The sequence below is a fragment of the Streptomyces musisoli genome, assembly GCF_016741855.1.
In the GTDB taxonomy this organism is placed as follows: domain Bacteria; phylum Actinomycetota; class Actinomycetes; order Streptomycetales; family Streptomycetaceae; genus Streptomyces; species Streptomyces musisoli.
Genome location: NZ_JAERRH010000006.1, coordinates 1 through 55913, shown reverse-complemented (window position 1 = coordinate 55913; position 55913 = coordinate 1). Strand labels below are relative to the sequence as shown.

54 protein-coding genes and 2 pseudogenes (1 of these 56 running past the window's edge) are annotated in these 55913 nt (G+C 74.0%); 38 read left to right on the top strand and 18 right to left on the bottom strand.

Annotated features, from left to right (window positions below; all coding sequences use genetic code 11):
- Positions 1-34, bottom strand: the 5' portion of a protein-coding gene (locus tag JK361_RS17975; protein ID WP_201819025.1) for an ABC transporter ATP-binding protein. 674 nt of this gene lie to the left of the window's left edge; 34 of the gene's 708 nt are visible here — the first part of the coding sequence; its start codon is at positions 32-34; the stop codon falls past the left edge of the window.
- A 140-nt stretch (positions 35-174) separates the two neighbouring features.
- Between JK361_RS17975 and JK361_RS17970 the strand changes: the two genes are divergently transcribed.
- The 15 genes from JK361_RS17970 to JK361_RS41290 all read left to right on the top strand — a co-directional run bounded on the left by JK361_RS17970 (position 175) and on the right by JK361_RS41290 (position 14357).
- Positions 175-1020: a sensor histidine kinase gene (locus tag JK361_RS17970; protein ID WP_236053172.1), complete on the top strand. Its 846-nt coding sequence runs from the start codon at positions 175-177 to the stop codon at positions 1018-1020.
- Complete coding sequence (locus JK361_RS17965; RefSeq protein WP_201819023.1) at positions 1017-1700, top strand: response regulator; 684 nt, start codon at positions 1017-1019, stop codon at positions 1698-1700. The genes JK361_RS17970 and JK361_RS17965 overlap by 4 nt, the downstream gene beginning before the upstream one ends.
- A 259-nt stretch (positions 1701-1959) precedes the next feature.
- A complete protein-coding gene (locus tag JK361_RS17960; RefSeq protein WP_201819021.1) occupies positions 1960-2247 on the top strand; it encodes a helix-turn-helix domain-containing protein in 288 nt (95 codons plus the stop codon).
- A gap of 41 nt (positions 2248-2288) precedes the next feature.
- The gene (locus tag JK361_RS17955; RefSeq protein ID WP_201819019.1) at positions 2289-3248 is read left to right on the top strand and encodes an SMP-30/gluconolactonase/LRE family protein; all 960 of its coding nucleotides are present in this window, start codon (positions 2289-2291) and stop codon (positions 3246-3248) included.
- A 67-nt stretch (positions 3249-3315) separates the two neighbouring features.
- A complete protein-coding gene (gene crcB / locus JK361_RS17950; RefSeq protein WP_201819017.1) occupies positions 3316-3777 on the top strand; it encodes a fluoride efflux transporter CrcB in 462 nt (153 codons plus the stop codon).
- The gene (locus tag JK361_RS17945) at positions 3774-4154 is read left to right on the top strand and encodes a DUF190 domain-containing protein (protein ID WP_201819015.1); all 381 of its coding nucleotides are present in this window, start codon (positions 3774-3776) and stop codon (positions 4152-4154) included. The genes crcB (JK361_RS17950) and JK361_RS17945 overlap by 4 nt, the downstream gene beginning before the upstream one ends.
- Entirely contained in the window at positions 4151-4525 is a 375-nt protein-coding gene (gene crcB / locus JK361_RS17940) for a fluoride efflux transporter CrcB (RefSeq protein WP_201819013.1), read from the top strand. The genes JK361_RS17945 and crcB (JK361_RS17940) overlap by 4 nt, the downstream gene beginning before the upstream one ends.
- Positions 4526-4600: 75 nt before the next feature.
- Positions 4601-5437, top strand: coding sequence for an undecaprenyl-diphosphate phosphatase (locus JK361_RS17935; protein WP_201819011.1), 837 nt, complete (start codon positions 4601-4603; stop codon positions 5435-5437).
- A 118-nt stretch (positions 5438-5555) separates the two neighbouring features.
- Positions 5556-6287 carry a FadR/GntR family transcriptional regulator gene (locus JK361_RS17930; protein WP_201819009.1) on the top strand — a complete coding sequence of 244 codons (732 nt, stop codon included), beginning with the start codon at positions 5556-5558 and terminating at the stop codon, positions 6285-6287.
- Positions 6284-7723, top strand: a complete 1440-nt coding sequence (locus tag JK361_RS17925) for an amino acid permease (RefSeq protein ID WP_201819007.1) — start codon at positions 6284-6286, stop codon at positions 7721-7723. The genes JK361_RS17930 and JK361_RS17925 overlap by 4 nt, the downstream gene beginning before the upstream one ends.
- 41 nt (positions 7724-7764) lie before the next feature.
- Positions 7765-8781, top strand: a complete 1017-nt coding sequence (locus JK361_RS17920; protein ID WP_201819005.1) for an asparaginase — start codon at positions 7765-7767, stop codon at positions 8779-8781.
- Between the two features lie 212 nt (positions 8782-8993).
- Positions 8994-10403: an aspartate ammonia-lyase gene (gene aspA, locus JK361_RS17915; protein WP_201819003.1), complete on the top strand. Its 1410-nt coding sequence runs from the start codon at positions 8994-8996 to the stop codon at positions 10401-10403.
- 50 nt (positions 10404-10453) lie between these two features.
- On the top strand, positions 10454-11392 hold the full coding sequence (locus JK361_RS17910) for a glutaminase (RefSeq protein ID WP_201819001.1): 939 nt from the start codon (positions 10454-10456) through the stop codon (positions 11390-11392).
- A gap of 143 nt (positions 11393-11535) precedes the next feature.
- Complete coding sequence (gene mptB, locus JK361_RS17905) at positions 11536-12933, top strand: polyprenol phosphomannose-dependent alpha 1,6 mannosyltransferase MptB (RefSeq protein ID WP_201818999.1); 1398 nt, start codon at positions 11536-11538, stop codon at positions 12931-12933.
- A 41-nt stretch (positions 12934-12974) separates the two neighbouring features.
- The gene (locus tag JK361_RS41290; RefSeq protein WP_236053196.1) at positions 12975-14357 is read left to right on the top strand and encodes a glycosyltransferase family 87 protein; all 1383 of its coding nucleotides are present in this window, start codon (positions 12975-12977) and stop codon (positions 14355-14357) included.
- A 59-nt stretch (positions 14358-14416) separates the two neighbouring features.
- Here the strand turns inward: JK361_RS41290 and JK361_RS41285 are convergent.
- Positions 14417-15112, bottom strand: a pseudogene (locus JK361_RS41285) (D-alanyl-D-alanine carboxypeptidase family protein); the annotation flags it as partial.
- Positions 15113-15397: 285 nt separating this feature from the next.
- Positions 15398-16546: a transcription termination factor Rho gene (gene rho, locus JK361_RS17895; RefSeq protein WP_201818995.1), complete on the bottom strand. Its 1149-nt coding sequence runs from the start codon at positions 16544-16546 to the stop codon at positions 15398-15400.
- A gap of 774 nt (positions 16547-17320) precedes the next feature.
- On the opposite strand from rho, the gene JK361_RS17890 reads away from it, so the two are divergent.
- The gene (locus JK361_RS17890; protein WP_236053171.1) at positions 17321-18196 is read left to right on the top strand and encodes a hypothetical protein; all 876 of its coding nucleotides are present in this window, start codon (positions 17321-17323) and stop codon (positions 18194-18196) included.
- Between the two features lie 31 nt (positions 18197-18227).
- Here JK361_RS17890 and JK361_RS17885 read toward each other — a convergent pair whose 3' ends face one another.
- Entirely contained in the window at positions 18228-18626 is a 399-nt protein-coding gene (locus tag JK361_RS17885) for a nuclear transport factor 2 family protein (protein ID WP_201818993.1), read from the bottom strand.
- A 69-nt stretch (positions 18627-18695) separates the two neighbouring features.
- Here JK361_RS17885 and JK361_RS17880 point away from each other — a divergent pair, with 69 nt between their 5' ends.
- The 3 genes from JK361_RS17880 (at position 18696) to JK361_RS17870 (ending at position 20737) form a co-directional block, all read left to right on the top strand.
- Entirely contained in the window at positions 18696-19298 is a 603-nt protein-coding gene (locus JK361_RS17880; RefSeq protein ID WP_201818991.1) for a PadR family transcriptional regulator, read from the top strand.
- Between the two features lie 134 nt (positions 19299-19432).
- Positions 19433-19894 carry a hypothetical protein gene (locus tag JK361_RS17875; protein ID WP_307787266.1) on the top strand — a complete coding sequence of 154 codons (462 nt, stop codon included), beginning with the start codon at positions 19433-19435 and terminating at the stop codon, positions 19892-19894.
- Positions 19895-19972: 78 nt separating this feature from the next.
- The gene (locus JK361_RS17870; protein WP_201818989.1) at positions 19973-20737 is read left to right on the top strand and encodes a class I SAM-dependent methyltransferase; all 765 of its coding nucleotides are present in this window, start codon (positions 19973-19975) and stop codon (positions 20735-20737) included.
- Here JK361_RS17870 and JK361_RS17865 read toward each other — a convergent pair.
- The 5 genes from JK361_RS17865 to JK361_RS17845 form a co-directional block, all read right to left on the bottom strand.
- Positions 20715-21458 carry a GntR family transcriptional regulator gene (locus tag JK361_RS17865; protein ID WP_201818988.1) on the bottom strand — a complete coding sequence of 248 codons (744 nt, stop codon included), beginning with the start codon at positions 21456-21458 and terminating at the stop codon, positions 20715-20717. The genes JK361_RS17870 and JK361_RS17865 overlap by 23 nt on opposite strands.
- Positions 21459-21611: 153 nt before the next feature.
- Positions 21612-22928 carry a serine hydrolase domain-containing protein gene (locus JK361_RS17860; RefSeq protein ID WP_201818986.1) on the bottom strand — a complete coding sequence of 439 codons (1317 nt, stop codon included), beginning with the start codon at positions 22926-22928 and terminating at the stop codon, positions 21612-21614.
- Positions 22929-23205: 277 nt separating this feature from the next.
- Positions 23206-23790 (bottom strand): Rv1733c family protein, encoded by a 585-nt coding sequence (locus JK361_RS17855; protein ID WP_201818984.1) that lies wholly within the window; start codon positions 23788-23790, stop codon positions 23206-23208.
- 280 nt (positions 23791-24070) lie between these two features.
- Positions 24071-24826 carry a ferredoxin reductase gene (locus JK361_RS17850; RefSeq protein WP_201819866.1) on the bottom strand — a complete coding sequence of 252 codons (756 nt, stop codon included), beginning with the start codon at positions 24824-24826 and terminating at the stop codon, positions 24071-24073.
- Between the two features lie 4 nt (positions 24827-24830).
- Positions 24831-25436 carry a sulfite oxidase-like oxidoreductase gene (locus tag JK361_RS17845; RefSeq protein WP_201818982.1) on the bottom strand — a complete coding sequence of 202 codons (606 nt, stop codon included), beginning with the start codon at positions 25434-25436 and terminating at the stop codon, positions 24831-24833.
- Positions 25437-25720: 284 nt separating this feature from the next.
- On the opposite strand from JK361_RS17845, the gene JK361_RS17840 reads away from it, so the two are divergent.
- Positions 25721-26491 carry a GNAT family N-acetyltransferase gene (locus tag JK361_RS17840; RefSeq protein WP_201818981.1) on the top strand — a complete coding sequence of 257 codons (771 nt, stop codon included), beginning with the start codon at positions 25721-25723 and terminating at the stop codon, positions 26489-26491.
- A gap of 4 nt (positions 26492-26495) precedes the next feature.
- Here the strand turns inward: JK361_RS17840 and JK361_RS17835 are convergent, their stop codons facing one another.
- Positions 26496-26936, bottom strand: a complete 441-nt coding sequence (locus tag JK361_RS17835) for a MarR family winged helix-turn-helix transcriptional regulator (protein ID WP_201818979.1) — start codon at positions 26934-26936, stop codon at positions 26496-26498.
- Positions 26937-27019: 83 nt separating this feature from the next.
- On the opposite strand from JK361_RS17835, the gene JK361_RS17830 reads away from it, so the two are divergent.
- Both JK361_RS17830 and JK361_RS17825 read left to right on the top strand, forming a co-directional pair.
- A complete protein-coding gene (locus JK361_RS17830) occupies positions 27020-28081 on the top strand; it encodes an ABC-2 transporter permease (protein WP_201818977.1) in 1062 nt (353 codons plus the stop codon).
- Between the two features lie 353 nt (positions 28082-28434).
- Positions 28435-29220, top strand: a complete 786-nt coding sequence (locus tag JK361_RS17825; protein WP_201818975.1) for a putative protein N(5)-glutamine methyltransferase — start codon at positions 28435-28437, stop codon at positions 29218-29220.
- A 228-nt stretch (positions 29221-29448) separates the two neighbouring features.
- On the opposite strand, the gene JK361_RS17820 is transcribed toward JK361_RS17825, so the two are convergent.
- Positions 29449-31527, bottom strand: coding sequence for a SpoIIE family protein phosphatase (locus JK361_RS17820; protein ID WP_201818973.1), 2079 nt, complete (start codon positions 31525-31527; stop codon positions 29449-29451).
- 335 nt (positions 31528-31862) lie between these two features.
- On the opposite strand from JK361_RS17820, the gene JK361_RS17815 reads away from it, so the two are divergent.
- Positions 31863-32744 carry a hypothetical protein gene (locus tag JK361_RS17815; protein WP_201818971.1) on the top strand — a complete coding sequence of 294 codons (882 nt, stop codon included), beginning with the start codon at positions 31863-31865 and terminating at the stop codon, positions 32742-32744.
- Between the two features lie 290 nt (positions 32745-33034).
- Positions 33035-33409, top strand: a complete 375-nt coding sequence (locus JK361_RS17810; RefSeq protein WP_201818969.1) for a hypothetical protein — start codon at positions 33035-33037, stop codon at positions 33407-33409.
- Positions 33410-33436: 27 nt separating this feature from the next.
- On the opposite strand, the gene JK361_RS17805 is transcribed toward JK361_RS17810, so the two are convergent.
- On the bottom strand, positions 33437-33829 hold the full coding sequence (locus JK361_RS17805; protein WP_201818968.1) for a tautomerase family protein: 393 nt from the start codon (positions 33827-33829) through the stop codon (positions 33437-33439).
- Positions 33830-34073: 244 nt separating this feature from the next.
- Between JK361_RS17805 and JK361_RS17800 the strand changes: the two genes are divergently transcribed.
- Both JK361_RS17800 and JK361_RS17795 read left to right on the top strand, forming a co-directional pair.
- Positions 34074-36089, top strand: coding sequence for an NADPH-dependent 2,4-dienoyl-CoA reductase (locus JK361_RS17800; protein ID WP_201818967.1), 2016 nt, complete (start codon positions 34074-34076; stop codon positions 36087-36089).
- A gap of 44 nt (positions 36090-36133) precedes the next feature.
- Positions 36134-36703 carry a PadR family transcriptional regulator gene (locus JK361_RS17795; RefSeq protein WP_201818964.1) on the top strand — a complete coding sequence of 190 codons (570 nt, stop codon included), beginning with the start codon at positions 36134-36136 and terminating at the stop codon, positions 36701-36703.
- A 195-nt stretch (positions 36704-36898) separates the two neighbouring features.
- Here JK361_RS17795 and JK361_RS17790 read toward each other — a convergent pair whose 3' ends face one another.
- Complete coding sequence (locus JK361_RS17790) at positions 36899-37444, bottom strand: hypothetical protein (RefSeq protein ID WP_201818962.1); 546 nt, start codon at positions 37442-37444, stop codon at positions 36899-36901.
- 210 nt (positions 37445-37654) lie between these two features.
- Positions 37655-38626 (bottom strand): fibronectin type III domain-containing protein, encoded by a 972-nt coding sequence (locus tag JK361_RS17785; RefSeq protein ID WP_201818960.1) that lies wholly within the window; start codon positions 38624-38626, stop codon positions 37655-37657.
- A 469-nt stretch (positions 38627-39095) separates the two neighbouring features.
- Between JK361_RS17785 and JK361_RS17780 the strand changes: the two genes are divergently transcribed.
- Positions 39096-39797: a glycoside hydrolase family 75 protein gene (locus tag JK361_RS17780; RefSeq protein WP_201818958.1), complete on the top strand. Its 702-nt coding sequence runs from the start codon at positions 39096-39098 to the stop codon at positions 39795-39797.
- 258 nt (positions 39798-40055) lie between these two features.
- Here JK361_RS17780 and JK361_RS17775 read toward each other — a convergent pair whose 3' ends face one another.
- From JK361_RS17775 to dhaK, 3 genes are all read right to left on the bottom strand, one after another.
- Positions 40056-40466, bottom strand: coding sequence for a PTS-dependent dihydroxyacetone kinase phosphotransferase subunit DhaM (locus JK361_RS17775; protein WP_201818956.1), 411 nt, complete (start codon positions 40464-40466; stop codon positions 40056-40058).
- Positions 40459-41067: a dihydroxyacetone kinase subunit DhaL gene (dhaL, locus tag JK361_RS17770; protein WP_201818954.1), complete on the bottom strand. Its 609-nt coding sequence runs from the start codon at positions 41065-41067 to the stop codon at positions 40459-40461. The genes JK361_RS17775 and dhaL overlap by 8 nt, the downstream gene beginning before the upstream one ends.
- Positions 41068-41128: 61 nt before the next feature.
- Entirely contained in the window at positions 41129-42121 is a 993-nt protein-coding gene (gene dhaK / locus JK361_RS17765) for a dihydroxyacetone kinase subunit DhaK (RefSeq protein ID WP_201818952.1), read from the bottom strand.
- Positions 42122-42707: 586 nt separating this feature from the next.
- Here dhaK and JK361_RS17760 point away from each other — a divergent pair.
- A complete protein-coding gene (locus tag JK361_RS17760) occupies positions 42708-43052 on the top strand; it encodes a DUF3040 domain-containing protein (RefSeq protein ID WP_201818950.1) in 345 nt (114 codons plus the stop codon).
- A gap of 85 nt (positions 43053-43137) precedes the next feature.
- Here the strand turns inward: JK361_RS17760 and JK361_RS17755 are convergent, their stop codons facing one another.
- The gene (locus tag JK361_RS17755; protein WP_201818948.1) at positions 43138-43701 is read right to left on the bottom strand and encodes a hemerythrin domain-containing protein; all 564 of its coding nucleotides are present in this window, start codon (positions 43699-43701) and stop codon (positions 43138-43140) included.
- 830 nt (positions 43702-44531) lie between these two features.
- On the opposite strand from JK361_RS17755, the gene JK361_RS17750 reads away from it, so the two are divergent.
- From JK361_RS17750 to JK361_RS17705, 10 genes and pseudogenes are all read left to right on the top strand, one after another.
- The gene (locus tag JK361_RS17750; protein ID WP_201818946.1) at positions 44532-45539 is read left to right on the top strand and encodes an NAD-dependent epimerase/dehydratase family protein; all 1008 of its coding nucleotides are present in this window, start codon (positions 44532-44534) and stop codon (positions 45537-45539) included.
- A 32-nt stretch (positions 45540-45571) separates the two neighbouring features.
- Positions 45572-47206, top strand: coding sequence for a carbamoyltransferase family protein (locus JK361_RS17745; protein WP_201818944.1), 1635 nt, complete (start codon positions 45572-45574; stop codon positions 47204-47206).
- Positions 47203-48198, top strand: coding sequence for a glycosyltransferase family 2 protein (locus JK361_RS17740; protein ID WP_201818942.1), 996 nt, complete (start codon positions 47203-47205; stop codon positions 48196-48198). The genes JK361_RS17745 and JK361_RS17740 overlap by 4 nt, the downstream gene beginning before the upstream one ends.
- Positions 48195-48896 carry a D-glycero-alpha-D-manno-heptose-1,7-bisphosphate 7-phosphatase gene (locus JK361_RS17735; protein WP_201818940.1) on the top strand — a complete coding sequence of 234 codons (702 nt, stop codon included), beginning with the start codon at positions 48195-48197 and terminating at the stop codon, positions 48894-48896. Before JK361_RS17740 ends, JK361_RS17735 begins: the two co-directional genes overlap by 4 nt.
- A complete protein-coding gene (locus tag JK361_RS17730; protein WP_201818938.1) occupies positions 48893-49903 on the top strand; it encodes a glycosyltransferase family 9 protein in 1011 nt (336 codons plus the stop codon). Before JK361_RS17735 ends, JK361_RS17730 begins: the two co-directional genes overlap by 4 nt.
- Positions 49900-50862 carry a glycosyltransferase gene (locus JK361_RS17725; RefSeq protein WP_201818936.1) on the top strand — a complete coding sequence of 321 codons (963 nt, stop codon included), beginning with the start codon at positions 49900-49902 and terminating at the stop codon, positions 50860-50862. The genes JK361_RS17730 and JK361_RS17725 overlap by 4 nt, the downstream gene beginning before the upstream one ends.
- Positions 50859-52091 (top strand): glycosyltransferase, encoded by a 1233-nt coding sequence (locus JK361_RS17720; RefSeq protein ID WP_201818934.1) that lies wholly within the window; start codon positions 50859-50861, stop codon positions 52089-52091. The genes JK361_RS17725 and JK361_RS17720 overlap by 4 nt, the downstream gene beginning before the upstream one ends.
- Positions 52088-52753, top strand: a pseudogene (locus JK361_RS41280) (D-sedoheptulose-7-phosphate isomerase); the annotation flags it as partial. The gene JK361_RS17720 and the pseudogene JK361_RS41280, both read left to right, overlap by 4 nt.
- Positions 52754-53112: 359 nt before the next feature.
- On the top strand, positions 53113-54534 hold the full coding sequence (locus JK361_RS17710; RefSeq protein WP_201818930.1) for a PfkB family carbohydrate kinase: 1422 nt from the start codon (positions 53113-53115) through the stop codon (positions 54532-54534).
- Positions 54535-54914: 380 nt separating this feature from the next.
- Entirely contained in the window at positions 54915-55877 is a 963-nt protein-coding gene (locus JK361_RS17705) for a glycosyltransferase family 9 protein (RefSeq protein ID WP_201819865.1), read from the top strand.
- Positions 55878-55913: the final 36 nt, after the last annotated feature.

Here is a 55913-nt window from a genome sequence, read left to right as displayed (position 1 = left end):
CGACGGTGTCAGCCGTTCTCACCTCATTGACCATGGGCAGGACGCTAGACGCGGGACCACGGCCTCGGCATCCACCTCCGGATGGCACTCCGCCGCCGAACTCATCCTCCGGATGCAGAACACTGAATCCCCAGGTCGATGCGGATGTCAGAGCCGTCTGCAACCATGAACGGCATGGGGGAGTACGACATGCTGACGGCGGCGCTGGCGGTGGCGTGCGCGGCCGTGCTGGGGCTGGCCGTGGCGCTGGTGCGCACCCGGCGCCGCTGGCGGGCGGCGGTGGGGGAGCGCGGCTGGCTGCTGGAGCGGGAGCGGGAGAGCGCCGCCGAGGCCGCGATGGCGGCCGAACGGGACCGGATCGCCCGCGAGTTGCACGACATCGTCAGTCACAACGTCAGCCTGATGGTCGTCCAGGCGAGCGCCGCCCGGGAGGTGCTCGGCACCATGCCGGATGAGGCCGCGACGGCACTCGGAGCGGTCGAGGACGCGGGCCGCGGCGCGATGACCGACCTCAGACATCTGCTGGGCCTGCTGGCACCCGCGCAGGACGGCAGCGACAGCGCCCCGGAGCCCGGCGCGGACGCGGCACACACGCCCCTGGACCCGCAGCCCGGACTCGACCGGCTCGGCCCGCTTGTGGACCGGATATCGTTCGCCGGCCTCCCCGTCGAGGTCCGCGTCTCGGGCGAGCCCCGCCCGCTGCCGCAGGGCATCGACGTGACCGCCTACCGCATCGTCCAGGAGTCCCTGACCAACGCACTGCGGCACGGCGACGGAGGCACGGCCGAGGTGACCGTGCGCTACGCCGACCACGCCCTGCGCGTCGAGATACTCAACACCGGCCCCAGCGTGCTCACCGGCACCGCGCCGGCCACCCGCGGACGGCACGGCGAGGGAACCGGGCGCGGCCTCCTCGGCCTGCGCGAACGGGTCGCCGTCTACGGCGGTGACCTCGACGCCCGGCGCAGACTCGGCGGCGGCTTCCGCGTCCGTGCCCGCATACCCCTGGACCGTCCGTGACCCCGGACGCGCCCGAGCGGGCGCCCCGTGTCCTGATCGCCGACGACCAGACGCTGATCCGGACCGGCTTCCGGCTGATCCTCACCGCCCGGGGCATCGAGGTGGCCGGCGAGGCCGCCGACGGGGCCGAGGCCGTCGCCGCGGCCCGCGAGCTGAAACCGGACGTCGTCCTCATGGACATCCGGATGCCGGTCATGGACGGCCTGGAGGCCACCCGGCACATCCTGGGCGAGGCGCCCGGCTGCCGGGTGCTCATGCTGACCACCTTCGACCTGGACCGGTACGTGTACACGGCCCTGTCGATCGGAGCCAGCGGCTTCCTGCTGAAGGACGTCACCCCCGAGCACCTGGCGGCGGCGGTACGGCTCGTCGGCACCGGAGACGCCCTGCTGGCGCCGCAGATCACCCGGCGCCTGGTGGAGCGGTACGCGACCGAGGCCGAGCACACCATCGAGGCCGTGCCCGCCGACCTGGCCGCGCTCACCCCGCGCGAGCGGGAGGTGCTGACGCTGATGGGCCGTGGCCTGTCCAACGCCGAACTCGCCGCCGAGCTGACCCTGAGCGAGGCCACGGTGAAGTCCCACGCGGCCCGCGTCTTCGCCAAGCTGGGCCTGCGCGACCGCGCCCAGGCGGTGGTCATCGCCTATGAGACGGGGCTGGTGAGACCACAGGTGCGGTGACGGCGCCCCGCGGCGGGACCCCCTCCCTCGCCAAGAGCGCTCCTCCATGACGTGGTTCGGCCATCGCTGAGCCGTCCGCGACGGGCCCGGTCGCACACGGCGGCCGGGCCCTCGCCGTGTTCCCGGGGCGGCGGGACACCTCACCGATCGCACGGCCGTTCGGTACCGGACAACGGCCGTCGAGTCCCGGACGCGACGGCGTTGCCCGCGCCACAGTGGGAACACTGCGTACGAGGAGGCCGGAAGCGGAGGCGGACGGATGACGAAGACTCCCTCGGGCCGGATGCGGCGGACCATCCTGGAATGGCTCAAGGACCCGGCACTTCACTTCCCGGCCCCGCGCCGCCGCGACCTCGCCGCGACCGGCGTCACCGCGCGGGCCGTCGCCGCCAAGCTGGGCGTACCCCGCCGGACCGCCGTCGCCCACCTGGACTTCCTCACCCGCCTCGGCGTCCTGCGCACCCGCCGCATCCGCTGCCGCACCCACTACCGGCGCGACGAGGTCCGCATCGCCGAGGTGGCCAGGATGTTTGAGAAGGGCTGGTGACGCGCAGGACGACAGAGGGCGACAGGCGGAGGGGGCCACGCATGGAGCGACCCGGGGAACTCGTGCCGCTGCACTACGTATCCCTGGGCGCCCAGGGCCCCGAGGACGTCCTCCCCGATCCGCACGGGCGCGTGCTGACCGGAGTGGCGGACGGGCGCATCCTCCGCCTCCACCACCTCGGCGACCCGCGCGCGGCCCGCGTGGAGGTGCTGGCCGAGACCGGCGGCCGTCCCCTCGGTCTCGAACTCCTGCCGGACGGTGACCTGCTGGTGTGCGACGCCGAACGCGGCCTGCTGCGGGTGGGCACCGGCGACGGCACCGTCCGCGTCCTCGCGGACTCGGTGGCGGGGGAGCCGCTCCGCTTCTGCAGCAACGCCGTGGCCCTGGCCGACGGCAGCGTGTACGCCACCGTCTCCAGCCGCCGCCACTCCCTCGACCGGTGGATCGGCGACATCGTCGAACACACCGGCACCGGACGGCTCCTGCGGCTCGGCCCCGAGGGCGGGGAGCCCGAAGTCGTGCTGGAGGGGCTGCAGTTCGCGAACGGACTCGTCGCGAGCGCCGACGGCACCTTCCTGGTGATCGCGGAGACCGGCGCCTGCCGCCTCACCCGCTACCGGCTCACCGGCCCCCGCGCCGGCCGCGCCGAACCCTTCGCCGACCTCCCCGGCATGCCGGACAACCTCTGGCGCGAGGGCCCCGACGGCCCCATCTGGGTCGCCCTGGCCGCCCCCCGGGTCCCGGCCCTGGACCTGCTGCACCGCACTGCGCCGGCCGTCCGCCGCGCCGCCGCCCGCGCCGCAGTGCGCGCGCCGTACCGCCCGAGCGGGACCACCGGCGTGATCGCCGTCGACGACCAGGGCCGTACCGTCCACCACCTCGCGCGCCGCCGGTCCGGGTTCCGTATGGTCACCAGTGTCGGCGCGGTCGGCGACCACCTGGTGCTCGGCAGCGTCTGGGAGTCCGGCGTGGCCGTCTGCGCCAGGCCGGCCGCCCGCTGACCCGGCGGTACCCTGGTCCCGGCCGGGATCACCCGTCGGGGCAGGGCCGAACAGGAGACGTGCCAGCATGACAGCCCCGGAAACGGAGACGCCCGGCGTCCGTCCCGCGTCACGCCGGCGCGCCGAGTGGCGTGCGCAGGCGCCCGTGGTCGGCGTCGTGGCCGCCGGCGGCGCGCTCGGCGCGGTGGCCCGCTACGCGCTCACGCTCGCCTGGCCCACACCCCCCGGCGGCTTCCCCTGGGCGACCTTCTGGACCAATGTCTCCGGCTGCGCGGCCATGGGTGTCCTCATGGTGCTCATCACCGAGGTGTGGGCGGCCCACCGCCTCCTGCGGCCCTTCCTCGGCACCGGGGTCCTCGGCGGCTACACCACGTTCTCCACCTACGCGGTCGACATCCGTGCACTGGTCGACGCCGGCCGCCCCGGCCTGGCATTCGCCTACCTGGCCGCGACGCTCTGCGCGGCCCTCGCCGCGGTGTGGCTGGCCTCGGCCGCCGCCCGCCGGGTCCTCACCGGGAGACAGCGATGACGTCACTCACCGGCCGCGCCCTGCGGCTGACCGTATACGTCGGCGAGAACGACACCTGGCACCACAAACCCCTCTACTCCGAGATCGTGCACCGCGCGCATGCCGCCGGACTCGCCGGTGCCAGCGTCTTCCGGGGCATCGAGGGCTTCGGTGCCACCTCCTGCGTCCACACCTGCCGCCTGCTGTCGCTGAGCGAGGACCTGCCGGCCGCGGTGATCGTCGTGGACACCGAAGAGCGGATCCGGGCGTTCCTGCCGCTGCTCGACGAAGTGATCGGCGAGGGGCTGGTGACCCTGGAGGAGTGCGAGATCGTCCGGTACGGGGGACGGACCGCCGGGTCGGACGGAACGGACCCGGAAGGTAAGAAGTCGTTGTGAACTGGCTGCTGGTCGTCGCGGGGGCCATGGTCGGCGCGCCCCTGCGCTATCTCACCGACCGCGCGGTGCAGGCCCGCCACGACTCGCTCTTCCCGTGGGGCACGTACGTCGTGAACGTGTTCGGCTCCCTGATCCTCGGGCTGCTGACCGGCGCCGTCTCCGCCGGGGTGGCCGGGCCCCATCTGCGGCTCCTGCTGGGGACCGGGCTGTGCGGTGCGCTGACGACGTACTCGACGTTCTCCTACGAGACCCTGCGGCTGACCGAGGCCGGCGCCGGCGTCTACGCTGCCGTGAACGTCGTGGCCAGTGTGGTGGCGGGACTCGCAGCGGCGTTCGCCGGCGCCGCCCTCGCCGGAGCCCTGTGGGCCTAGGCGCTTGCCCTGCGCCCGGGCATAGTGAGTACTGTCTACAGCACTGTCGACCAATCCTCCCCAGAACTGGATCCCATGAGCGCCATCTCCGTCGGTCAGGCCGTCGTCCTCGGAGTAGTCGAGGGGGTGACCGAGTTCCTCCCGGTGTCCTCCACCGGCCACCTCAAGATCACCGAAGGGCTCATGGACATCCCCGTCGACGACAAGTCCGTCGTCGGGTTCTCCGCCGTCATCCAGGTCGGCGCCATCGCCGCCGTGCTCGTGTACTTCTTCAAGGACATCAAGCGGATCGTCACCGCCTGGTTCCGCGGTCTGACCAACCGCGAGGAGCGTTACCACCACGACTACAAGTTCGCCTGGTGGGTGATCGCGGCCACCATTCCGATCGTGGTGGTGGGCCTGGCCGCCAAGCCGCTGATCGAGGGACCGCTGGCCTCGCTGTGGGTGGTCGCCGGCTCGCTGATCATCGGCTCCGGGGTGATGTGGGCCGCGGACCAGATGGGCCGGCACAAGCGCGGTGAGGACGACACCTCCTTCAAGGACGCGATGTGGGTCGGCTGCTCGCAGATCCTCGCCCTGCTCTTCCCCGGCTTCTCGCGCTCCGGCGCCACCATGTCCACCGCGCTCATCCTGGACCTGGACCGCGTCGCCGCCACCCGGCTGTCCTTCTTCCTCGGCATTCCGGCCCTGACCGGCGCGGGCCTGTACGAGCTGAAGGACGCCCTCGGTGCGGGCGTCGGCGCCGCCCCGCTTGCCGTCGGCACGATCGTTTCGTTCGTGGTCGCCTACGCCTCCATCGCCTGGCTGCTCAAGTTCGTCGCCAAGCACTCCTTCAACGCCTTCGTGCTCTACCGGGTCGTCATCGGCGTGCTGCTGCTCGGCCTGCTCGCCACCGGCACGCTCGACAGCTGAGCGAACACCGCTGATCACCCACGGGGTGCGGATGCCTGCATTCAGGCGCCGCACCCCGTGAATGTCTTTTTGCGTCACACCTTGACAGTTTCCGCTCGCGACCCGCAGGATCGCTCCCGTGAACCTGTCAGACAGCCAGACAGGTGGTCTCGCCCCCCGGCGCGTCAGCGCCATGGAAGCGGTGCTCGACCACCTCCGGAGCGCCATCGAGCGCGGCCGGTACGCCATCGGCGACAAGCTCCCCTCCGAGGCCGAGCTGTGCCGCACCCTCGAGGTGTCCCGCCCGGTGCTGCGTGAGGCGCTGCGCGCGCTGCAGACGATGGGTCTGACGGTCTCCCGGACCGGCAAGGGCACCTTCGTCGTCGCGAACACCGTCGAGGACCCCACCTTCGGCGACTACGCGGCCAGCGACCTGCTGGAGGTGCGCCGCCACATCGAGATCCCGGTCGCCGGCTACGCGGCCCTGCGCCGCACCCCGGAGAACCTGGACCACCTGGCCCACCTGCTCGACCGCATGGAGCGGGAGACGGACACCACCGCCTGGGTCGCGATGGACACCCTCTTCCACCTCGCCGTGGCCGAGGCCGCCCAGAACCCCGTCTTCCGCCGGGTCATCGAGGAGATCCGCGACGCACTGGCGCGTCAGTCGGCGTTCCTCAACGAGCTGGGCGGGCGCCGCGAGCAGTCCAACCGCGAGCACCGGGCGATCGTCGAGGCGCTGGTCGACGGCTGCGAGCACGACGCGCTGGAGGCCATGAGCCACCACCTGGACCGCGTCGAGACGACCCTCACCGACATCATGCGTCCCCAGCGGACGGACCCCCCTACGGAAGGCGGACCCGAGGCGTGAGCGAGCAGCACCTCAAAGACGAGACGCGCCCCTCGACCGGCCATGTCGACGCCGGAGACGCCGGCTACAGCAAGGGCCTGAAGCACCGGCACGTCAACATGATCGCCATCGGCGGAGCCATCGGCACCGGCCTCTTCCTCGGCGCGGGCGGCCGGCTCGCCGACGCCGGACCCTCCCTCTTCGTCGCGTACGCCGTCTGCGGCGTCTTCGCGTTCCTGGTCGTCCGTGCCCTCGGCGAACTCGTCCTGTACCGCCCGTCCTCCGGCGCCTTCGTGTCGTACGCCCGGGAGTTCCTGGGCGAGAAGGGCGCGTACACCGCCGGCTGGATGTACTTCCTCAACTGGGCGACCACCGGTATCGCCGACATCACGGCGGTCGCCACCTACACCCACTACTGGGGCATGTTCTCCGACGTCCCGCAATGGTTGATCGCGTTGATCGCCCTTGGGGTCGTGTTGACCGTCAATCTGATCTCGGTCAAGATTTTCGGCGAACTGGAGTTCTGGTTCGCGATCGTCAAGGTCGGCGCGCTCGTCGTGTTCATGTGCATCGGCATCTTCCTGCTGGCCACCCAGCACCCGGTCGACGGCCACCACCCCGGCCCTTCCCTGATCACCGACAACGGCGGCGTCTTCCCCAACGGCCTGCTGCCCATGCTGCTGATCATCCAGGGCGTCGTCTTCGCCTACGCCTCCGTCGAGCTGGTCGGCGTCGCCGCCGGCGAGACCGAGAACCCGGAGAAGATCATGCCGAAGGCGATCAACTCGATCATGTGGCGCGTGGGCCTGTTCTACGTCGGCTCGGTGGTCCTGCTGTCGATGCTGCTCCCCTGGAACAGTTACGTCGCCGGCGAGAGCCCCTTCGTCACGGTGCTGTCGCACATCGGCGTCCCGGCGGCCGGTGACGTGATGAACCTGGTCGTCCTGACCGCGGCCATGTCGTCGCTGAACTCCGGCCTGTACTCCACCGGCCGCATCCTGCGGTCCATGGCGATGAGCGGCTCGGCCCCCGAGTTCACCGGCCGGATGAGCCGCAGCCAGGTCCCCTACGGCGGCATCCTGCTCACCAGCGGTGTCTGCGTGCTCGGCGTCGGCCTGAACTACGTGGTCCCCGCCGACGCGTTCGAGATCGTCCTGAACTTCGCGGCACTCGGTATCCTCGCGACCTGGGGCATGATCATGCTCTGTCACCTGCGCTTCTGGCAGAAGACCCGGCAGGGCGAGCTGACCCGGCCGTCGTACCGCCTGCCGGGCTCCCCCTGGACCGAAGTCGTGACGCTGGCGTTCCTCGCCTGCGTCCTGGTCCTCATGTACGCCGACGGCGGCGCCGGACGCACCACCGTGCTCTGTCTGCCGCTGATCGTCGCAGCACTGGTCGCGGGCTGGTACGGCATCCGCGCCCGCATGACCCGCACCTCCACCGGCGCCGACGCGTGACCCGCGTTCCGGCCGACCCCGACCCCATGATGCAGGCAGTGATGTACAGCAGTTCCCCCGCCGACGCGCCCTTCGTCCGCGAACCCCTCCACGCCCCCGTCGCCCACCTCATACGCGGCGGTGTCGTCGAGGGCATGCACTACGGCTCCGTCGTCGTCCTCGGCCCCGACGGCCAGGTGCGGTTCCAGCTCGGCGACATCGAGGCGGCCTTCTACCCGCGCTCCGCCCTCAAGCCCGTCCAGGCCGTGGCCATGCTGCGGGCCGGGCTGCCCCTCGACGGCGAGCTGCTGTCGCTGGCCGCCGCGAGCCACTCCGGCGAGGAACGCCACCTCGCCGGCGCCCGGCGCATCCTCGAACTCGCCGGCCTGACCGAGGACGACCTGCGCAACGTGCCCGACATGCCGTACGGCCCGGCGGTCCGGGACACCTGGGTCCGCGAGGGCCGGCAGCCCTCCCGCCTCGCCCAGAACTGCTCCGGCAAGCACGCGGCCATGCTCTGGACCGCCAAGCTCAACGGCTGGTCCCTGGACGACTACCTCGACCCGGAGCACCCGCTCCAGCAGGCCGTCGCCGAGATCGTCGAGGACCTGACCGGCCAGCGCGTCGCCCGGGTCACGGTGGACGGCTGCGGCGCCCCGCTGTTCTCGGTCTCCCTGCACGGCCTCGCCCGCGCCCTCGCCCGGATCACCTCCGCCGCGCCGGGCACCCCCGAGGCCCGGGTCGCCGACGCCATGCGCGAACACGCCGAGATGGCCTCCGGCTCCGGCCGCGATGTCGCCGCGCTCATGCGGGCCGTGCCCGGGCTGCTCGCCAAGGACGGCTTCGAGGGCGTCCAGGTGGCCGCGCTGCCCGACGGCACGGCGATCGCCGTGAAGATCGCCGACGGGGCGAACCGGGCGCGGATCCCGGTCGCGGCGGCGGCGCTCGCGCGCGCGGGCGTGGACCCCGGGCTGCTCACCGAGTTCGCGGGGGAGCCGCTGCTCGGGGGAGGGGAGCCGGTGGGCTGCGTGCGGCCGGTGCGTGCGCTGGATCCCCTGCCGCTCACCGCCTGCGCGTAGTCCGCCGCATCCGACGGGCCGACGGGGGACTGCGGGCCGTCGCCGGTCCGCGGGCCGTGTGCGACCGGTCGCGCAGTTCCCCGCACCCCGCTGACACACAGCTGCCGGCACCCCGCTGACACGCGGTTCCCCGCGCCCACAGACGCGCAGTTCCCCGCACCCCGTCGGGGCGCGCCTGCCCTCGACCCCTCAGAAAGAGGATCCGTACCCTCATGAACGCCGCCACCCGCAGCGAACACGATCTGCTCGGCGACCGTGACGTGCCCGCCGACGCGTACTGGGGCATCCACACCCTGCGCGCCACGGAGAACTTCCCCATCACCGGCACTCCGATCTCCGCCTACCCCCACCTGATCGACGCCCTGGCCGCCGTGAAGGAGGCCGCCGCCCTCGCCAACGAGGAACTCGGACTGCTGGCGCCCGAGAAGGCCGCCGCGATCGTCGCCGCCTGCCGCGAGATCCGGGCCGGCAAGCTGCACGACCAGTTCGTCGTGGACGTCATCCAGGGCGGGGCCGGCACGTCCACCAACATGAACGCCAACGAGGTCGTGGCGAACCGGGCGCTCGAACTGCTCGGCCACGCCAAGGGGCGGTACACGCATCTGCACCCGAACGAGGACGTCAACCTCGGCCAGTCAACCAATGACGTCTACCCGACCGCCGTCAAGATAGCGACGGTCTTCGCGGTACATGGGCTGCTCAAGGCGATGTCTGTACTCCAGGACGCCTTCGCCCGAAAGGCCGTCGAGTTCCGTGACGTGCTCAAGATGGGCCGTACACAGTTGCAGGATGCGGTGCCGATGACGCTCGGCCAGGAGTTCTCCGCATTCGCCGTCATGATCGAGGAGGACCGCAGCCGTCTCGCCGAGGCCGTCGAGCTGATCCATGAGATCAACCTCGGTGCCACGGCCATCGGCACCGGCCTCAACGCCCCCGCCGGCTACGCCGAGGCCGCCCGCCGCCACCTGTCCGTCATCACCGGCCTCCCGCTGGTCACGGCCGCCAACCTGGTCGAGGCCACCCAGGACTGCGGTGCCTTCGTCCAGATGTCCGGCGTCCTCAAGCGGATCGCGGTCAAGCTCTCCAAGAGCTGCAACGACCTGCGTCTGCTGTCCTCCGGCCCGCGCGCGGGCCTGGGCGAGATCAACCTGCCGCCGGTGCAGGCCGGGTCGTCGATCATGCCGGGCAAGGTCAACCCGGTCATCCCCGAGGTGGTCAACCAGGTCGCCTTCGAGGTCATCGGCAACGACGTCGCCATCACCATGGCCGCCGAGGCCGGACAGCTCCAGCTCAACGCCTTCGAGCCGGTCATCCTGCACTCCCTGTCGGAGTCGATCACGCATCTGCGGAGCGCCTGCCTCACGCTGGCCGAGCGCTGCGTGTCCGGCATCACCGCCAACACCGAGCGGCTGCGCGCGACGGTGGAGAACTCCATCGGCCTGGTCACCGCGCTCAACCCGCACATCGGCTACACGGCCGCGACCGACATCGCCAAGGAGGCCCTCGTCACCGGCCGCGGTGTGGCCGAACTGGTGCTGGAGAAGGGCCTGCTGCCCGCCGGGAGGCTGGCCGAGCTGCTGCGTCCCGAGGTCGTCGCCGGCAGCCGCGCACCGATCGCCTGACCTGCGCAAAAGACACCACGACTACGCTGCGGGACCGGCCGGGAGGCACAATGGCGATCATGACAACGACGTCGTCCCTCGCCTTCCTGCCGGTCCTGGAGCGCATCGCCGAGGAGATCAGCCGCACGCCCGGGCGCGGCCGGCCCGCGGACTACATCCCGGCCCTCGCGGCCTGCGATCCGCGCAGCTTCGGGATGGCCGTCGCCGAGCTGGACGGCACCGTGTACGGGGTGGGGGAGTGGCGGCAGCCGTTCTCCACGCAGTCGATCACCAAGGTCTTCACGCTCGCCCTGGACCTGGCCCGCGAGGGCGACGAACTCTGGGAGCACGTGGGCCGCGAGCCCTCCGGAAACCCGTTCAACTCCCTGGTCCAGCTGGAGTACGAGAACGGCATCCCGCGGAACCCCTTCATCAATGCGGGCGCCCTCGTCGTCACCGACCGGCTGCAGACCCGTACCGGCGACGCGGCCGGCGAGCTGCTGTCCTTCCTGCGCGCCGAGAGCGGCAACCCCGCCCTCGACTTCGACCGGGAGGTCGCCGCCTCCGAGACCGCCCACGGCGACCGCAACGCGGCCCTCGCCCACTTCATGGCGTCGTACGGCAACATCGACAACGACGTGCCGGCCCTGCTCGACCAGTACTTCCGGCAGTGCTCCATCGCCGCGTCCTGCGCCGACCTGGCCCTGGCCACCGGCTTCCTCGCCCGGCACGGCATCCGCGCCGACGGCAGCCGGCTGCTCACCCGCAGCCAGGCCAAGCAGGTCAACGCGGTCATGCTGACCTGCGGCACGTACGACGCCGCCGGAGACTTCGCCTACCGCGTGGGCCTGCCCGGCAAGAGCGGCGTCGGCGGCGGGATCATCGCGGTCGTACCCGGCCGGTGCACACTGTGCGTGTGGAGCCCTGGCCTGGACGAACGCGGCAACTCGGTGGCCGGCGTCGCGGCACTGGACCGGTTCACCACGCTGACCGGCCTCTCCGTGTTCTGACCGGCCGGCCCTCACCCGCCCGGCGCCGAGGGTGTTCCCGTGCCCCCGCCGCCTCACACGCCGGTCACGTACGGGCCGCCCACAGGCGAAGGGAGCGTCGCCTTCCGGCCACCCGGCGTTGACACGCTGAGCCGGTGTTGGCCATGGCGTTCCCCGTCGATCTCCGCAGCTGCCAGGTTCTGGGCCTGGCCGGTACCGCCTTCCTCGCCCTCGGCGGCGAGACGGCCGGCGCCCTCCCGGTCCGGGACCTCCTGGCGCCCGCCTCGGTGCGGGCGGCGCTCGGCCTGGTCGGGGTGTATTTCGGTGTCGTCCTGCTGATAGCGGCCTGGGTGCTCCTCGGCCGCCTGGTACGCGGCCCGCAGCCGCCGGGCCCGCGCGCCCTGCTGCTCGTGCTGGCCGTCTGGGCGGCCCCGCTGCTGCTCGCCCCACCGCTGTTCAGCCGGGACGTCTACAGCTATCTCGCGCAGGGCGCCATGGTCGACTCGCACATGGACGTCTACGCCGACGGCCCGGACCGGCTCGGCGGCCCGCTCGCCGAGGAGGTCGCCCCGATGTGGCGGCACACCGGCGCCCCGTACGGCCCCGCCTTCCTCGCCCTGGCCTCCGCCCTGTCCGCACTCACCCACGGCGAGCTGCCCGCGGGCCTGCTCGGCATGCGCCTGATCGCCCTGCTCGGCGTGGCCCTCATGGCGATGGCGCTGCCGCGCCTCGCCCGGCTCAGCGGCGCCGACCCGGCCGCCGCGCTGTGGCTCGGCGCCCTGAACCCGCTCGTGCTGCTGCACCTGGTCGCGGGCGCCCACAACGACGCCCTGATGCTCGGCCTGCTCGGGCTCGGCCTGGTGGCCGCCGGGCGCCGGCCGGCCGTCGGCGCCGTGCTCGTCACCCTCGCCGCCCTGGTCAAGGCACCGGCCGCGCTCGGCCTGCTCGCCGTCGTGGCCCTGCGGGTGCGCTCCGGCCGCCCGCCGCTGCCGGCCGTCCTGACCACGGCGGTGGCCGCCGCCGCGACCACGGTGGCCGCCACGGCCGTCGCCGGCACGGGCTACGGCTGGATCGGCGCCCTGGACACTCCGGTCTCCTCGCACAACTGGGCGCTGACGAGCCTGCTGGGCCGGGCCACCGGCGCCCTGCTCACCCGCCTCGGCAGCGGCCTGGCCCCGCTGGCCGTCCCGGCCTGGCACCTGTTCGGCCTCGCGGCCACCGCCGTGGCCGTCCTGCTGATCTGGGTCCGGCTGCGCCCCCGGCCGGTCTACGCGCTGGGCCTGAGCCTGCTCACGGTCGCGGTCTTCGGCCCGGCGATCCGGCCCTGGTACGTGCTGTGGGGTCTGTTCCTCGTCGCCGCCGCCGCGCCGAGCACCTCGGTGCGGCACCGGGTGGCGGCTCTCGCGGGGGTGCTCGCCCTCGCCGTGCTGCCCAGCGGCGGGCCCGCCGACCTCGGGCAGCTGGTGCTCGCGGTCTCGGGCGGTGTGCTCGGCGTGGTCGTCCTGTGGCAGGCCCGGCAGGCGGCCCAGGCCCCGGCTCCGGTCCCGGGAGGCGCGGCATGACGGGCCCGGGGGGAGGGCCGGGGCTGCCCGGGCGGCCGGCGATGCCGGGACCGCGCACGGACCGGGGCCGGCTGCTGCTCGTCCTGCTGCTGGCGGCCGCGGTGACCGTCTTCACGGCCACCGTGCCGCTGCTGCGCGGCTTCTTCGACCTGCGGGTGTACTACGGCGCCGTGCACACCTGGGCGCACCACGGCGGCCGGATCTACGACTACCGGGTGCCGGGCACCTCGTACGGCTTCACGTATCCGCCGTTCGCCGCCGTCGCCATGCTGCCGCTGGCCCTGCTCGGCCGCACGACCGCGATCGCGGTGTCGCTGCTGGTGAACCTGGCCGCGCTCGCGGCGGTCCTGCGGGTGCTGGCGGGGCCGGACTGGCGGCGCCACGGCTGGTACCGATGGGCGCTGTGCCTGTGCCTGCTCGCGCTGTTCGAGCCGCTGCGGGACACCTTCGGCTTCGGCCAGGTGAACCTGGTGCTGCTCGCCCTCGTCCTCGGCGACTGCCTGCTGCTGGCGACCGGCCGGGGCCGCCGGGCGGGCGCCGGGATCGGCCTCGCCGCCGCCGTGAAGCTCACGCCGGCCCTGTTCATCGGCCTGCTGCTGCTCGCCGGGCGCCGGCGGGCGGCCGGCACCGCCACGGCCGTCGCCGTCGCCGCGACCGCGCTGGCCGCCTGGGCGGACCCGGCGGCCTCCCGCTTCTACTGGACCGAGGCGCTGTGGGACACCGGGCGGGTGGGCCGCCTCGACTACGTCTCGAACCAGTCGCTGCAAGGGGTTCTGGCCCGGCTCGGCGAGACCGGCCGCCCGCTGTGGGCGACGGCGGTCCTGCTGACCCTGTGCGTGTGGGCGTGGCGCAGCCGCCGGGCGGCCGGGGCCGGCGACTGGACGGCGGCGTTCGCGCTCACCGGTGCGGCGGCCTGCCTGGTCAGCCCGATCACCTGGGTGCACCATCTGGTGTGGCTGCTGCCGTCCTTCGCGGTGCTGGTGCGCGCCGGGCACCTGCGGGTCGCGGCCGCCCTGTACGCGGTGCTGTGCACCAGCGTGGTGTGGCTGTGGTTCGACGACGCTTCCGGCGTCGGCGGGTTCCTCGGCGGCAACACCTACACGTGGATCTCGCTGGGCCTGCTGCTCTTCCTGCCGGCGGGTCAGCCACGGGCCGCGCGGCCGCCCTTGGCCCGCAGCGCCAGGGCCACCGCTCCCGCACCGAGCCCGGACAGCCCCGCGACGACGGCGGTGCCGGACCAGCCCGAGTCGTCGTCCGGCGCCGGTGCCCCGGCCGCCGCAACCGGCGCGGCGGACGCGTCGGCGCGGGAGGGCGGGCGCAGCCCGTCGAGCGAGCCGACCGGGTCCACCTGCCCCGCCGCCGCGAAGCCCCAGTCGAGCAGCGCGCGGGCCTCCTCGTACACGGTCAGCCCGCCCTCGGCCTGAGGGTTCAGCACGCTCACCACGAGGGTGCGCCCGCCCCGGCGCGCCGCGGCCACCAGGGTGTTGCCCGCGTTGCTGGTGTAGCCGTTCTTGATCCCGATGAGGCCGGGGTAGGGCGTCACGCCGTCCTCGCCGGTCAGCAGCCGGTTGGTGTTCTCGATGGGGAACGACGACCCGTCACCGGGGAAGCGGGCCTGGGCGGTTGAGCAGTACCGGGCGAAGTCGGGGTTGCGCAGGCCCGCCCGGCCGAACACCGCGAGGTCGAAGGCGGAGGACACCTGGCCGGGGGCGTCGTAGCCGTCCGGGGAGACCACATGGGTGTCCAGGGCGCCGAGCGTGCGTGCCTTGTCCTGCATGCGGGCGGCCGTGGCCTCCCAGCCGCCGCCGAGCCGGGCGAGGACGTGCACGGCGTCGTTGCCGGAGCTGAGGAAGACCCCGCGCCACAGGTCGGCCACCTGGTAGGTGTGCCCTTCCTCGACGCCCACCAGGCTGCTGCCCTCGCCGACGTCCGCCAGTTCCTCGTACCGCACGGTGTGCTGGAGCCCGCTGGGCAGCACGGGCAGCACGGTGAGCGCGAACAGGGTCTTCAGGGTGCTGGCGGGCGGCAGTTCGCGGTGCGCGTCGTTGGAGGCCAGCACCTCGCCGCTGTCCGCGTCGGCGACGAGCCAGGAGAGTGCCGAGACCTCGGGCACCGCGGGCGTGCCCCGGTGCGGCCGGACCTGCGTGCCGGAGCGGTAGAGCAGGGACGGTCCGGGCATCGCCGTGCGGGGGCGGGGCGGGGCGGGCTCCCCGGTCCGGGGACCGGGCGTCCCGGCCCGGGGCCCGGCGGCGGCAGCGGCCGGCGTGAGCACCAGCAGGCCCGCCGCGCAGAGGGAGCAGGCCGACACCGCAGCGCGATAACAGATTCCGGTGACCATGTGATCAACCTATGAACAGGGGCCGTGGGCAGCAGGTTGTCCGGGCCGTTCGGGTTGCCGAGCAACCCGGATGCCGCACCCGGCGGTCCGGGACCGGGTGCCGGCCGGCCGGTGGGGCGGGCCGGATCAGCCGGCCGGCAGGGTGGGCCGGATCTGCCGCAGGAACGCGGCGTTGCCGGGGGTGGCGCGCAGCCGTTCGAGGAGGGTCTCCAGCGCCGAGGGTCCGCTCTCCCGGGAGCGCAGGGCCCGGCGCAGACCGTGTACGGCCGTCAACTCGGCCGGGGGCAGGAGGAGTTCCTCGCGCCGGGTGCCGGTGGCGTCGATGTCCACGGCGGGGAAGACGCGGCGGGCGGCGACCTCGCGGTCCAGGCGGAGTTCCATGTTCCCCGTGCTCTTCAGCTCCTCGAAGAAGTAGCCGTCGGCGCGGGAGCCGGTGTCCACCAGGACGGTGGCGAGGATGGTCAGCGATCCTCCCTCCTCGGCCTGGCGCGCCGCGCCGAAGAACCGCTTGGGCCCGAGCAGCGCGCCCGCGTCGACACCGCCGCTGAGGGTGCGCCCGCCGGCGGCGGAGGCGTTGTTGTGGGCCCGGCACAGCCGGGTCAGCGAGTCCAGCAGCACGACGACGTCCTCGCCGGACTCCACCAGGCGCTTGGCGCGCTCCACGACCAGCTCGGCCAGGGCGATGTGCTCCTTGGGCGACCGGTCGAAGGTGGAGGCGTACACCTCGCCGCGCACCGAGCGGCGCATCTCGGTGACCTCCTCGGGCCGCTCGTCCAGCAGGAGGACCATCAGCCGGCACTCGGGGTGGTTGCCGGCCAGGGCGGCGGCGAACTGCTGGAGCAGTACGGTCTTGCCGCTCTTCGGCGGGGCCACGATGAGGCCGCGCTGGCCCTTGCCGACGGGCGCGAGCAGATCGGTGACCCGTCCGGCCGGTCCGGCGGCGGGGTGTTCGAGGCGCAGGCGCCGGTGCGGGTGGAGCGGGGTGAGGTCGCGGAAGTGGCGCCGGGAGCGCGGCTCCCCGGGGGCGTGTCCGTTGACGCGGGCGATCTCGGTGAGGCTCCGCGGCGCGCCCCGGACGCCCTCGACCAGGTCGCCCTTGCGCAGTCCGTGGCGGCGGATCAGCGCCGGCGTGACCTGGGGATCGGCGGGGGAGGGGAGCAGGCTCGCGGCCCTCAGGTGCCCCTTCCCGTGCGTGTCGATGTCCAGGACGCCGCTGACGAGCGGAGCGGCCGGGGTCTGCCGGGCCTCGGGAGGGTGTTCGAGAGTGGTGGTCATGAGGGGGTCCTTTCGCGGACGGATGAGGGAAGCGAGGGGGGAAGGGGCCGCGAACGGGAGGCGTATCTGCGACTGCCTCCGGGCGGCGGAAACGGCACCTCGGGTACGGCGAAGAACGCCTGTCACGAGGGGGACCGGGAAGCTGACGCGCCGGAGCCCGGAACATCCGGTGAGCGGCGAGCGGATCAGCTGAGGAGAGAAACCGGCACCGGCGCCCACGATGGGCGTGCACGAGTGCTGACGGCACGGTACCACTGGATGGGCCGTCGTGTCCTCGACCATGTCAACAAGGCATGGCGCCGGTCTGTTCCCGGGTGCCGCACGGGGCACTTCGCCGTAACCGGCCGGCCCGGCCTACCATCGATCGTCTTGTCGGGGGAATGTCAGGAGAAACCGGTGGAGACCTCGTCCGCCCGCCCACCGCGTCGTCCGGACTCCGCCGGAGGCCGCGGTGCCCGCCCGGCCGCGTGTCCGCGACCGGCCGCGCGGCCCGACCGGGGCCGCCCATCGAGGAGTTGACGAACCGCTGCCGGAGACGAGGGCGCCCTCCCTCCCGCCCTCCCGTCCCCTCGGCCGGCGCTGCCCGAGGCGACCCGGCGCTGCGCGCCGAATTCGTGGGCAACGGTGTCCGGCACCTCCCGGTGCGGCCATCGCCACCCGCTGCCGAGCCGCGCGGCCCAAGGTGCCGTCGTGAATGCGGCGCAGATGTCCGCAGACCGTAACGATCCCGGACGTCGGGGGACTTGACCTCCAACCATGTACTATCTTCACGACATGTCCACGCCACCGCAGCCCCCGCAGCCGGCCGACCAGCCTGCTCAGCCGCCCGCGCACCCGGCCGTACCGCCGCAGTCCACGGCCTATCCGTATCCGAACCCTCAGTCGCCGCCGGCGGGAGCCTTCTACGCGCAGCCCACGCTGGTCGGGCAGCCCCTGCCGGGGCAGCCGGTGATGCCGCAACAGGCGAACCCCTATGTGCAGGCGACCCCGTTCGGGCCTGTGCCGCCGGCTCCTCCGGCCGGCGGCGGGGCCGGCCGGGCGGTGCTGTGGGCCGCCGTCGGCGCGGTCGTGGCCTCCGCCGCATGGGCGGCCGGTGTCTTCCTCGTCGGCGGGAAGGGCGACAGCGCGGACCTGCGCGGCTACTCGGCGCCCTCCGACATGTGCTCAAGCGCCGATTACTCGTCCTTCAAGGGTGAGTACACCGAGAACGACTCCTCGCCGACCCACACCTCGCTCAAGGACAAGGCGCTGGACGAGAGTTACTGCAGCCTGGGGCTGAAGAAGTCCGGCTCGTCGTACGCCGACGCCTATCTGTCCATCCAGCTGGACCTGCACAGGAAGACCGACCCTGGGCCCGAGTTCACCGCCACCTGGAAGAACTACGGGGACAGCCACACCGGGTACGACGTCGACCCGGTCGAGGGCATCGGCGACGAGGCCTACATGGTCAGCCAGGACACCACGAAGGGCTCCTCCAGCGGCTCGCGGTACGCCACGCTCGCCGTCCGCGACGGCTGGGTGACGTACACGATGAGCTACAGCTCCTACCTGTCCTCGTACGACGAGGACAAGGACCCGCCCGTCCTCACCGACGTGACCGGCTGGCTGAAGACCGACGCCAAGGCCACGCTGGACCGCCTGCGCAAGTGACGGCCGCCGGGCCGGGGCGCGGCGCGGTCGCTCACGCCGACCGCGCCTGCGCCTCCTTCGCGATCTGCTCGAACCGGGCGCCCATGGCCTCGGCGAGGGCGTGCGCGCCCGACAGCGGACGGACCATGACCATGAAGTCGTCGATCAGGCCGTCCTCGTTCACGTGGAGGAAGTCGCAGCCGGTCAGTTCCCGGTCGCCCACCCGGGCCCGGAAGACCAGCGCGTGATCCGTGCCGTCCGGGTCGCCGATCTCCCGGACGTACCGGAAGTCCTCGAAGACCTGGACGACCGCGCGCAGGATCGCCGCGGTGATCGCCTTGCCTGGATACGGCTTGAAGACGACCGGGCTGGTGAAGACGACGTCCTCGGCCAGCAGTGCCTCGGCGGCGGCCAAGTCCCCGGCTTCGACGGCCTCACGGAACGCGCGCATCGGACCTCGCATAGTCAATTAATTGATTAGGTGCGGATGAGATTAATCAACGGCTGTTAGCCTGTCCATATGTCGCTCAAGTACGCCGTCCTGGCCGCCCTGCTGGAGGGCGAGGCCTCGGGCTACGAGCTGTCGAAGACGTTCGACGTCTCGCTCGCGAACTTCTGGCCCGCCACACCGCAGCAGCTCTACCGGGAACTGGAGCGGCTCGCGCAGGACGGGCTGGTCCAGGCGCGCACGGTGGAGCAGGAGCGCCGGCCGAACAAGCGGATGTTCACGCTCACCGAGGCCGGCCGGGCCGAGCTGGACGCGTTCGCCGCCGAGCCGCCGAGACGCCCCACCGCCATCCGGGACGAACTCCTCATCAAGATCCAGGCCATGGACGGGGGCGACCCCGAGATCACCAGGGCGCTGATCGAGGAGCGCGGGGGCTGGGCGCGCGGCAAGCTCGACCGCTACCGGCGGGTGCGCGAGGGCCTGCTCGGCGGGCGCACGGAGGACGAGTTCCTGCACACCTCCGACCGCGTCGGGCCCTACCTCACCCTCATGGCCGGCATCGCCTTCGAGGAGGAGAACCTGCGCTGGTGCGAGCGCGCCCTCGCGATCCTGGAGCAGCGCCGGCACACCACCTCACCGCTGACTCCCGGCGACATGCCCGCTTCGGAGCGGTGACGGCGCGGTCCACACCGCGTCCGGCGGCCGGCCCGTCCGGGTGACGTGCCCCGTCAGCCCCGCCGGTCGCTCGTCGGGGTGGTGATCCCGCGTGGCACGGGCCGTGACCGTGGACGCTGCGGCACAGTGGGCGGGTGTCCCGCCGACTTCTTCCCCTGCTGGTGGCGGCGCTGATGAGCGTCGCAGGCTGCACCACCGTCAGTTCCCGTCCCACCCCCGGTGCCGCCCCGGAGCGGCACCCGGCGGCGAGACCGTCGGTCCTCCAGGCCCCGCCGAGAGAGCCGTCCGCGCGTGCGGCGCTCGTCCGCACCGGCCACGGACGCCCGGCCGGGCACGGCACGGCGGCCGAGCACACGCGGAACCCCGGGCCCGGCCGCCGGCGGGTGCCCGCGACGCCTCCCCGGGCCCAGGCGCCCGCCGCACCGCCGGTGCTCCGCCATCGCCCGGAGCGGCCGCCCGTACGCCGTCGCCCGGCCCCCCGCCCCCGTCCGGCCTCCCGGCGGCCCGCCGTCACGCACATGCGCGACCTGTGCCGCCAGGCGGACGGCGTGGCCGCACCCGAGATCGCCCGGCTCTGCCACGACACCTACGGCTGACGCCCAGCGGACCGGGTCGCCGCGGCGCCGTCGGCCGGAAAGGCGCCGGTGGCCGGGGTGCCGTCATAGGGTGATGGCATGTTCGGTCCAGAAGGCCCCACGCTCCGTGAACTCGCCGTGCAGGCACTGTCGTCCGTGGAGCGCGGCTACGACCTGCTCGCGCCGAAGTTCGACCACACCCCCTTCCGGACGCCCGACGGCGTGCTGGACGCCGTGGCGAAGACGCTGGCGCCGCTCGGCCCGTTCACGGACGGACTCGACTTGTGCTGCGGCACCGGTGCCGGTACGCGGCTGCTCACCGGACTGTGCCACCGCAGCGTCACCGGGGTCGACTTCAGTGCCGGCATGCTCGACGTCGCCCGGCACCGGGTACGGTCCACGAGCGCACCCCGGGTCGCCTGGGTGCGCGGTGACGTCCGGGCCCTGCCGTTCACGGCCGCCTTCGACCTCGTCGTCTCCTTCGGGGCGTTCGGGCACTTCCTGCCCCGGGAGCTGCCGGGCCTCTGCGCCGGGGTCCACTCGGTGCTGCGCCCCGGCGGCCGCTTCGCCTTCCCGGTGTTCGCCCCGCCCGGCCCCGCACACCCCGCCTTCTGGACGCTGCTCGGCTTCGACACGGCGATGCGGGTGCGCAACGCGCTGTGGCGGCCCCCGTTCGTCATGTACTACCGGGCCCTGCGACTCGGCGCCCTGCTGGGCGAGTTGGAGCGGGCCGGCTTCGCGGTCGAACTGTACGCGCTGCCCGAGTTCGGGCGGCGGGCCGACGGCAGCCCGCGCGGCAGGCTGGTGGTGGCCCGCAGGGACGACGTGCCGGCCGCGGAGGTCAGCCCGCGGCCGGCAGGGTGAACTCGTAGACCAGTGCGGCCCGTTCGGCGTCGACCACCAGATCGGTGATCTCCAGCGGGCGGGCGAACTGGTCGTGCACGCGCCGGGTCACCCGTACCGAGGACGCGTCGCCGACCTGGGTGATGGCGTCCCGGTGGTGCAGGGACAGCCCCGCCTTGCGCATCCAGTCGTAGGCCCGCCGCAGCTGCGCGGGCGTGGCCCCGTCGGCCCGGTCCCGGTAGCGGGCCAGCTCCGCCACCTCGGCCAGCGCCACCGGTGAGAACGACGTCACCGCAGTCCGCAGCGACCGGCCGTCCGGTGTCACCGAAAGGTAGCGGTGCATCAGAGTCGGCCGGTACGGGGCCAGGCCCAGCGCCTGCGCGTGCTCCGGCGGCGGCGGCTCCCAGGTCACCGTGGCCCGGTCGACCGCGCACGGGTCCGCCGACCGGGCCCCCACCGGGAAGGTGAGCGACTCGGGCGCCTCGACCGGCCGGCCGGGCAGCGTGGCATGGCTGCCGCGCCGGTCGGTGGCGACCACACCGCTGCGGCGCAGCACCTCCAGCGCCTGTCGGACGGTCTCCCGGCTGACGCCGAAGTGCGCGGCCAAGTGCCGTTCGCCCGGGAGCCGTTCACCCGGCGGGATGGTGCCGTCGCGCAGTTCGTCGAGCAGCAGTGCCGCGATCCGTCCGTACAGGGGCCGGTCGTCGTCGGGCGGGGGATCGAGCGGGGTGGTGCGGGCCATGCCGCGCCCTCCTGTCGGTGACGTGACGTAGTCGTACGGGCTCGTTGCGCGACCACAATTAGCATTGGTCTAAACCACAAGGGAAGGGCGGCCTGGTGGTTCGACCGAAATACACCCGCGCGCACGGCGGTCACCAGGCGCCGCGCCGCGCGCTCACAGGGCGCGGTACAGGGCGTCGACCAGCGCCGCCTTCCGTGGGTCGTCGGCGATGTGAGGCCCCATCCGGTTCATCACGTAGCCCAGCGACACGCCTGCTTCCGGATCGGCAAGTCCACAGGAGCCGCCGAACCCGTCATGGCCGAAAGCGCGCGGGTTGGGGCCGTACGCTCCCTGGGGCCCGCTCAGCCACAGACCGAGCCCGATCTCCGTCTCGCCCTCGAATGCCGCGCCGAGCACCAGGTCGCGACAGCTGCCCTGGCCCTCACGCGCCCGCTCCGCGGCCTCCGGTGACAGGATCCGCCGGCCGCCGTAGGTGCCGCGCCCGGCGAAGACGCCGTACAGCGCCGCCACCGCCCGTGCGGTGCCGTGACCGTTGACCGCGGGTATCTCCGCCGCCCGCCAGCCGGCGCTGTTCGCCTGGGCGGCCCCGACGGCGGGGTTGGCCAGGGCGGCCAGGGTGACCGGTGGCAACCGGCGGAAGAACGCCGCCTCTTCGGCGGCCGACGCGGTCCGCGGACGCACCAGTTCGGCCGCCCGGCCGGAGTCCCGCCCCGGCAGTCCGACCGTGAAGTCGATGCCGAGCGGTCCGGTCACCTCCCGCTCCAGGAAGGCTCCGGGGCGCAGCCCCGAAACCCGGCGCACGACCTCCCCGACGAGGAAGCCGTAGGTCAGCGCGTGGTAGCCGGACCGGGTGCCCGGCTCCCACCAGGGTGCCGTGGCCGCCAGCCGTGCGGTGGTCGCGTCCCAGTCGTACAGCTCCTCCAGGCTGTGCGGCTCACGCAGGCCGGACAACCCGGCGCGGTGCGACAGGAGATGGCGCACGAGCACCTTCTCCTTGCCCTCGGCGGCGAATTCGGGCCAGTACGCCGCCACCGGTGCGTCGAAGTCGAGCAACCCCCGGTCGGCGAGGATGTGGGCGCACAGGGCCACGGGCCCCTTGGTGGTCGACCACACGTTCACCACGGTGTCCCGCTCCCAGGGGCGGGTGCGCGCCGGGTCCGCCCAGCCGCCCCAGAGGTCCACCACGCTCTCCCCGGCGACGGTGACCGCCACCGCCGCGCCCAGTTCGCCACGTGCGCGGAAGTTCTCCTCGAAGGCCTCCCGGACCGGGGCGAACCGCGGATCGCAGTGCCCGTGGATCCGAGCGTCCGTCCCCGGCGCCTGCTCCGTCCGCGGTGCCTCTTCCGTCCCCGGTGACCGCTCGGTCCCCGGTGCATGCTCCGTCCCCGATGACCGCTCGGTCCCCGGTGCATGCTCCGTCCCCGGTGACCGCTCCGTGCCCGGTGCCTGCTCTGTCTCCTGTGCGGACATCTGACCTCCGTCGTCGCGGGGGCCCGGGACGCGACACCGGACCCGGGGTCTCCGAACGTACCGACTGGTCGGACCGGAGGGAAGGGCGGGGTTACGCCACCAGCCCGGCCGGGCGCCGCACCCTGAGCGGACTTGAGAAAGAGGTCGATGTCCGGGTACGGGGGGCGGTCCGTCAGCGTCATCGCGTGCGGGCGCTGGTCCGGGGTCCGAGCAAGAACTTGCTCCGGGTGGGGGTGGGCGGACTCGTCGTGCTCCGGGTGCGCGGGTCACCCGTCGGTCACATCCGTGGCTGCGTCCACCGGGGCCCCGTCCGGGCCCACTCCCGCTCCCACTCGGCCAGCCGGTGGCGCAGGGCGACCCGGCGCTCGATCATGCGGCCGAGGAACACCACGATCGCCGTGCCCCCCGCCGCGCACAGCCCCACGGTGACCGCGTGCTGCCACACCGCCGCCTCGTCCGGCGGCGGCGACACACTGCGTCCCCGGGAGTCGAACCACACCGACACCGGCTCCCCGGCCCGGGCCCCCGCCGGCACCCGCGCCCACGCCGTCCGGACCCCCTTGCCCGGTTCGGTCCACCGGACCTCGGCGCGGTAGGGATGCCGGCGGTCCTCCTCCAGCGCGGACCGCCGCTCGGGCTGGGCGCCGATCACCACGGCACGCACCTGGTGGCGCTCGGCCCGCTGCTGCACGGCGAGTGTCCGTGCCCTGTCATGCGCGTGCAGGCCAGCAGCCACTCCGGCCAGCGGCGCGACCACGAACAGGAGGACGGTGACCACCAGCACCGTCCACGCTTCCACGACGTCCGACCGGCGCCGCAGCGGATTGCGCCGCCAGCGCCAGCCCCGCACCCGGATACGCATGTCCACCTCCTCGCCACCGGAGCCGGAGAGCCGGGAAGCCGGGTTGCCGGTCCACCGCCCCCGCCGCCCACGCGCACGAGCGTCCACACCCGTCTCGTACCCCGTTCGGAGCACCTCGCGCATGCCGCGAACCGCTAGTTCCAGCCCATATGGCGCACGGCACACGCCATGCGCCCCACGATCGCGCGCCCGGCTCCCCCGCGCGACTCGGACGCCGTTTCCGAACCGCCCGTGCCGGACCGGGGCGCCGGGCCGAACCGCTCGGTGCGGAGCCGCTCGCTCAGCCGAACCGCTCGATCCGGATGCGCTCCACCGGCTGGCCCGCCGCGACCAGCAGCCGGGAGGCGTGCTCGGCGAAGCCGTTGGACCCGCACACATAGGCTTCCCACCCACCGACGGGCGGCTCGGCCAGGAGCGGCGCCACATGTGCGGCCGTCATACGTCCCACCGCCACCCCGGGCGGGGCACTGCGGGTGAACACGGGCGTCGTCTCGGCGCCCAGCTCGGACGCGTAGATCAGCTCTTCGGGGCTGCGTGCCGACACCAGCATCCGCAGCGGGAAGGCGAGGCCGCGCGCCCGGTGGTGCCGCACCATCGACATCAGCGGTACGACCCCGGAGCCGGCCCCGAGCAGCAGGGCGGGCCGGTCGCCCGGCCAGGCGAAGAAGCCGCTCAGCGGGCCGCGCACCTCGATCGTGTCACCGGGCCGGGCCACGGTGTGGAACCAGCCGGAGACCTCGCCGCCCGGCACCCGGTCCAGGGTCAGCTCGATGTGCCCGGAGTCGTCCGGCGCCGACGCGATCGAATAGTGGCGCTGCGCCGCATAGCCGTCCGCGGCGGTCAGCCGCAGCATCAGGTGCTGACCCGGCAGATGCCCCGCCCAGGCCGGCACCGCCAGCCGGAAGGTGGCCGCGTGCGGTGTCTCGCGGCGGATCTCCGTGAGCGTGGCGGTCTGCCACGCCGTCTCCGTCGGGCCGTTCACCGCGATCCGTCCGGGCACCGCGAAGCGCGTCAGGGGAGTCGTCGTCCCAGTCACCGTCTCAGTCACCGGAGTACCGCTGCTCCTCCCACGGGTTCCCGCGCGTGTGGTAGCCGTTGCGCTCCCAGAAGCCCGGCTCGTCGTGGTCCAGGAGCGTGATGCCCGCGATCCACTTGGCGCTCTTCCAGAAGTAGAGATGGGGCACCAGGAGCCGCGCCGGGCCGCCGTGCTCGGGCGCCAGCGGTGCGCCGTCGTACTCCCAGGCGATCCACGCCCGCCCGCCGGTGAGGTCGGCGAGCGGCAGGTTGGCGGTGTACCCGGTGTGGGAGTGGGCGAGGGCATGGGTGGCGGACCCTTGGGGCCGCACCACGTCGAGGAAGGCGTCCAGCGAGACACCGCCGAACCGCACGCCGAACTTCGACCAGCCCGTCACACAGTGGATGTCGCCCTCGTACGCGGACGCGGGCAGCGCGTGCGCGGTGTCCCAGTCCCAGGTGTGCGGGCGCTCGACCAGGCCGTCGATGCGGAAGGACCAGTCGGTGGCCGCGAGGTCCGGGGTGACCTCGGCGGACAGGACGGGCCAGTCCCCGCGCGCGTCGTACTGCCCGGGCGGCAGTCCCGGGTTGTGGACGCGCGGGCGGCCCGAGAAGCCTCGCGTGACGTTCATGCTTCAACCGTACGCTGTCGTACCCGGTGCTCCGGCCCCGGTCGGCGCCCCGTCGTTGCGGCCGTATGAACTCTGTCCGGGCCCGGGAATACCGGCCCGCCGCCCCTCCTTGCCGATCGGTGCCGGCTCCGGTGCGCCGGTGACGGCGCGACTCCCGCCGCCGCACGCGCCCGGCGGTCCGGGCCGACGCGTCAGACGCGCCGGTGACAGCGCGAGGGAAGTGAGGAACCGAGGATGCCCCAGTCGTACGTTCTCAGGGCCGGGACCGGGATCGAGGTGGCCGGATGACCGTCGTGAGCGGTCCGGGCAGCCCCGGCCCGGCCGGCACCGGCGTCCCGCACGTCCTCGACAACCCGGCCCGTGCCGCCCTGACCGGCCCGCACGCCCACTTCGCCGAGCGGCGCGGCCGCGTGCTGCGCTACCCCGTGGACGTCTCGCCGTGGCTGGCGCTGCCCGACGAACCCGACGAACAGGACTGGGCGGACCTCGCCGCGCTGGCCGGGCCCGGCGCCGACGCCCCGCTGCCCGGCTTCTGCGGGGAGGTCCCGGCGGACTGGGAGATCACCTTCCGGGTCGAGGGCGTGCAGCTCGTGGACGACGGCCTCGCGGCCGCACCGGACGCGGAGGCGGTCCGCCTCGGGCCGGCGGACGTACCCGACATGCTCGACCTGGTGGCACGCACCCGGCCCGGACCGTTCCTGCCGCGCACCGTGGAACTCGGCACCTACCTGGGCATCCGGCGGGGCGGAGCGCTGGTCGCCATGGCCGGGGAGCGGCTGCACCCGCCGGGCTGGACCGAGATCAGCGCCGTCTGCACCGACCCCGCCTTCCGGGGCGAGGGACTGGCCACCCGCCTGATCCGGGCGGTCGCGCACGGCATCCGGGAGCGCGGGGAGACGCCGTTCCTGCACACCGGCGCCGCGAACACGGGTGCCGTGCGGCTGTACGAGTCCCTCGGCTTCCGGCTGCGGCGGCGCACGGCGTTCCTCGAGGTCCGGACACCGCGACGGCCGGCCGGCGGCCGCGCGGCGGTGCCGGTGCCGCAGCCCGGGTGACCCCTCACTGCTCGTCGGCGCCGGCCGGTCCCGCGTTGTACCGCTCCAGGTAGGCCGCGAACCGCACCAGGTCCTCCTCGGGCCAGTCCCTGAGCCGTTCCCTGAAGGCGGTGCGGCGGCTGCGGGTGACCTGGGCGAGGATCTCCTGGCCGGCCTCGGTCAGGTGCAGGACCTGGACCCGGTGGTCCTCCGGGTCCAGCCGGCGCTCGATCAGACCCGTGCGTTCCAGCGCCGTCACCTGGCGGCTCACCGTGGACTTGTCCAGGGCGTAGTGGGCCGCCAGGTCCGTCGCGCGGCAGCCGCCCTGCTCCTCCAGGTGGCCGAGCAGGGTGTACGACACCAGGGACAGCTCGGGGTGCATGCGGCCCGCCGAGGCGCGGGCCCGGCGGGCGAAGATGGTCATCTCGCGCTGGATCGTCTCGACGGCCGACTCCGCTGCGCTCACGGGAATACCTCCTCCGGCGTTCTAGTTGTATAGTACAACTTGAGTAAAAGTTGTATAAGCCAACCTTTGGAGGGCCGCGCGCGATGAGGTCACCGGCACTGCGCCATGTGCTCACGCACCTGATCACCCCGCTGCTGATGTGCATAGGCATGGGGCTCGCGTACATGGGGGCCTTCGTCACCCCCGAGCCGCACCACCTGCCGGTCGCCGTCGTCGGCACCACCCCGAAGGCCAAGGCCTTCGCGCAGACGGTCAAGGACACCGCGGGGGACAGGCTCGACGTCCGTACGGTGGCCACCCGTGCCGACGCCGTCGGCCTGCTCGAGTCCCGCGAGGTGACCGGCGCCTACGTGCCGAGCGCCGCGGCGCCCGAGCTGCTGGTGGCGAGCGCCGCCTCCGACATGGGCGCCACGGCCGTGGAGAAGGTCTTCACGCCGGTCGCCGCCGAGGAGGGCGTGCCGCTGAAGATCACCGACGTGGCCGCGCCGGTCGCCGACGACCCCACCGGACAGGGTCTGTTCTTCCTGCTGATCGCGGTCAGCATCGGCTCCTACGCCTCGGTCGCCGCGCTGGGCGCGGCGGGTGCCGGTCTCGCCGTGCGGGTCCGGGCGCTGCTCGCCGTCGGTGTCTCGGCGGTGGTGAGCGGCATCGGCGCGGTGCTCGCCGGACCGGTGTTCCACCTCGCCCACCACGACCTCGCGGGCGTCTGGGGCATGGCCTGGCTGTACTCGGCGGGCATCCTCCTCATCGGTGTCGGCCTCCACACGTTCCTGAAGCGGTGGACCACGCTGACCATGATGGTGCTGTTCGTGATGCTGAACTTCACCAGCTCCGGCGGGTTGTTCCGGCCCGAACTGCAAAATGGCTTCTTCGGCGCCCTGCACGCCTTCTGGAACGGCGCCGGCTTCGTCGAGGGCGTGCGCAGCCTGCTCTACTTCGGCGACGACGGCCTCGCCCGCAATGTGTGGACTCTCGCCGTGTGGCTGCTGGCCGGCATCATGACGACCGCGGCCGCCGCCCTCTACGAGCGCACCCGCCTGCCCGCCTCGGAACCCGCACCGCCCGCGGCGGAGCGCGCGGCCCGGCCGGCCGCCACGGAGCAGGCGGCGGCCGAGGAAGAACTCGAGGAGACGGTCGGCGTCTGACCCGGCCCCTGCTGTCCAGCGCCCGCGGCCCGGCATCGGGCGCCCGGCACCTGCGGTCCGGTCCCACCGTCCGGAGCCCGCGGCCCGGTGCCCGCTGTGCGGCACCTGCCATCCAGCGCCCACCGCACGGCATTTGCCGACCGGAACAGACCGCGGCCGGACCTTCCGCGGCCTGCGGCGTGGGGTAAAGTGGCCGTCCGGTCGCGGACGGTCGCGACCCCTGTGCGAGGAGGTGGGACCCATCAACGCTGTGTCGGCCGGGGTGCTCTCCTCTCGTGACGGCGCGGTACACCGACAGCGGTGACCGCGGGAGCGCCCTGAAGGTTTCGCGCTCCCGAAAGGCTTCGGCTTTCATGTCCGTTCCCGCACCGTTCTCCCCGTCCTCGGTCGTCTCCGCGCTGCGCGCCGCGGGATGCGTTTTCGCCGAGGACGAGGCCGAGTTGATCCTCGCCACCGCCCGTACCCCCGAGGAGGCGGCCGGCATGGTGGACCGGCGCGCCGCCGGACTGCCGCTCGAACAGGTCCTCGGCTGGGCCGAGTTCCACGGGCTCCGCGTCACCCTGGAACCGGGGGTGTTCGTCCCCCGCCGCCGCACCGAGTTCCTGGTCGACCAGGCGCTGGCCGCGGCGCCGGACGCGACCGTGGTCGTGGACCTGTGCTGCGGCTCCGGCGCGCTCGGCGCGGCCCTCGCCCACGCCCTGGACGGCGCCGAGGTGCACGCCGCCGACATCGACCCGGCCGCCGTGCGCTGTGCCCGCCGCAACCTCTCCGCCTTCGGCGGCCGGGCCCACCAGGGCGACCTGTACGACGCGCTGCCCCGGGCCCTGCGCGGCCGCGTGGGCGTCCTCACGGCCAACGTGCCCTACGTCCCCACCGCCGAGGTGGCCCTGCTCCCGGCGGAGGCCCGCGACCACGAGCCCCTGGTCGCGCTGGACGGCGGCGCCGACGGCCTCGACGTGCTGCGCCGGGTGGCCGCCGGCGCGCCCGAGTGGCTGGCCCCGGGCGGCTGCCTGCTCACCGAGACCAGTGAAGGCCAGGCCCGGGCCGCCGAGGAGGCGTTCACCGCCGCGGGCCTGACGACCCGTCTGGCGGTGTCGCACGAGCTGCACGCGCACGTCGTCATCGGCGTACGGCCCTGACGGCTCCTCGTGCGGATCAACCCCACGAAGGCGGGCACGACCGACACGGTCGATCAACTTCGTTGATCAACCCCGTACACCCGCAGCAGGATGCCGGCGAGGGCACGACGTCCGGCCCCGGGCCGCGATGTCACGCGCACCCGTCCGCGAACCGGATGAGGGCGAGGAGCGGGCGGAGGCCGCGGTGAGCCGCCGGGCCGTGGCCGTCCGCCGGGGCGGGTGCGGCGGCTACGGCAGGTGCTGCGCCCGGGCGATGAGCAGGGCCACGTCGTCGTGGTTGTCCGGGTGGTGCAGCGTACGCAACAGGTAGTCGCAGGCCTCCTCCAGGGGGCGGGCCGGGTCGTCGAGCAGGGACAGCAGGAAGGCCAGGCGCTCGTCCAGCGAGTGGCGGCGGGTCTCCACCAGCCCGTCGGTGTAGAACACCAGCTCGTCGCCGGGTTCGAAGTCGACCGTGACGGTGAGGAAGCCGACCCCGCCCACCCCCAGCGGCACACCCGTCGGCAGGTCGAGCAGCTCCGGCGGGCGGCCGGGCCGCACCCGGGCCGGGGGCAGATGGCCCGCGTTGGCGATCCGGCACTGCCGCAGATGCGGGTCGTGGACGGCGTACACGCAGGTCGCGATGGAGTGGTCCAGGGCCGAGGTCGTCTTGTCCAGCTGTTCCAGCAGCCGGGCCGGGTCGAGGTCGAGCGCGGCCAGGGTGGTCGTCGCGGTGCGCAGCCGGCCCATCGTGGCGGCCGCGCTGACCCCGCTGCCCATCACGTCACCGACGACCAGCGCGGTCTTGTCACCCTCCAGCGGGATGACGTCGAACCAGTCGCCGCCGACCTCGCTGGTCGCGCCCGCCGGCTGGTAGCGGGAGGCCACCTCCAGACCGGTGGTCACCGGCGGATGACCGGGCAGCAGGCTGCGCTGAAGGGTGAGCGCGGTGTTGCGGGCGTTCTGGTACCAGCGCGCGTTGTCGATCTGCACGGCCGCGCGGGATGCCAGTTCGCGCGCCAGCAGGACGTCGTCCTCGTCGAAGGGGGCCGGATTGCGGGTGCGCTTGAGGTCGAGCGCGCCCAGCACCTGGCCGCGCGCGATCAGCGGCACCGCGAGGTACGAGTGCAGGCCCGCCCGGCCGAGCAGCACGGCCGCCTCGGCGGAGCGGGCGATCCGCGGCAGGTCCTCGTCCTTCACCTGCGGCACCAGCACCGCCTCGCCGGTGCGCACGCACTCGGTGACCAGCCGGTCGGGCGCGTACCGGGCGATCTGACCGGGCGGGTCGGCGGCCTGCACGGCCTCCGAGCCCTTCTCCGGACGCAGGGCGAGCGCCCGGATCACCGCGGACTCCGAAGGCCCCAGCGTGCTGGGCCGGCCCTCGACCACCGCGTCCAGCAGATCCACGGCCGCCACGTCCGCCAGTTCCGGCACGGCGACCTCGGCCAGCTCGGAGGCGGTGCGCTCCAGCTCCAGCGTCGTACCGATCCGGGCGGAGGCGTCGGCGATCACCGCGAGCCGGCGCCGCGCGGCCTCCGCCTCCACCGAGGCCTGGTGCTGCTCCGTGATGTCGACCAGCGAGACGGCCACACCGAGCACGTTGCCGAGGACGTCCTCCAGCCGGTACATCGAGTGCGACCAGGTGTGCTCCTCGTCCGGGTCGGCCGGGGTGCGGCCGACGAGCGTGCTGCCGATCAGCGGCACGCCCGTCTCCAGCACCCGCCGGGCGGCCGCCTGGAGGGCTTCGGCGTCCAGCAGCGGCAGCACCTCGGGCAGCGTTCTGCCCACGTGCTCGGCGGCCGGCACGCCGTTGATCTTCTCCAGGGCCGGGTTGACGGAGACGAACCGGACGTCGGTGTCGAGGACGGCGTAGCCGATCGGGGACTGCTTCACCATCCGCTCGGACAGCGCCACGTCCTGCTCGAGCCGCCGTACGGTCGACTGGTCGGCGGCCAGCCCGAGCGCGTAGACGTCCCCGCGGTCGTCCAGCAGCCGCATGTTGCGGAACTCCACCAGACGGGTCGTGCCGTCCTTGTGCCGCACCGGGAACCCGCCGGCCCAGCTCTGCCCGGTGCGCATCACGTCGGCGAAGAGCTTGCCGACCAGTTCGATGTGCCGTTCGTGCACCATCAGCCGGGCGGCGTACTGGCCGAGGGCCTCCTGCGCGGTGTACCCGAACAGCTCCTCCGCCTGTGGGCTCCACAGGACGATCCGGCCGTCGGTGTCCAGCACCACCGACGCCACGCGCAGCACGTCGAGCAGACCGCTGGGGCGCACCGGCCCGCGCGCCGGCTCGCCGTTCTCCGTCACCGGAGCCCCGGCTGCACTCATGCCACGCACCGCCTTCGCCCGTCCGCACGGCACGTCGTCCCCCGTGCCGACTCCCCTTGTTCTACCGCGCTCACACCCGACTCTCCGACGCCCTTCGCCGTCTACCTCCACCATCCCTCAACACGGCCGAGGACGTCCGCCGAAGGCGCCGCGCCGGTGGTGCGCCGCGGGGCCTCCTGCCGAGACCGTACAGCGCTGTCCCGCGGGCCGTGAGAGTTCACGCTCATGTTGCTGCATTGGCCTGTACATGACTATCGCGCCACGCCAGACTGTCCGCCGACCGAGTGTCTCCGCCCGTCCACCCTGTGTCCCCCACCCCGTCCCAGGAGTCGGCCATGCCAGCGTCCACCCGGCCACGTTGTCACGCAGTCCTCGCCGGACTCGTCACCCTCGCCACCGCCGCCGTCGTGTCTCTCGCCGGAGCCACGCCCGCCGGCGCGGCCGGCGTCTGGACCGAGACCGGCTCCGACCGCGCCGACCCGCTCACCGAGAGCCAGGGCCTGGCCTCGGTGGAGGTCCCGGCGAACAGCCCCAACCGGTACACCGGCATCGGCACGATCCCGTTCGGCCTCTCCAGCCGCGGCTGGAACCACGTCGGCGACCCCGACGCCTCGTACAACGGCTACTACATCGAGCCCTACCAGCGGGACTCCGGCAACACGAAGATGTACCGCGTCCAGGCGCCCGGTGGCGCCTGGACGGAGTACGTCCACACGCTCGGCGCCGGCGAGGCGCTCAACAACTCCTGGGCCGCCGTCTCGCCCGACGGTCAGTGGATGCTGTCCGGCGAGTGGGGCACGATGACCCGTCTGCTGGTCTTCCCGACCCCGGGCGTCAACCCGTCCACCTCCCCTTCGGCGAACCTCCCGCAGGTCTCGGCCGTCCGTCTGGACCACGCCGTCCGCGACGTCCAGGGCTGCGACTTCTCCGGCCCGACCACCCTGCTGTGCTCCTCCGACGACCCCGAGGGCAGCCTCTTCGGCCTCACCAAGCCGCTGCTCCAGATCGACCTCTCGGCCGCGCCGAACGGCACGGCGGACGTCTCCGGCCATGTCACCGCCCTGCGCCAGCTGCCCCTGCGCAGCGCCTGCTCGGGCAGCTTCGAGGCGGAGGGCATCGACTACGACCGCCGCAGCGGCGTCCTGCGCGTGATCGTGGTCTCGCCCGGCTTCTGCGTGCTGACGGACAGCAAGACGTACAAGTTCTCGCGGGGCTGAGGAGGCCCTTCCCGCTCGTGTGAGCGCCGGTCCGCGCGCGGCCGAAGCCCGGGTTCGGGCGTGTCCGGGCCGGGTTCGCGCGCGGTCGGGACGGGTGCGTGCGCGGCCGACGGCCGGGTCCCTGCGCGGCCCGGTGCGGCCGGGCGGGGTCCGGGCCGGCCGCGCGGCGGAAGGCGGCGCAATCGCGTGCCGCTGAGGTGTGCGCCGCGTCCGGTGGTGCTTTCCTGGGGATGGACGCGGTTCGGCGGGGTACCCCGTTCCACCGCAGCGCGGCCACGAAAGGAGCGATCATGGCAGACACGGAGCGGTCGCATCCGGAAACCGTCTCGGTGGAGATCAGCGGGTATTCCAAGGACGACGCCCGGCTCGTCTTCGAAGCGCTCAGCGCCTGCTTCGCCTCCGACCGGGCTCCCGAGGAAGTGCCTCAGCAGCTCCACGAGACCCGTCCGATGGTGTGGCTCGGCACCTACGACGTCGCGGACACCCGCGGGCACGGATGCCCGCCGGTCCACCTCGACTCGCCGGTCCAGGCGGACGTCCAGGGCAGCTACTGGGCGGTGGAGCGGTTCCGCCACACCCTGGACTCGATGTTCACCGTCCAGGAGACCTGCACGGCCTCCGGCGATCAGGAGCGGGACCTGCACCTGCGACTGGAAAGCCGCTGACCCCCTGGCGCGGTACGCCCCGGCCGGCTAGCCGTCGGCCGGGGCGTACTGCGCCAGGCCGTGGCCGAAGGACCAGTCGGCGGAGCCGTTCTCGGTCAGGGTGACGAAGACGTTGCGCGGTTCGGTGCCGGTGCGTTCGTGCACCAGCTCGGCGATCCGCCGGTACATCGCCCGCTTGCGGTCCGCGTCGCGCCCGCCCCGCAGGGTGATCGCGACGAACACCACCGAGTCGTCCCGGCGGATGCCGGGGTAGTCGCCGTGGCGCAGGGTGCCGGTCACGCCGTCGTGGCCGGTCAGCACCTGGAAGCGGTCCTCGGGCGGGACGCAGAGGGTCTCCACGAGGGCGTCCTGGACGGCCTGGCCGAGCGCGTCGAGGCGGGCGGGGTCGGTGCCGAGCGCGTCTATGCGGACGAAGGGCATGGTGAGGCGTCCTTTCGGGCGGCGGTCCGGACTCGGGTGAGGTTGGACTCAGGCGGGTCCGGGCTCGGGCGAGGTCTGGAATCGGGCGGGTCCGGCCTCGGGGTGAGGTCTGGACTCGAGCGAGTGTACATACTAGTAGTTACAGAGTGGCTGGAGTCACCCCTCGGCAGTTGTGCAACTAGTTGCATAAAGGCGCGGGCTTCCTCTACAACAAGGGGTGACGACACCGCGCACGGAGGGCCCGATGAGCCGATACCCGCACCTGATGACCCCGCTCGACCTGGGCTTCACCACGCTGCCCAACCGCGTGCTCATGGGCTCGATGCATGTCGGCCTCGAGGAGGCCGAGCGCGGCTTCGAGCGGATGGCGGCGTTCTACGCGGCCCGCGCGCGCGGGGGAGTGGGACTCATCGTCACCGGCGGCATCGCGCCCAACGACGAAGGGCGGCCGTACGAGGGCGGAGCCAGGCTCACCACCGAGGCCGAGGCCGAGCAGCACCGGGCCGTCACCGAGGCCGTGCACCGCGAGGGCGGCCGGATCGCGATGCAGATCCTGCACTTCGGCCGCTACGCCTACCACCAGGACCTCGTCGCGCCGAGCCCGCTCCAGGCCCCGATCAGCCCCTTCGTGCCGCGCGAGCTGACCGACGCGGACGTCGAGCGCACGATCGACGACTACGCCCGCGCCGCCCGCCTCGCCCGGCAGGCCGGCTACGACGGTGTCGAGATCATGGGCTCCGAGGGCTATCTGATCAACGAGTTCATCGCCGCGCAGACCAACCGGCGCACGGACCGCTGGGGCGGCTCGTACGAGAACCGGATGCGGTTCCCCGTCGAGATCGTCAAGCGGGTGCGCGAGGCCGTCGGTGAGGACTTCATCGTCATCTACCGGCTGTCCATGCTGGACCTCGTCCCGGGCGGGTCCTCGCTGGACGAGGTGATCACCCTCGGCAAGGCGGTGGAGGCCGCCGGTGCCACGATCATCAACACCGGCATCGGCTGGCACGAGGCCCGTATTCCGACCATCGCCACCTCCGTGCCGCGCGGTGCCTACACCTGGGTCACCAAGCGGCTCATGGGTGAGGTCTCGGTGCCGCTGGTGACCACCAACCGCATCAACACCCCGGAACTCGCCGAGGAACTGCTGGCCGACGGCTACGCGGACATGGTCTCCATGGCCCGCCCGATGCTCGCCGACCCCGACTTCGTCGCCAAGGCCGCCGCCGGCACCCCGGAGGCCATCAACACCTGCATCGGCTGCAACCAGGCCTGCCTCGACCACACCTTCAGCGGGCAGATCACCTCCTGCCTGGTCAACCCGCGCGCCTGCCACGAGACCGAGCTGGTGCTCTCCCCGACCCGGCGCCGCAAGCGCGTGGCCGTCGTCGGTGCCGGTCCGGCCGGCCTCGCCTGCGCGGTCTCCGCAGCCGAACGCGGCCACGCCGTCACCCTGTTCGACGCGGCGAGCGAGATCGGCGGCCAGCTCAACGTCGCCCGCAAGGTTCCGGGCAAGCAGGAGTTCGACGAGACCCTGCGCTACTTCCGCCACCAGCTGGACGAGCACGGCGTCGACGTACGCCTGGACACCTGGGCCGGCCCCGAGACCGTGGCCGACTTCGACGAGGTGGTCGTCGCCACCGGCGTCACGCCGCGCACCCCGGACATCCCCGGCGCGGACCACCCCCGCGTCCTCGGCTACCTCGACGTGCTGCGCGACGGCGCACCCGTCGGCGACCGCGTAGCCGTCCTCGGCGCCGGCGGCATCGGCTTCGACGTCGCCGAGTACCTCACCGACGGCGGCGACAAGGCGAGCGAGGACCCGCAGACGTACTTCCGCCACTGGGGCGTCGACACGGACTACGAGGCTCCGGGCGGCCTCGCCGCGCCGCAGCGGCCCGCCCCGCCGCGCACCGTCCACCTGCTCCAGCGCAAGACCAGCAAGGTCGGCGCCGGACTCGGCAAGACCACCGGCTGGATCCACCGCACCGAGCTGAAGCACCGCGGTGTGACCATGGTGCCGGGCGTGCGCTACGACCGGATCGACGACGCCGGCCTGCACATCACCGTCGGCGAGGAGAGCACCGTCCTGGAGGTCGACACGGTGGTGCTCTGCACGGGTCAGGAGCCGCGCCGCGACCTGTACGAGGAGCTGGTCGCCGCCGGGCGCAGCGTGCATCTGATCGGCGGCGCGGACGTCGCCGCGGAACTGGACGCCAAGCGGGCGATCAAGCAGGGTACGGAGCTGGCGGCGACGCTCTAGAGGTGCGGGACGGTACGGCACGCGCCCGTCCCTAGGATGAGCCCATGTCACTCCCGCACGCGATCCTCACCGCCCTGCTGGAAAAGCCGTCGTCCGGGCTGGAGCTGACCCGCCGGTTCGACAGGTCGATCGGCTACTTCTGGTCCGCGACGCACCAGCAGATCTACCGCGAGCTGGGGAAACTGGAGGCCGGGGGCTTCATCCGCACGCTGCCGGCCGAGCAGCCGGCCCGCGGGCAGAAGAAGAGCTATGAGGTCCTGCCCGCGGGCCGCGCCGAACTGGCCCGCTGGACCGCCGCCGCGCAGGACCCGAGGACCATGCGGGACCCGCTCCTGCTGCGGCTGCGCGCCGCGGCCGTGGTCGGCACCGCGGGTCTGGAGGCCGATCTGCGCCGCCATCTGGAGCTGCACCGGCGGCAGTTGGCGGAGTACCGGGAGATCGAGCAGCGGGACTTCCCGCCGGACCGGGACGCCCCGCAGGACCGGCTGCGTCACCTGGTCCTGCGGGCGGGGATCGACCTGGAGACCTTCTGGACCCAGTGGCTCACCCACGCCCTGGCGGAGTTCGGTGAACTGCCCGGCGAGGGCGGCACCGCAGCCGACGCCGTGCGCTGAGCCGGGACGTCCACGGCAGAGCGGGCACGTCCGGCCCGGAGCGGACGGGTTCGCCTCGGAGCCGGTACGACCCGGCCGCATCGGTACGGCCGTTCAGGGCGTGGCCCGAGTCCGGCGGCTCGGGGTCGGTACGGCGGCTCGGAGTCTGTACGCCGGCTCGGAGTCGCTACGGCCGCTCGGTGCCGGTACGGCCGTTCAGAGTCGGTACGGCTTCGAGCGGCGGCGCAGGACCCAGCCCGTGGCGACGACGCCGGCGCCGACCAGGGCCGCGCCGACGCCCAGGGTCAGCGTGCCGTAGTCGCGCGCGGCGCCGCCGAGGCCGCCCATCACGCCCCGGGACGGAGCCGCGCTGGACCTGGCCGTCGTCGAGATCGTCGGGCTGCTGGACGCGGAGACGATCACGGACTGGCTGCCCGCGGTGCTGCCGCTGGAGCAGACCACGACCACGGTGTACGTTCCTGGGCTCACGCCCGTCCAGGCCGCCGACTGACTGACGGTCGTGCCGGCCAGGGGTGTCTGCCGGCCCTGGGAGAAGTTCGCCTGGCGGCTGGTGAGCAGGGCCGCGGTTCCCCAGCTGCCGTTGATCTGGGTGCACGCGCTGGTGACCACCGAGACCGTGGAGCCCGTGGTGCTGACGGAGATGCCCGAGGCCGCGGCGGACGGCCCGGCGAGCGCGGCCGGGAGCGCGGCGGCGGTTGCCAGGGTCAGGCCGGAGCGGAGCAGAAGTCGCGAGATGTGCATGGACTGGCCCTCCGGCGGCACGGTTGGCGGTACGTCCCATGCGCCGCCGAGGGGTCGGGAATCGCCCGTGCTGCCTCAACCGAAGCCAACTCCGCGCCGGGCGGGCGCGCACGCGGGAGGGACCCGGTCAGGTGACGGGTTCCGTCGTCCGGTGCACGGGGCTCGCCGGCGGTGGGCCTCCGGCGGACCCGCCGTCCGGCACGGGAGGCGTCACCCGCCCGTGGTCACCGTCCGTTCGGCCGAGTAGCCGCCCCAGGTGCCGTCGGGCAGCCGGGGCCGCAGCCGCACCCGGTGCTCCTCCCCGGCCGCGGTGCCCACGTAGAAGCCGTGGCGCGCCCGGCCGCGCGGCGGCGTGCCGCCCCAGACGAGGGAGGTGGCCGCGGTGCCGTCCAGCTGGATCTGGTACTCGGTGATCACACCGTCCGCGCGCGGCGGGTCCCAGGCGAGGTCGATGTAGTAGGCACCGCCGGAGCGGTGGGTGGCGGCGGTGAACCCGGTGGGAGCCGTGTCGCGGCCGTCGTCGCTGCCCGGCGTGGTGAGGCGGACCGCGGCGCCGGCGGGGGAGAGGTTGTCGGCGGCGTCCCGGGCCCGCACGGTGAAGACGTACCGGCTGCCGGGGCGCAGCCCGGTGACGACGGTGGCGGTCTGGTTCCCGCCGACGCTGTGGATCTTCACTCCGCCCTGGTAGACGTCGTACGACAGCACGCCCCGGTCGTCCCGGGACGCGCCCCAGGACAGCTGGGCGGCACGGCTGCCCACGGCCCGCCCGGTGACCTGCCGCGGCCGGGTCGGAGCCGAGTGGTCGGCCGCCGTCACGGCCGGCGTGCGCGACCGTACCGCCACGCTCGGCGGGCCCAGCCGGCCCGCGGTGTCCCGGGCCCGCACGGTGAAGGCATACAGGGTGGACGGCCTGAGCCTGGTGACGTCCACCATGTGCTGCGCACCCGGCACTTCGGCCACTTTCGTGGTGCCGCGATAGACCTCGTAGGAGCGGACCCCCGATCCTTCCGGCGCCGCGTTCCACATCACGTGCACGCTGGTGGCGCTGCCCGCCGCGGCGGTGACCCCGGCCGGAGCGCCCGGCACCCGCCCCTCGCCGTCGTCGGCCCGGCTCCAGCCACAGGAGACGACCAGCAGCAGCGCGCCGCAGGCCAGGACGAGCGGAGGGGGAACGCGTCGCACGGCACTGCCCTCCCGGACGGCCTCGGCATCACGTAAAGGTCCGGACCAATATGGCCCGGCCGGTGCGTCCTCAGCAAGGGGGCGGTGTTGGTGACCATCGCCGGACGTTACGTATGCTGAACCTCCCTACGGCTGAACTGCCCGTGGAACCGGGGAAGTTCACGTCTGTGGCGCGGACACGCTGTCGTCGCCGGTCCCGCGCCGACGCGGGTGGCCGGGGACCCGGACTGGTGGACGGTCCGGGTCCCCGGCCCCTGTTGTCCCTGCCGCCGCCCCCGTGAACCGCCCTCACCGGCTTTCCCCTGACGGGGTGTCGGGATCGTGCTCCATCCGGCCCCGTCGTCCCCTCACGGGGTGTCAAGGGCTGCTCCATCCGGCCCCTTGGCGGTGGCACCCGCGAACGAATACCCCATCTAGCAGCACAGTGTCCTGCATTGTCCCTTTTGTCCCCAACGGAGGGTCCTTCATCGTGCGTGTCCCCACGCTGACGCTGGCCGCGGCCGGCGCCGCTTTGGTCGCCCCGGCGGCCGTGCCCGCCCCGGCCACCGCCGTTCCGCCTCCCGTACGGCCCGTGGCCCGTGCAGAGGGCGCGGTGGTCGCCGCCGACCTGCTGGCACGGGTCGGCGAGTGCAGCCAGCTCTCCCGGGGCCGGTACCGCACCGACGCGGACAGCCGGGCGACCGTCCGGGTCTGCGGCACCCGCGACGCCGTCTTCTGGAAGGCCGATCTGGACATCGACTGCGACGGCCGCCCCTCCGCCCGCTGCAACCGCCGCACCGACCCGGTCTTCGCCGACACCACGGCGTTCCAGCAGTCCGACGGCCGCCACCTGAGCGCCGAGCGGCTGCCCTACATCGTGGTGCCGGCGCCCAGCCGCCGCTGGAACTTCCTCTCGTCGGGCGTACGCGGGGGCTCGGTGGCCGCCGTCGTCTACAACGACCGGGTGCAGTACGCGGTCGTCGGCGACACCGGCCCGCGCGACATCATCGGCGAGGCCTCCTACGCCACCGCCCGCCGCCTCGGCATCCGGCCCGACCCGCGCGACGGCGGGGTGCCCTCCGGCGTGACCTACATCGTCTTCCGGGACTCCCGCGTCCGCCCCATCCAGAACCGGGCGGCGGCGGAGGCGGAGGGAGAACGGCTGGCCAGACTCTTCGTACGGAAGAAGTGACCCCCACCCGGCACCGCCGCCGCTTCACCGGCACCGCCACATGAGCACCGGAGCACCGGAACACCGGCACCGGAACACCGGCACCGGAACACCGGCACCGGAACACCGGCACCGGAAAACCGGCGGCACCGGAAAACCGGCGGCACCGGAAAACCGGCGGCACCGGAAAACCGGCGGCACCGGAGCACCGGTGACCAGGCCGGTTCCCCAGTCCCGCCACCGGCTCCGTCCCGTTCCGCCGCCGGAACTCGGGAGCCGTCACACCTTCCGGTAGCTGTACGCCTCCACCGCCGCTGCCTCCACCGCGTCCAGGTCGGCACCCGAGGCGGCCGTGACCACCGCGGCCACCGCGCCCTCGACGAACGGCGCGTCCACCAGGCGCGCGCCGTCCGGCAGTTCGTCACCCTCGGCGAGCAGCGCCTTGACCGTGAGCACGGCGCTGCCGAGGTCGGTGAGCACCGCCACCCCGGCCCCCCGGTCGACCGAGGCCGCCGCGGCGCAGATCAGCTCCGCACTGGTGCCGAGCCCGCCGCCCTCGGTGCCGCCCGCCGGGGCCACCGGTACCGCGGTCGTCCCGCCCGCCAGGCCCTTCGCCAGTTCACCGACCGAGGCGGCCACCTCCGCGCTGTGCGACACCAGAACGATCCCGACCAGCTTCTCCTCACTCACCGTCCGCCTCCGCCGTGTCGGCCAGCGCGGCGATCAGCAGCGCCGACGAGGTCGCGCCCGGGTCCTGGTGGCCGATGCTGCGCTCGCCCAGATAGCTCGCCCGGCCCTTGCGGGCCTGCAGCGGCGTGGTGGCCTCCGCACCCTCCTCCGCGGCGGTCCGCGCCGCGGCGAACCCGGAAGCGAGCGCGTCCACGGCCGGTACCAGGGCGTCGATCATGGTCTTGTCGCCGGGCGCCGCACCGCCGAGCTTCATCACCCCGTCCACGCCCTCGCGCAACGCCGCCGCCAGCTGCTCCTCGCCGACCTCGGCGGCATCGCCGAGCGCCTTGCCGGTCCGGCGCAGCAGGGTGCCGTACAGCGGCCCCGACGCGCCCCCGACCGTCGAGATCAACTGCCGTCCGGCCAGGGTCAGGACGGCACCCGGGGTGTCCGGTGCCTCCTTCTCCAGCACGGCCGTCACGGCCGTGAACCCGCGCTGCAGATTGCTGCCGTGGTCGGCGTCCCCGATGGCCGAGTCGAGGGCGGTGAGCCGGTCCGCCTCGCGGTCGACGGACGCGGCGGCCGCCGTCATCCAACGGCGGAAGAAATCGGCGTCGAGCACTGGATCTCCTTGCGTGGTAGGGCGGTCGGCCTGGTGGCCGGTCGGTGGCCGCTGCCGAGGATCACATTCCCCAGCGCAGGGCCGGCGTCTTCACCGGCGCGTCCCACAGCCGCAGCAGTTCCTCGTCGGCCTGGCACAGCGTCACCGAGGCGCCAGCCATGTCCAAGGAGGTGACGTAGTTGCCGACGAGGGTGCGGGCCACGGCGACGCCGCGCTCGCGAAGTACCCGCTGCACCTCGGCGTTGAACCCGAACAGCTCCAGCAGCGGGGTCGCGCCCATGCCGTTGACCAGCACCAGCACGGGGCTGCGCGGCGGCATGTCCTCCAGGACGGCGTTGACCGCGAAGTCGGCGATCTCCCCGGAGGTCATCATCGGCCGCCGCTCCCGGCCCGGCTCGCCGTGGATGCCGATGCCCAACTCCAGCTCCCCGGCGGGCAGATCGAAGGTCGGGCTGCCCTTGGCCGGGGTCGTACAGGCGCTGAGGGCCACACCGAAGCTGCGGGAGTTCTCGTTGACCTGGCGGCCGACGGACTCCACGCGCTCCAGCGGCTGCCCCTCCGCCGCGGCGGCACCCGCGATCTTCTCCACGAAGAGCGTCGCGCCGGTACCCCGCCGGCCGGCCGTGTAGAGGCTGTCGGTGACCGCCACGTCGTCGTTGACGAGCACCTTGGCGACCTGGATGCCCTCGTCCTCGGCCAACTCGGCCGCCATGTCGAAGTTCAGCACGTCACCGGTGTAGTTCTTCACGATGAACAGGACACCCGCCCCGCTGTCCACGGCCGCCGCGGCACGCGCCATCTGGTCCGGCACCGGCGAGGTGAAGACCTCCCCGGGACAGGCGGCGGAGAGCATGCCGTGGCCGACGAACCCGCCGTGCAGCGGTTCGTGCCCGGAGCCGCCGCCCGACACGAGCGCGACCTGCCCGGCCACGGGGGCGTCCCGGCGGACGATCACCCGGTTCTCCACGTCCACGTTCAGGTCGGGATACGCGTCCGCCATGCCGCGCAGCGCGTCCGCCACGACCGTCTCCGGTACGTTGATCAGCATCTTCATGCCTATCTCCCAAAAGGATGAGCAGGTGAGTCCCTGACCGGTGTCTTTCTTGTTCAGGCCGGGTGCGGCCAGGTGTCGGCCCCGGCGGTCCGGGGCAGTCCGCAGCGGGTTTCGGCGGTGCTGATGCCGATCGAACGCCGGCTTGGCCGATGGAGCATCGGTTCCCCCCAGTGCGCGCCCGTGGGGCAGGTGGACGGAGTCTTGTTCCTCAGTATCGGCCTTGCGGCAGCGAAGGTCATGTGCGCCGCGGGCAGGAGCGGTTCGACGTGCACACCGGTCTCCCCTCCACCCGGACCGGGAACAGGCGGTCCGGGGCATGGCCGCCGGGTTCCGCACCTCCGTGGGCAGTGGCGTCGACGATCCGCGCCTGAACCGCGGCAGCGCCCGAGCGGCACCGCGGAGCGCGTCTGCCGAGCGGTGGCGGCCCGGTGCCGGGTGGGACGTACGCGGGGGGACATGCGGATGTCACCGATTTCGTCGCGGACCGGCCTGCGGCGGACCGCACCGCATCGGCCGGGCCGTCCGGGGAACTCGGTGGCGCGGAACCGGGAGGCTGCCGACCGGTGGAGAAGGAGGTGGCGTCGCCGTGGACGAGTGGGAGAGGCGGGAGATGCACGACGAGGTACGGCTGTCGGCGCGCGAGCGGCTCGCGCTCCTGCAGATCGAGGCGAACCTGCGACAGGACCGGCGGTTCGCGCACCGCATGGGCGACGCGCGGGCCGGGGGCTGGCTGCCGGCGGCGGTGCTGCTGCTGGGAGTCGCGTCGGTGTTCGTCGCCGTCATGGGCATCCGCACCTCGGACCCCACGCTGCTGTGGTGCTTCGCGCTGCTGTGGCCGCTCACTCTGCTCCAGGCGTTCCGGCTGCTGTGCCGCGCGGCCCGCCCGCGCCCACGGCCCAGCCCCGGGCCCCGGGTGACCCCGTGGCTCTGAACGCTCGCACACCTCACGGACGATGCCGCCCTGCCGGTACGGCAGGGCGGCATCGTCCGTACTGAACGGCGGGGGTCCCTGGGGATCAGCCCTCCTTGCCCCGCCCGGACAGCGCGTCCCGCATCCGGTCGACCATGCCGACGCCGGGGGCCAGCAGCTTGTTGGCCGGGGGAGTGTCCGGTGCCGACGGGTGCGGACGGGTCGGCGCCGTCTTCTTCGCCCGGCGGACCTTGTCGCCGAGGTCCATCAGCGCGTCCGGGGGACAGACCGACTCCAGCTGCGGGAAGAGGTTCTGCTCCTCGTCGGTCACATGGGACCGGATCTCGCTCATCAGCTGCATCATGAGCGTGTCGAACCGCGGATCGTCGGCCTGGCAGCCCTCCAGGTCCTTCATGATCTGCTCGGCCTTCGCGTGGTCCTCGAGTTCCTTGTCGGCCAGGGCGTCGCCGCCCGTCAGGTGCTCGCGCACGGCCGGGTAGAGATAGGCCTCCTCGGCGACCGAGTGGCGGACCAGCTCGATCGTGGCCTGGTCGCACAGGTCCTTGCGTTCCTTGGAGCCGGGCGGCAGCGCCTCGATACGGCCGAAGATCTCTTCGACCTCGCGGTGGTCGGTGGTCAGCTCCTGGATGACGTTTCCGCCGTGACCCATTGTCGTTACCTCCTGCGTGAAACGCGGCGGCCCGTGAACGGCCGGCCGTCGCCGCGCCGAGTGCCCCGGGCACGGCGCGCTACACGGCCGGCCGCGCGCGGTCAGCGCATCGAGTGGCGCGTCTCGGCCGACCGGCCCGCCCCGGACGGCGCCCGCACCACCAGTGGTCCAGGATGTCCGGCGGCGTCCGCCGTCACCGGCGCCGGCCGGCCCACGGCACGAGCCCGCTCTCCTCGGTACCGCCGGTGTCCGCGGGATCCGTGGGGGCGGCCACCGCCCCCGGGCCTCCAGTCGACTACGGGACCTGAACCTGCCATGCAGGGCGGCGACTTGGGGACCGCGCACCGGCCCGCACCACTGCCGTGCGACCCCTCTCGGGCGTCCCCCCACCCTCACGGAAGCTGAACCGGCCTGTGAGCGGCAGCCGGGCCGGGAGGCGGCCGGGGCGCGCGGCGGGTGCGGCGCGGGTCGCCGGGACGTCGTCGTGCAGGGATGTCCTCACTGTGGTAAGCGAGTCGCCGGAGTCGCGCGAGCACCCGGGATTCCGGAGAATGAGAATCCAACGTGTGAAACCAACTGGCACGGGAACCCTGCCAGCCGGTGCCGTCCAGCCAGTGGCGGCCGACCAGGGCGGTCCTCCGGATCAGCGGGACCCACGCCCTGTCCCCTCCCTCACCCGACGGGCCGACGCTCCTCCAACGGGGCCGGCGGCGCCGTACCCGGTGACGCCGCACGTGCCCAACGCCCGCGCACGGCCCGTACGGGCCCGCCGGCGACGCATTCCCCGACGCGGACGACGTGGACGAAGGACGACGAAGGGAACAGCCCTCATGACTGGCGACACTCCGTTCTCCTGGCGGCGCGCCCTCGTGACCGGCGGCGCCGGCTTCCTCGGCTCCCATCTGTGCGAGCGGCTGCTGGATTCAGGTGTCGAAGTCGACTGCGCCGACAACCTGGCCTGCGGGCGGCGCGCCAACGTCGCGCACCTGGAGGACCGGCCCGGTTTCCGGTACGTGCACTGCGACGTGTCAGGCGCCGAGTGCCCCGAGCGGCTGGCGGGCCCGTACGACCTGGTCCTGCACTTCGCCTGCCCGGCCTCGCCCGCCGACTACCTGCGCATGCCCCTGGAGACCCTGGACGTGGGCAGCCTCGGCACCCGCAACGCCCTGACGATCGCCGAACGCGACGGCGCCCGCTTCCTGCTCGCCTCCACCTCCGAGGTGTACGGCGATCCGCAGGTGCACCCGCAGCACGAGGGCTACTGGGGCAACGTGAACCCGGTCGGGCCGCGCAGCGTGTACGACGAGTCCAAGCGGTTCGCCGAGGCCCTGGTCACCGCCCACGCCGGCACCAGGGCGGCGGACGCCGGGATAGTGCGGCTGTTCAACACGTACGGTCCGCGGATGCGGGCCCACGACGGCCGTGCCGTGCCCACCTTCATCTGCCAGGCCCTGGCCGGCGAGCCGCTCACGGTGACCGGTGACGGCAGCCAGACCCGCTCCCTGTGCTACGTGGACGACACGGTCGAGGGCATCCTGCGGGTGGCCGCGAGCAGGTCCCTGCGGCCGGTGAACATCGGCGGCAGCGACGAGATCACCGTTGCCGACCTGGCCCGCCGGGTGGTCGCCCTCACCGGCTCCCGCTCCCCGATCGCGTTCGTGGACCGGCCCGTCGACGACCCCGGCCGCCGCCGCCCCGACACCACCCTCGCGCACGAGCTGCTCGGCTGGTCGCCGCAGGTCCCCTGGGAGGAGGGCCTGAAGCAGACCATCGCGTACTTCGCGGCCCTGCCCCCGGAACCGGTCCCGCGCGGCCCGCGAGCGGCCCCGCAGACCTGACCCCCGCCCGTCCCCGGCTCAGGAGACAGCGCATGCACGTCCTCGGTATCAACGCACTCTTCCACGACCCCGCCGCCGCCCTGATCACCGACGGCAGGACCGTGGCGGCGGCGGAGGAGGAGCGGTTCTCCCGCCGCAAGCACGGCAAGCGGCCCGTACCCTTCTCCGCCTGGGAACTGCCCGAGCAGGCGGCCCGCTGGTGCCTGGAGCAGGCCGGCCTCGCCCCGTCGGACCTGGACGCGGTCGCCTACTCCTACGACCCCTCGCTCGCCCGCCCCGCCGAGCGGATGGGCCTGCACGACCCCTGGGACCACCTGCGCCAGGAGTACGCCCGCGCGGCGCCGGACTTCCTCGCCGAGGCGCTGCCCGGACTCGACCCGGCCAAGGTCAGGTTCGTCCCCCACCACGTGGCGCACGCGGCCTCCGCCGGGCCCGTCTCCCCGTACCCCGACTGCGCTGTCCTCGTCCTGGACGGCCGCGGCGAGTGCGGCTCCCACCTGGCCGGCCGGTACACCAACGGGGAACTGACCGTCCTCGCCACCCAGGAACTGCCGGACTCCCTCGGCCTGTTCTACGAGGACCTCACCCAGCACCTCGGCTTCCTGCGCAGCAGCGACGAGTTCAAGGTCATGGCGCTCGCCTCCTACGGCACCCCGCGCTTCGCCGCACGGCTGCGGGAGTACGTCCACGCCGACGACACGGGCGGTTTCCGCGCCCGCCCGGTGCCCTGGGCCGACCTCGTGCCGCCGCGCCCGCCCGGCGGCGCCTGGAGCCGGGACCACGCCGACCTCGCGGCCAGCGCCCAGCTCTGCCTGGAGGAGGCCATGCTCGGTCTCGCCCGGTGGCTGCGCGAACGCACCGGCGAGGACGCCCTCACCATGGCGGGCGGCGTCGCCCTGAACTGCGTGGCCAACACCCGGCTGTGGCGGGAGAGCGGCTTCCGGAACGTCTGGGTGCAGCCCGCCGCCGGCGACGCCGGTACGGCCCTGGGTGCGGCGGCGCATGTCGCCGGGCAGAAGGACACCCTGGAGCCGATGCCGACGGCCGCCCTCGGGCGCGGCTGGAACGACGCCGAACTGCGCGCGTGGCTGGAGCGGGCGGCCGTACCGTACGAGGAGCCCGCCGACATCGCCGAGACGGCCGCCGAGGCGCTGGCCGCCGACGGGATCGTGGCCTGGTTCCAGGGGCGCGGCGAGTACGGGCCGCGCGCGCTCGGGCACCGCTCGCTGCTCGCCCACCCCGGCAAGGCCGGCAACCTGGAGCGGCTCAACGCGGTCAAGGGCCGCGAGGAGTTCCGCCCCGTGGCGCCCATGGTGCTCGCCGAGCGCGCGGCCGAGATATTCGACGGGCCGCTGCCCAGCCCGCACATGTTGTTCGTGCACGAGGTGGCCGCCGACTGGAAGGCCCGCATCCCGGCCGTGGTCCACGTCGACGGCACCGCCCGCATCCAGACCGTGGACCGCGCCCAGGAGCCCCTGGTGGCCCGCGTGATCGAGGGCTTCGAACGGCGCACCGGACTGCCGGTGGTCGTCAACACCAGCCTGAACACCGCCGGTCGGCCCATGGTCGACGACCCCCGGGACGCCCTGGAGTGTTTCGGCTCGGCCCCCGTCGACCTGCTGGTCCTCGGCCCGTTCGCGATCCGCCGCGGAAAGGCGTTCGCATGACCGGCGCCCCGGGCTACACCGTCGTCGTCCCGACGATCGGCCGCCCCTGCCTCGCCGAGTGCCTGCGCGCGCTCGCCGCGGCCGACGGCCATCCACCGCACGAGGTGGTCGTCGTGGACGACCGGCCCGCGCCCGACGGAGACCTGCCGCTGGAGACGGCCGGCCAGCTGCTCGACCGGGTGCGCACCCTCAGAACCGGTGGCCAGGGCCCGGCCGCCGCCCGCAACGCCGGCTGGCGGACCGTCCGTACGCCCTGGACGGTCTTCCTGGACGACGACGTCCAGGTGCTTCCGGACTGGTCCCGGCGGCTCGCCGAGGACCTGCGGGCGGCCGGTCCGGAGGTCGGCGGCGTCCAGGGGCAGCTGCGTGTCCCCCTGCCCCTGGACCGCCGGCCCACCGACTGGGAACGCACCACCAAGGGCCTGGAGAACGCCGCCTGGGTCACCGCCGACATGGCCTACCGCACCGAGGCGCTCAAACGGACCGGCGGCTTCGACGAACGCTTCCCGCGGGCCTTCCGCGAGGACGCCGACCTCGCCCTGCGCGTGCAGCGGGCCGGCTGGTCCCTGACCCGGGGCGCCCGGGTGACCCGGCACCCGGTCCGCCCGGCCCACTGGTGGGCCTCGCTGCCCGCGCAGCGCGGCAACGCCGACGACGCCCTGATGAACCGGCTGCACGGACGCGACTGGTGGGACCGCGCCCAGGCACCCCGCGGCAGGCTGCCCCGCCACCTGGCGGTCACCGGGGCGGCCCTCGCCGCCGCCTCCTGCGCCCTGAGCGGGCGGCGCCGTGCCGCCGCCGCCTGCGTGGCCCTGTGGACGCTGGGCACCGCCGAGTTCGCCCTGGCCCGCATCCTGCCCGGCCCGCGTACGGGCCGTGAGATCGCCGGGATGCTCGGCACCAGCGTGCTCATACCGCCCCTCGCCGTACGGCACTGGCTGCGCGGAGTCGTCCGCCACCGGCACGCCCGGCCACTGGGAGGTGCCGGATGACCACCGTGTCCGCGGTGCTGTTCGACCGCGACGGCACCCTCGTCGCGGACGTGCCGTACAACGGCGACCCGGGCCGGGTCCGGCTGCTGCCGGGCGCCGCGGAGGCCGTGGCGCTGGCCCGGTCCCAGGGCCTGGCCACCGGCGTGGTCAGCAACCAGTCCGGCATCGGGCGCGGACTGCTCACCGTCGAACAGGTACGCGCCGTCGACGCGCGCGCCGACGCGCTGCTGGGCGGGCTGGACGTCTGGGTGTTCTGCCCGCACGCCCCCGACGCCGGCTGCGGATGCCGCAAGCCCCGGCCGGGCCTGATCCACACCGCCGCCGAGCGGCTCGGCGTACCGGCCGCCGCGTGCCTGGTGATCGGTGACATCGCCGCCGACGTGCTGGCCGCCCGCGCCGCGGGCGCCCAGGGCGTGCTGGTGCCGAACGCGGCCACCGCACCGGCGGAGGTGCGGCGCTTCGCCGGCCGGAGCGCCCCCGACCCGCTCACGGCCGTACGGACCGCCCTCGGCCTGACCGCGGGGGAGGTGATCCCGGGGAGCGCGGGGGACGGGACACCGAGGGGCCCGGGCGCGGCGGACGGGAGGCCGGGGAGCCCCGCCGCAAAGGACGTGGCCCCGGGGAGCCCGAGTACAGGGAACGTCGTCCCGGTGAGCCCGGGCCCAGGGGGCGTGACCGTGAGGAGGTCGCCCTCGTGAGAAGCCTCGTCGTCCGGCTCGACGGCTTCGGTGACGTGCTGCTGGCCGGCCCCGCCGTGCGCGCCGTCGCCGCCCGCAGCACGCACGTCACCCTGCTGTGCGGCCCACGCGGCGCGGACGCCGCCGGGCTGCTGCCCGGCGTGGACGAGGTGCTGGTGTGGGAGGCGCCCTGGGAGGGCTTCGATCCGCCCCCGGTCACCCGGGCGGACATAGACGCCCTGCTCGCGCGGCTGCGCGCCGGCTCCCACGACACCGCGCTGATCCTCACCTCCTTCCACCAGAGCCCGCTGCCCACCGCCCTGCTGCTGCGGCTCGCCGGCGTCGGCCGGATCGGCGCCGACAGTGCCGACCACGCCGGCCGGCTCCTCGACGTGCGCCACCGCCGGTCGGCCGGCCGGCACGAGGCGGAGGCGGCCCTCGACACCGCCGCGGCCATGGGCTTCCCGCCGCCGCCGGGCGACGACGGACGCCTGCGCGTCCTCCCGCCCCCGGACACCGGAGGCCTGACCGGACCGGGCCCCTACGTCGTCCTGCACCCGGGCGCCAGCGCCCCCGCCCGCGCCTGGAGCCCCCACCGCTGCGCCGAAGCCGTCACCCTGCTCGCCGACGCCGGGCACCGCGTGGTGGTCACCGGCGGCCCCGCCGAGACCACCCTCACCCGCCAGGTCAGCGGCGACGTGGCCGTCGACCTCGGCGGCCGGACCGGCCCGCGCACCCTCGCCGGGGTGCTCCGCACGGCCGACGTCGTGATCAGCGCCAACACCGGACCCGCCCACCTCGCCGCCGCCGTCGGCACCCCGGTCGTGTCCCTGTTCGCACCCGTGGTCCCCGCCGACCGCTGGGCGCCGTACGGCGTCCCCGTCATCCTGCTCGGCGACCAGTCGGCGCAGTGCGCGGACACCCGGGCCCTCACCTGCCCGGTACCCGGCCACCCCTGCCTGGACGAGGTCACCGGACAGGACGTGGTGCGCGCGGTGCACAAGCTCATCCAGGAGCGGCAGTCATGAACATCCTCGTCTGGCACGTGCACGGATCCTGGCTCACCGCCTTCGTGCAGGGCCCGCACACCTACCTGCTCCCGGTCACCGGGGACCGCGGACCCGACGGCCTCGGCCGCGCGGTGACCTGGGACTGGCCGCCGTCCGCACGGGAACTCACACCCCGGGAACTGTGGGACACCGACATCGACCTGATGGTCCTCCAGCGCCCGCGCGAACTCGACCTCGCCCTGCGCTGGACCGGCCGCCGGCCCGGCGTGGACGTGCCCGCCGTGTACGTCGAGCACAACAGCCCCGACGAGTCACCCGAGCGGCAACTCCACCCGCTGGCCGGCCAGTCCCGCATACCGGTCGTCCACGTCACCCACTTCAACCGGCTGATGTGGGACAACGGTCAGGCGCCCACCGAGATCGTGGAGCACGGCATCATCGACCCCGGCCGGCTGTGGACCGGCACCGAACGGCGCGCGGCCGTCGTGGTCAACGAGCCCGTGCGCAGGGGCCGTACCACCGGCACCGACCTGCTGCCCCGGTTCGCCCGGTCCGCGCCCCTGGACGTCTTCGGGATGCGCACCGAAGAACTCGCCGACCACCTCGGCCTGCCGCCCGGGCGCTGCCGCGCCCGGGACCTGCCACAGCACGAGCTGCACCGGGAGATGGCCAGGTGCCGCCTCTACCTGCACCCCGTGCGCTGGACCTCGCTCGGCCTGTCCCTGCTGGAGGCCATGTTCCTCGGCATGCCCGTGGTCGCCCTGGACACCACGGAGGTCCGGGAGGCGGTACCCGACGGCGCCGGGGTGGTCTCGAACCGACTCGACGTACTGGAGGACGCCGTACGGGCCTTCCTCGCCGAACCGGAACTGGCCCGCCGCACCGGCGAGGCCGCCCGGACCGCGGCCCAGGCGCGCTACGGCGAACGGCGCTTCCTCGACGACTGGGAGCGCCTGATCAAGGAGGTCACCCGATGAGCCGCATTCCGCACACCGCCGGGCGCGTCGCCATGGTCTCCGAGCACGCCAGCCCGCTGGCCGCGCTCGGCGGGCCGGACGCGGGCGGCCAGAACGTGTACGTGGCACAGGTCGCCCGGCAACTCGCCAGACGGGGATACCGGGTCACGGTGTACACCCGGCGGGACTCGGCGGGCCTGCCGGACCGGGTCACCCTCATCGACGGCGTGCAGGTGGTGCATGTGCCCGCCGGGCCGCCCGCACCCGTCCCCAAGGACGAACTCCTGCCCCACATGACCGAGTTCGGGAACTTCCTGGCCCGGCAGTGGGCCCACAACCCGCCCGACGTCGTGCACTCCCACTTCTGGATGTCCGGCCTCGCCGCCCTCGCCGGCGCCCGCGACCTCGGCATCCCCGTCGTGCAGACCTATCACGCGCTGGGCACGGTGAAGAAGCGCTACCAGGGCGCCGCCGACACCAGCCCGCCCCAGCGCCTCGCCGTCGAGGAGGCCATCGGCCACGAGTGCGCCGGGATCATCGCCACGTGCAGCGACGAGGTGGCCGAACTGAAGGCCATGGGGCTGCCGGAGGACCGGATCAGCGTCGTGCCCTGCGGCGTCGACCCCGACCAGTTCGCGCCGGTCGCCCCCAACCGCCCGCCCGGCGCCCGCAGGCGGCTGCTGGCCGTCGGCCGGCTCGTCCCCCGCAAGGGCTTCGACCGCGCCATCCGCGCCCTGGCCGGCATCCCCGACGCCGAACTCCTCATCGCCGGCGGCCCCGAGGCCGATCTGCTCGGCGCCGAACCCGAGGCGGCGCGCCTGTACGGCATCGCGGCGGAGTACGGGGTCTCCGACCGGGTCACCCTCCTCGGCGGGGTCGGCCGGGCCCGCATGCCCCGCCTGATGTCCAGCGCCGACCTCGTGCTCTCGCTGCCCCTGTACGAGCCCTTCGGCATCGTCCCCCTCGAGGCCATGGCCTGTGCCACGCCGGTCGTCGCCACCGCGGTCGGCGGCCAGCTGGACACCGTCGTGGACGGCTCCACGGGCCTGCTGGTCCCGGCCGACGACGACCACGACCTCAGCGCGGCCGTCCGCGCCCTCCTCGCCGACCCCGGCCGGCTCGCCCGGTACGGAACCGCCGGCCGCGCCCGGGTCCTCACCCGGTACACCTGGGACCGGGTCGCCGAGGGCGTGGCCGGTGTGTACGGCGCGGTGTCCTCGATCCGCTCGCTCTCGGGAGTCGTCCGATGAAGACCGTGACCGGCACGCAGTCCGTCGTGGACACCACCCACTGCGACGACCTGATGAAGGCCCTGGAGACCTTCCGCGACAGCGGACCGCTCATCGAGCGCTGGGGCACCGAACTCGCCCGGCGGCTGGGCTCGGGCGCCCGGCTGCTCGTCGCGGGCAACGGCGGCAGCGCCGCCCAGGCCCAGCACCTCACCGCCGAACTCGTCGGCCGCTACCGCGACGACCGCCCGCCGTTCTCCGCGGTCGCCCTGCACGCCGACACCTCCTCGACCACCGCGATCGCCAACGACTACGGCGTCCAGGAGGTGTTCGCCCGGCAGACCGCCGCCCACGGACGCCCCGGGGACGTGCTCCTGCTGCTGTCCACCAGCGGCGCCAGCGCCAACCTGCTGGCCGCCGCCGACCGCGCGCACCGGCTCGGGATGACCGTGTGGGCGCTGACCGGCCGGCCCCCCAACCCGCTTCAGCTCGGCGCGGACGACGCGCTGTGCGTCGACGCCCCCGTCGCCGCCACCGTCCAGGAACTGCACCTGGTCGCCGTGCACATGCTCTGCGAGGCCTTCGACCGCTCCGTGGCGCGGGGCGACGCCGACCACCGGGCCGATGGCCGCGGAGCCGACGGGAGGTCGGGTGCTGACGGAAGGCCGGGCGCCGACGGGAGGTCGGGCGCTGACGGAAGGCCAGGTGCTGGCGGGGGGCCGGGTGCCGACGGAGGGGCGGGTGCTGGCGGGGGGCCGGGTGCCGACGGAGGGGCGGGTGCTGGCGGGAGGCCGGGTGCTGACGGAGGGGCGGGTGCCGACGGAAGGCCGGGTGCTGGCGGGAGGCCGGGTGCTGACGGAGAGCCGGGTGCCGACGGAGGGGCGGGTGCTGGCGGAGAGCCGGGCGCTGACGGGAGGCCGGGTGCCGACGGAGAGCCGGGCGCTGACGGCAAGCGTGGTGTCGTCGGCCGGCTCGTCGGCCGCGCCCGCACCGTCGGCCGGACCGCGCCCGGCACCTCCGTGGCGTCCAGGAAGGGACACGCATGACCGCCTCGCAGACGCCCCTGGTCGTCGTGGGCGACGCCCTGCTCGACCACGACCTGTGCGGCCGGGCCGAGCGGCTGGCCCCGGACGCGCCGGTCCCCGTCGTCCACGGCACCCGGCGCAGCTCCCGCCCCGGCGGCGCGGCCCTCGCCGCCTGCCTCGCGGCCGCCGACGGACGCCCCGTCACCCTGGTCACCGCCCTCGGCGCCGACGCCGCCAGCGACACGCTCCGGGAACTGCTGGCCGGCCGGGTCGGCCTGGTCGAGGTGCCGCTGGAAGGCGCCCTGAGCAGCAAGACCCGAGTCATGGCCGGCGACCGGCCGCTGCTGCGCCTGGACGACGGCGACGGCCGCGCCCGCGAGGCGAGCCCCCAGGCGGTGGCCGCCGTCGCGGCGGCCGGGGGCGTGCTCGTCGCCGACTACGGCCGGGGCACCGCCGACGTGCTGCGCGACGCGCTGGCCCACACGGCGGCCCCCGTCGTCTGGGACCCCCACGTAAGCGGGCGGCCCCCGGTCCCCGGCGTCCGGCTGGCCACCCCCTCGGCCCAGGAGGCCCGGGCCTTCGCCCGGCGCCTGGACGACGCGGAGGCCGGCGACACGGCCGGACTGCGCACCGCCGCCCGGGACGCCCGCACCCTCGTCCGCGCCTGGCAGGCCCAGGCCGTCGCCGTCACCCTCGGTGAACGCGGGGCCCTGCTCTCGCACGGCGAGACCCCGCTGCTCGTGCCGACGCCGGCCGCCGCCACGGGCGACCCCTGCGGCGCCGGCGACCGGTTCGCCGCTGCCGCCGCCGGCCTGCTCGCCGACGGCACCCACACCGAGGCCGCCGTCCAGGCCGCCGTCCACGCCGCCACCCGCTACGTCGCCGAGGGCGGCGCCCGTGCGGTCGCCGTCGCGGACGAGCCGGAGACGGACACCATGCCCTCCGCCGACGGCGACCCCACCGCCGACGCCGTGCGCACCGCCGCGAGGGTCCGGGCCGCGGGCGGCACCGTCGTGGCCGCCGGCGGCTGCTTCGACCTGCTGCACGCCGGGCACGTCGCCCTGCTCCAGGCCGCCCGCCGGGCCGGCGACTGCCTCGTCGTCTGCGTCAACTCCGACGATTCGGTGCGCCGCCGCAAGGGCGACGGCCGGCCCCTCGTCCCGGCCGCCGACCGGGTCCGGGTGCTGCGCGCCCTGGAGTGCGTGGACGCCGTCGCCGTCTTCGACGAGGACACCCCCGAGCGCATCCTCGGCGAACTCCGGCCGCACATCTGGGCCAAGGGCGGTGACTACGCCCGGAGCCGGCTGCCCGAGCAGCCCCTGGTGGAGAGCTGGGGCGGACAGGTCCTGCTGCTGCCCTATCTCGACGGCCGCTCGACCACCGGCCTCGCCCGCCGCGCGGCCCAGGCCCCCACCCCGGCCGGAGGACACCCGAGGTGACCTCCACCGACCGACAGAAGTCAGTCGCACCCACGGCCGACCACCGCCGACCGGAGACGCCCTCCCACGACCGGCGGAAGTACGAGAGGTCCACGGCGGGCCGGCGGGAGCGCGAGGTGTTGGCGGCCGACCGGGGGGCGCGCGGGGTGGTCTCCTGCGACTGGCGGGAGCGTGAGGCGTCCGTGGCCGGTCGGCGGAAGCGTGAGACGTCTGCGGAGAATCCACGGGAGCGTGAGGTGACTGCGGCCGAGCGAGGGGAGCGCGGCGCGACTTCGGCCGGCCGGCGGAAGCAGGCGGCGTCCGCAGCCGGGCGGCGGGAGCGCGAGGCGAACGGTGACCGGCCGGAGGGCCGGAACGGTGCCCAGCATCCTCCGCGTGTCCTGGTGCTGCGGGCGCTCGGTCTGGGCGACCTGCTGGCCGGGGTGCCCGCGCTGCGCGGCATCCGCCGGGCCTTCCCCGGGCACCAGGTCGTCCTTGCCGGGCCGCCGGGCCTCACCGAACTCGCCCTGACCACCGGGGCGGTCGACGCCGTCCTCGCGGCCGAGGCGCCGGGCCGCGCGGTGCCGGACCTCACCCACTGGCCCGGCCCGCCGCCCGACGTGGCCGTCGACCTGCACGGCAACGGCCCCGAGAGCCGCGACGCCCTGGCCGCCCTGCACCCGCGCCGGCTCCTCGCCCACGCCTGCCCCGACGGCCCGCCCTGGCTCGGCCACGCCAACGAACGGGACCGTTGGTGCGCCTTCCTGGGCGCCTACGGCATCCCGGCCGACCCGCGTGACCTGCGGCTGCCCCGGCCCGCCACACCCTCCCCGGCCCCCGGCGCGGTCGTGGTGCACCCCGGCGCCGCCTCGGGCTCCCGCTGCTGGCCGGGGGAGCGGTACGCCGCCGTCGTCCGCTGCCTGCGCGCCGCCGGACACCACGTGGTCCTCACCGGCGGACCCGGCGAGGACGACCTGGTCCGCTCGGTCGCCGAACGCAGCGGCCAGCCCGCCGACGACGTGCTGACCGGCGGCATGCCGCTCGGCCGACTGTCCGCGCTGGTCGCCGAGGCGTCCCTGGTGCTCAGCGGCGACACCGGCCTCGCCCATCTCGCGGTGGCCCACGGCACCCGTACCGTCACCCTGTTCGGACCCGTGTCCCCGCGCCTGTGGGGGCCGCCCCCGGGCCCGGACCACCTGGCCTTGTGGAAGCCCGGCCCGCCCGGCGACCCGCACGGCCGCACCCCCGACGCCCGTCTGCTGCGCCTCCGCACCGGCGAGGTCGCCGCGGCCTGCCTGATGCTCCTGCGCGACACCCGTGGCCACCGCCGGTTCACCGGCCCCGAGGTGGCGTATGTCCGCTGAGCATGCCTCCGGCGGCGTCCGTCGGTTCACCGGCCC

Excerpts from the sequence above, each read along its gene's own strand:
- JK361_RS17970 (WP_236053172.1), top strand. The coding sequence starts at position 175 with ATGGGGGAGTACGACATGCTGACGGCGGCGCTGGCGGTGGCGTGCGCG.
- JK361_RS17960 (WP_201819021.1), top strand. The coding sequence starts at position 1,960 with ATGACGAAGACTCCCTCGGGCCGGATGCGGCGGACCATCCTGGAATGG.
- JK361_RS17955 (WP_201819019.1), top strand. The coding sequence starts at position 2,289 with ATGGAGCGACCCGGGGAACTCGTGCCGCTGCACTACGTATCCCTGGGC.
- crcB (WP_201819017.1), top strand. The coding sequence starts at position 3,316 with ATGACAGCCCCGGAAACGGAGACGCCCGGCGTCCGTCCCGCGTCACGC.
- JK361_RS17945 (WP_201819015.1), top strand. The coding sequence starts at position 3,774 with ATGACGTCACTCACCGGCCGCGCCCTGCGGCTGACCGTATACGTCGGC.
- JK361_RS17935 (WP_201819011.1), top strand. The coding sequence starts at position 4,601 with ATGAGCGCCATCTCCGTCGGTCAGGCCGTCGTCCTCGGAGTAGTCGAG.
- JK361_RS17920 (WP_201819005.1), top strand. The coding sequence starts at position 7,765 with ATGTACAGCAGTTCCCCCGCCGACGCGCCCTTCGTCCGCGAACCCCTC.
- aspA (WP_201819003.1), top strand. The coding sequence starts at position 8,994 with ATGAACGCCGCCACCCGCAGCGAACACGATCTGCTCGGCGACCGTGAC.
- JK361_RS17910 (WP_201819001.1), top strand. The coding sequence starts at position 10,454 with ATGGCGATCATGACAACGACGTCGTCCCTCGCCTTCCTGCCGGTCCTG.
- mptB (WP_201818999.1), top strand. The coding sequence starts at position 11,536 with ATGGCGTTCCCCGTCGATCTCCGCAGCTGCCAGGTTCTGGGCCTGGCC.
- JK361_RS41290 (WP_236053196.1), top strand. The coding sequence starts at position 12,975 with ATGCCGGGACCGCGCACGGACCGGGGCCGGCTGCTGCTCGTCCTGCTG.
- rho (WP_201818995.1), bottom strand. The coding sequence starts at position 16,546 with ATGACCACCACTCTCGAACACCCTCCCGAGGCCCGGCAGACCCCGGCC.
- JK361_RS17890 (WP_236053171.1), top strand. The coding sequence starts at position 17,321 with ATGTCCACGCCACCGCAGCCCCCGCAGCCGGCCGACCAGCCTGCTCAG.
- JK361_RS17885 (WP_201818993.1), bottom strand. The coding sequence starts at position 18,626 with ATGCGCGCGTTCCGTGAGGCCGTCGAAGCCGGGGACTTGGCCGCCGCC.
- JK361_RS17880 (WP_201818991.1), top strand. The coding sequence starts at position 18,696 with ATGTCGCTCAAGTACGCCGTCCTGGCCGCCCTGCTGGAGGGCGAGGCC.
- JK361_RS17870 (WP_201818989.1), top strand. The coding sequence starts at position 19,973 with ATGTTCGGTCCAGAAGGCCCCACGCTCCGTGAACTCGCCGTGCAGGCA.
- JK361_RS17865 (WP_201818988.1), bottom strand. The coding sequence starts at position 21,458 with ATGGCCCGCACCACCCCGCTCGATCCCCCGCCCGACGACGACCGGCCC.
- JK361_RS17860 (WP_201818986.1), bottom strand. The coding sequence starts at position 22,928 with ATGTCCGCACAGGAGACAGAGCAGGCACCGGGCACGGAGCGGTCACCG.
- JK361_RS17855 (WP_201818984.1), bottom strand. The coding sequence starts at position 23,790 with ATGCGTATCCGGGTGCGGGGCTGGCGCTGGCGGCGCAATCCGCTGCGG.
- JK361_RS17845 (WP_201818982.1), bottom strand. The coding sequence starts at position 25,436 with ATGAACGTCACGCGAGGCTTCTCGGGCCGCCCGCGCGTCCACAACCCG.
- JK361_RS17840 (WP_201818981.1), top strand. The coding sequence starts at position 25,721 with ATGACCGTCGTGAGCGGTCCGGGCAGCCCCGGCCCGGCCGGCACCGGC.
- JK361_RS17830 (WP_201818977.1), top strand. The coding sequence starts at position 27,020 with ATGAGGTCACCGGCACTGCGCCATGTGCTCACGCACCTGATCACCCCG.
- JK361_RS17825 (WP_201818975.1), top strand. The coding sequence starts at position 28,435 with ATGTCCGTTCCCGCACCGTTCTCCCCGTCCTCGGTCGTCTCCGCGCTG.
- JK361_RS17820 (WP_201818973.1), bottom strand. The coding sequence starts at position 31,527 with ATGAGTGCAGCCGGGGCTCCGGTGACGGAGAACGGCGAGCCGGCGCGC.
- JK361_RS17815 (WP_201818971.1), top strand. The coding sequence starts at position 31,863 with ATGCCAGCGTCCACCCGGCCACGTTGTCACGCAGTCCTCGCCGGACTC.
- JK361_RS17810 (WP_201818969.1), top strand. The coding sequence starts at position 33,035 with ATGGCAGACACGGAGCGGTCGCATCCGGAAACCGTCTCGGTGGAGATC.
- JK361_RS17805 (WP_201818968.1), bottom strand. The coding sequence starts at position 33,829 with ATGCCCTTCGTCCGCATAGACGCGCTCGGCACCGACCCCGCCCGCCTC.
- JK361_RS17800 (WP_201818967.1), top strand. The coding sequence starts at position 34,074 with ATGAGCCGATACCCGCACCTGATGACCCCGCTCGACCTGGGCTTCACC.
- JK361_RS17795 (WP_201818964.1), top strand. The coding sequence starts at position 36,134 with ATGTCACTCCCGCACGCGATCCTCACCGCCCTGCTGGAAAAGCCGTCG.
- JK361_RS17790 (WP_201818962.1), bottom strand. The coding sequence starts at position 37,444 with ATGCACATCTCGCGACTTCTGCTCCGCTCCGGCCTGACCCTGGCAACC.
- dhaK (WP_201818952.1), bottom strand. The coding sequence starts at position 42,121 with ATGAAGATGCTGATCAACGTACCGGAGACGGTCGTGGCGGACGCGCTG.
- JK361_RS17755 (WP_201818948.1), bottom strand. The coding sequence starts at position 43,701 with ATGGGTCACGGCGGAAACGTCATCCAGGAGCTGACCACCGACCACCGC.
- JK361_RS17750 (WP_201818946.1), top strand. The coding sequence starts at position 44,532 with ATGACTGGCGACACTCCGTTCTCCTGGCGGCGCGCCCTCGTGACCGGC.
- JK361_RS17745 (WP_201818944.1), top strand. The coding sequence starts at position 45,572 with ATGCACGTCCTCGGTATCAACGCACTCTTCCACGACCCCGCCGCCGCC.
- JK361_RS17740 (WP_201818942.1), top strand. The coding sequence starts at position 47,203 with ATGACCGGCGCCCCGGGCTACACCGTCGTCGTCCCGACGATCGGCCGC.
- JK361_RS17735 (WP_201818940.1), top strand. The coding sequence starts at position 48,195 with ATGACCACCGTGTCCGCGGTGCTGTTCGACCGCGACGGCACCCTCGTC.
- JK361_RS17725 (WP_201818936.1), top strand. The coding sequence starts at position 49,900 with ATGAACATCCTCGTCTGGCACGTGCACGGATCCTGGCTCACCGCCTTC.
- JK361_RS17720 (WP_201818934.1), top strand. The coding sequence starts at position 50,859 with ATGAGCCGCATTCCGCACACCGCCGGGCGCGTCGCCATGGTCTCCGAG.
- JK361_RS17710 (WP_201818930.1), top strand. The coding sequence starts at position 53,113 with ATGACCGCCTCGCAGACGCCCCTGGTCGTCGTGGGCGACGCCCTGCTC.